The following is a 42,528-nucleotide window of genomic DNA, read 5'->3' as shown; positions in this document are numbered from 1 at the left end:
CCCGATTCGCGGTGGGCAGGTTCCTGGCCAGGCGCGGTGAGGGCGTCCACCACGTGGCCTTCGGCGTCCCCGATGTGGCGCGGGCGATGGAGGAAATCGGCGGGAAAGGCGTGCGGCTGCTCGATGAGCGGCCGCGACACGGCAGCATGGGCACGCAGATCGCGTTTCTGCATCCCAAGGACGTGGGAGGAATGCTCACGGAGCTGGTACAGGCTCCTACGCCCTAGCAAACGCAAAATTCGTTCATATGTAACTAGTCGCGCAGAAAGCTGGACGGGGCTTCAGAGTCGGCACCGGCGGAGTACGCTGGCTTTCCACCGGACATGGGAGCCTGCCGCGAGGCACAGGCTCCTGGCTCGGCTGCCCCGAACCCCCCGTCCGGCCCCGTGTAGCCGTCTCGACAACCCAGGATCGAGCCTCCATGCAGTCCGACATCGACGCACAACTCAACAACTTCTTCGAAGACGCCCCCGCACGCGAATTCGACGTGGTGCTTCGTGGCTATGACCGTCATCAGGTCCACGACCACCTGAAGCAGCTCGACGGCGATTTGCGCCAGGCCCGCGAACAGGTCACCTCACTGCAGCGCGACCTGTCCGACTCCCAGCGCCAGCTCCAGGAGCAGGAGCGCCCGACCTATTCCGGTCTCGGCGCCCGCATCGAGCAGTTGTTGCGGCTGGCCGAGGAGCAAGCCACGGAGCTCGTCCAGGCCGCCCGGTCCGAGGCCAACGAGATCAAGGCGGCGGCCAAGGTGGAGGCCGCCGACCTGCGTGCCGCCGCGGAGGCCGAGGCGGCCGAGAAGCGGGCGCAGGCCACCCGCGAGAGCGACGAGATGCGGACCACCGCCGAGCGGGAGGCCGAGGAGATCCGGTCGACCGCCCGTCGCGAGGCCGACGAGCTGACCAGCACCACCGAGCGCGAGGTCGCCAAGCTGCGGGCCACCGCCGACCACGAGGTGGCCGAGAAGCGGGCCGACGCCGAGCGCGAGATCGCCAAGCTGCGCACGACCACCGAGCGCGAGGTGGCCCAGCTGCGGGCCTCGACCAAGCGCGAGCGCGACGAGGTGCTGACCACCGCCAAGCGCCAGGCCGACGAGATGCGGGCGCAGGCGCAGCGGGTCCTGGAGGAGTCCGAGGCGAAGCGGGCGCAGGACGAGGCGGAGTTCGAGATCCAGCTCGCGTCGCGGCGTGAGGAGGCGGAGCGCCAGGAGGCAGAGCGCCACGCCACCGCGCAGGCGGCCACCCAGAAGCTGGTCGCCGAGGCCGAGCAGCGCGCCGCCACGGCCGAGTCGCGGGCCACGAAGGCCACCCAGCAGGCCGAGCAGACGCGCCGCGAGGCCGACCTGCACGCCAAGCAGCTGGTCGCCAACGCCCGCAAGAACTCGGAGACGATCGTCTCCGAGGCCAAGTCCAGCGCCGAGACGATCGTCACCGAGGCGAAGAACGAGGCCGAGCGCACCCGTACGGCGATGCAGCGTCAGGTCGACGAGCTCACCCGCCAGCGCGACAGCATCACCAGCCACCTGGCGCAGCTGCGCCAGTTGCTCGGTGGCGCCGCCCTGCCGGGCATGGAGCCCGAGCCCGCAGTGACCGCTGCTCCGCCGAAGCCGGCGCTCGCCGCGCCGGCCAGCGAGAAGCCGGCCGTGTCCGCGCCCGCTCCGGCCAAGCAGGAGGCCAAGTCGGACGACGACGCGGAGTGGTGGCAGGAGTAGCCCACTACACGGGGGCTGCGTGACGGCTGAGGAGAGCCTGGCGACTTCATGGTCGCTAGGCTCTCTTTCTGTTGCCGGGCCCTCACGGTCCCGGCCCGGCCGGCCCCCCGAGCTTCCAGGAGCACTCGTGTCCGCAGACGTCACGTCCCCCGCCCAGGACGACGCGGCCCATGACGGCGCCGCCCAGGATGATCCGGGTGGCGCCTCGGCCGAGGAGCGCGACACCGGGACACCGCCCGCGAAGAACGGGCGGGGCGCGGACGAGGCGCAGCCGTACGGGCTGCCGGGCAAGCCGCTGGCGCGCGGGCCGTTCCTGTTCGGGCTGGTGGGCGGGCTCGGGGTGCTGACGGCGATCGCGCTGGCGCAGATGGTCGTCGCCTCGCTGAGCACGATCATCCTGGTCGTGGTGGCGATGTTCCTGGCCGTGGGGCTCAACCCGGCCGTGGAGGCGCTGCAGCGGCGCGGGCTGGGCCGGCGGTGGGCCATCTCGATCGTGTTCGCCGGGGTGGTCGTGGCGTTCGCGCTGTTCGGGCTGGCCGTGGTGCCGCCGCTGAGCCAGCAGGTCGCCGACTTCGTCGCGGCGGTGCCCGGCTACGTGACCGAGCTGAGCAGGCATCCGACGCTGCGCCGGCTCGACGCCGAGTATCAGATCCTGCCGCAGCTGGCCTCGTTCGTCACCGGGACGCTGGGGCCGTCGCTGGCGTCCGGGGTGGTCGGCGCGGGGCTCGTGGTGCTCGACGGGGTGTTCACCACGGTGACGCTGCTCGTGCTGATGCTCTACTTCCTCGGCTCGCTGCACACGATCAAGCAGTATCTGCTCAAGCTCGTCCCGGCCTCCCGCCGGGAGCGGACCGGCGCGATCGCCGAGGAGATCCTCGGCGGCATCGGCGGCTACGTGGCGGGCAACGTGCTCATCTCGGTCATCGCCGGCGTGGTGAGCTGGATCTTCCTGTCGATCCTGGGCGTGAAGTACGCGCTGGCGCTGGCGCTCGTGGTCGCCCTGACGGACCTGATCCCGCTGGTGGGCGCCACGATCGGCGCGGTGCTGGTGAGCGCGGTGGTGGCGCTGCAGTCGCTGCCCGTGGGCCTCGCCTGCGCGATCTTCTTCGTCGTCTACCAGCAGATCGAGAACTACCTGATCTACCCGCGCGTCATGAAGCGCTCGGTGGACGTGACGCCCGCGGTCACCGTCATCGCCGCCCTGTTCGGGGGCGCGCTGCTCGGCATCGTGGGCGCCCTGCTGGCCATCCCGGTCGCCGCCGCCATCTCGCTGATCATCCGCGAGGTGGTGCTGCCCCGCCAAGCTCTGTCCTGAGCCACTCCGCCACCGCGGCGTTGAACGCCTCCGGCTGCTCGACCGCGCTCAGGTGACCGGCCTTCGGGATGATCTCCAGCCGGCCGTCGGGCACGGCCCGCGCCATGGCCTCGGCGTCGGCCGGCGTGGCGAGCTCGTCCTCCTCGCCCACGACGACGAGCAGCGGGACCTTGAGCCCGGCCAGCGTCTCGAACGAGTCGGGCCGGGCCGCCATGGCCCGCTGCGCCCAGGCCACCGCGCCCGGCGGCGCCGACTGCACCAGGCCCTTGACCCGGCCGAGCACCATGGCCCTGCGCTCCTTGGTCGTCGGGCCGATGAGCGCCGGCAGCACGTCGGTCAGCAGGACCTCGGCGCCCTGTGACAGCACGGCCTGCGCGATGCGCTCCCGGTTGTCGCGGGCGGGCTGCGGGTCGGGGCCCGCCTTGGTGTCGGCGAGGAGCACGCCCTGGACGCGGTCGGGGTGCCGGCGGCAGAACGCCATCGTCACGTAGCCGCCCATCGACAGGCCGCCGATCACCGCCCGGTCGATGCCCTCGGCGTCGAGCAGCCTCGCGACGTCGTCGGCCATCAGGTCGACGGACGGCTCGTCGTCCCCGAGCCGCGAGCCGCCGAAGCCGCGCAGGTCGGGCGTGATAACCCGGCACAGCGAGGACAGCCCCTCGCGCTGGGCCAGCCACATGGCGGATGAGAGCGGGAACGCGTGAAGCAGTACGACGGGGAGTCCGGTCCCGGCTGATCTCGAGTAGAGCTGCACGATCACACGGTAGACCGGTTCGGCCCGACAATCACTCCACGCGTATACCGATATACCCCCATAACGACGTCCACTACGGGCGTTCCGCCGCCCCGGGAGGCGTCAGCCGGCGGCGATGGCGGTCTGGCCGCCGTCGACGAACATGACCTGACCGGTCATGTAGGCCGAGGCGGCGCTGGCCAGGAAGACGGCGGGCTGCGCCATCTCCTCCGGGGTGCCCCAGCGCTGCATGGGCACGCCGCCGAGTGTCGCCCTGCTGGCCGCCTCGTCCTCCCAGAGGTTGCGGTTGAGGTCGGTGGCGGTCCAGCCGGGGCACAGGGCGTTGACGCGGACCCCGGCCCGCGCCCACTCCACGGCGAGAGTCCGGGTCAGGGCCACCAGGGCGGCCTTGGCCGCCGCGTACGGGGCCAGGAAGGGCGCGCCGAGAGCGGCCACGGAGGCCACGTTGATCACCGAGCCGGAGCCCCGTTCGAGCAGGTGGGGAGCGGCCTCGTGGCAGACGACCATGGCGGAGTCGAGGTTGAGCCGCATCATCTTGTCCCAGCCGGACAGCCTCAGGTCCTTGAACTCGACCATGAAGTTGGACCCGCCGGCGTTGTTCACCACGATGTCGAGGTGGCCGAGCCCGCCGATCGCCGTGCGCACGGCACCGGCGGCGGCGTCGCGGTCGGTGAGGTCGGCGGGGACCACCAGGGCCCGCCGACCGAGGGCCTCGACCTCCTTGGCCACCTCCGCCAGGGACTCGGCCGAGCGGGACGTGAGCGCCACGTCGGCCCCGGCCTGGGCGTAGGCGAGCGCGATGGCCCGCCCGATCCCCTTCGACGCCCCGGTGACGAGAGCCTTCTTCCCGTTGAGATCGAACGCGCCCACGCTGCCTCCTCCGTCTGGAACCGAACAACATTCTATGGAGAAGGCGGCAGGAGATGCCAAGCCGGTGCACGAAACGGAGACCGGCGCTGAACCCGCGCCGGTCTCCGGGGGCGACGGCGGCCGGCCGGAGCACGACCGCCGTCGCGAGGCCGCGGGAACCCGGGGGTCACGAGAACCCCGGGGGTCACGGCGACCCGAGGGTCAGAAGAAGAAGCCGAAGAAGTCGCCCAGCCCGTCGGCCTGGTCGATCCAGCGGGTGACGCGGGCCCCCGTCTCGGCGGCCGCGCCCAGCTTCCTCTGCGGTGGTTCCAGTTCGGCCGGCTTGTAGTCCTGCCTCTGGAGCTGACCCGAACCGTTGGGCCGGATCATGTTGGGCGGCGGCTGCCCGTCGGGGTACATCCGCCCGTTGCGGTACACGGCGACCGACCTGGTCTGCTGGACCTGGCCGTTGAGGTTGTAGACGTGACTGTCCCTGACGGGTGCCCGGGTCGCCTTCGGCGGTGACTGCCGCTGGCTCGACCGATGGCTGGTGGGCCGCTGGGCGGGTCGCTGCCGCTGGTAACGGGCCGGCGGCCGGCTCACGCGCCGGCCCTGGAGCCGCAGCCGCATCCTGTTCTTCGCCGCCTGTCGCGCCCGCTGACGGTGGAGCTTGGCCGCCCGGCGCTCGGCGGCCTTCTTGAGCGCCTTCCTGCGTGCCTCCTCCGCCTTCTTCTTGGCCTCCTCCGCCTTCTTCCTCCTGGCCAGCTCCTTGGCCTTCCGCTTGGCCGCCTCGGCCGCGCGCTTCTTGGCCGCGGCGATGGCCCGCCGCTTGGCCAGCTCGGCCGCCCGCTTCCTGGCCAGGGCCGCGGCACGGCGCCTGGCGGCGGCGATGGCGGCCCGCCTGGCCGCCTGCTGGGCCAGCTTCCTGGCGATGGCCCGCGCCGCGATCCGCGCCGCGATGCCGACCACGAACCAGACGAGCTGCCCGTCGGGGTCGCTCATCGTGACAGGGCTGTTGCCGGCGTAGGCGTAGCCGTTGAGCTGCTGCGGGTCCACCTCGTCGATGACGGGGTCGACCGACAGGAAGCGTCCGTGCCGCGGGTCGTACTCGCGGGCGCCGAGGTGGACGAGCCCGGTCGGATCCTTCGTCCCGCCGACGAACCCGCGCTGGCCGGGCCACCACTCCGGTGGCGACCCCCGGTCCTCGCCGAACGGCGTGGACCTGCGGACGGCCAGATCGCCGGTCGCGGCCTTGACCGCGGCCTGCGCCGTGCCCTGGTGGTCGGCGGCCAGGAAGTACACCTGGTCGTCGTGGGTGCGGACCGCCACCGGCTGGCCGCCGATGGTGTAGTAGCGGGTCGCCTCGACGGCGTCCTTGGCGTGGTCGAGCCGCAGCTCCATGTCGTCGACGTACAGCGTGGTGTCCGTCGGCGTCCTGCGCAGCAGCCGCTCGCCGTCGGCGTCGTACAGGAACGAGGTGGTCTTGCCCGCCTCGGTCACCGACTCGAGGTTGCCCTCGGCGTCCCAGACGAGTGCCTGGTCGGCGGCGCCGACCTTGCGACGGATCGTGTTGCCGGCCTCGTCGTAGGCGAACGTGTCGGTCCCGGCGGACAGCAGGGCGTGCGGCTGCTTCTCACCGGCCTTGGGGTAGGTGTAGTCGCGGACGGTCTCCTGCCGCCCGGCGAACGCGTGCTGGGTCTCCTTCGTCCGGTTGCCGGTGGGATCGTAGGCGTAGCTGACCGCGTACGGGGCCACGCCGCCGATCTTGTCGGACTGCGGCGTGCCGCTCGCGCAGTCGTCGGTGGCCGTCCACGCCGAGGTGAGGCGGCGCAGGTGGTCGTAGGCGAAGCACTGGGTGTCGCGGGCCTGGCCGCCCGGCGTGTCGGCGATCTTGGTGATGTTGCCGGCGGCGTCGTAGGTGTAGTTGAGGTCGAGGTCCGTCGCCGGTGCGCCGTCCCGGTCGAGCCGGGTCCGGGTCAGCCGGCGGGTGATCTCGTCGTGGGTGTAGGTGAGCCAGGTCTTCTTGCCACCCGTGCTCAGCTCGTGCTGGAGCGTCTCACCCATCTTGGAGTAGCGGGTCGCCGTCACGTACGGGGACAGGCCCGTGACCTTGGTCGGCTGGCTGAGCCCGTCGTAGGTGTAGACGACCGACTCCTCGGCCAGCCCGCCGGCGGCCGGGAAGCTGACCGACTGGACCTGGCCGTCCACGGTGTAGCGGGTGTTCAGCATGTACGAGCCGGCGAGCTTGCCCTCCCGCGCGGGGACGGTGACGGTCTGGCGCAGGGTGCGGTAGTCGGCGTCGATCGCGTTGATCTCCGCCTTGTACGCCTGGCCGTCCACGTACCGGATGCTGGCGTGCTGGTGCCCCTTGGCGAGCTGGTCGTACTTCCATTCGGCGAGCAGCGGGCCGGTGACGGAGCCCTCGCGCATCTCCGTCTTGCGGCCCATCGCGTCGTAGACGTAGGCCAGGGTCTTGCCCCGCGCGTCGGTGGTGGTGGCGATCTCGTCGGCGTCGGTGTAGGTGAACGTGGTGACGCCCTTGTCGGGGTCCTCGGTCTTGACCTGACGGCCGCGGGCGTCGTAGTGGTAGCGCCACACGTTGCCCGCGTGGTCGGTCACCGTGGCCAGCCGGCCGGCCTGGTCGTAGCCGTACTTGGTGGACTCGTACTCACCTGTCGGGGTGCCCGCCTTGTACTGCCGCAGCTCGACGAGGCGGTCCTCCGCGTCGGCGATGCGGGTGGTGGCGAAGCCGCCGGGCGGCGCGGTGATGTGCACCCGGTCGCCCTTGTGCGTGGTGCTGACCCGCCACTTCTCGCCGCCCTTGGCCTTGAGGATCTGGGCGGTGATCTCACCGGTGCCGTCGTAGACGACGGCCACCTGGCTGGGCACGTCCGTGTCGGCCACGCCGAGCAGGTCGGTGGACGGCGTCCCGGTGCTGAAGTAGCCGCCGTTGCGCTTGGCCACCTCACCGGTCGAGGTGTAGAAGGTGTCGGTGACGGTGCGCCCGTCCCGCAGCTCGGGGTCCTGCGTCTGGTCGTCGTGGGGCGCCGGTTCCTGCGTCTGGCGGGGCCTCAGCAGGCCGTCGAACAGGTCGTGGCTGACGACGTAGCCGCCGTCCGCCCGCAGCGTCTTGCTGGTGACGACGTTGGGGCCGTCGTCACGGGTCAGGTAGGAGTACTCGGTGTTGGGCGACTGGCCGGCCGCCTTGCTCCGGTCGCTCTGCCAGACCTTGGTCAGGCGGCCGAGCGGGTCGTACTCCATGTCGGTGCGCTTGCCGTTGGCGTCGATCTCGGCGATCGGCTCGCCCCAGGCCGGTTCGAGGAACGTACGCTCCTCGTGGCCGAGCGGGTTGACCTCCTTGACCTCGGCCGCCGGGGCGCCGGCGGCGGGACTGAAGGTCGTGGTGACCTTGGTGCCGGCGGCGTCGGTCTCGCTCGTCATGCGCCCGTAGGCGTCGTACGTGCGGACCGAGTCCGTCTGCGTGGCGCCGTCGCCGGTCGCCTCCTGCACCGTGGTGACGTCGCCCTTGACCGGCGCCTGCCCGTACGGCTTGCCGTCGTACTGCGTGCGCTCGTCGGAGATCACGTCGTCGGCGGCCAGCTTGGCCAGGCCGGTGCCGCAGCCGGTGGCGACCTTCTGGACCCTGCTGGTGAAGTCCAGCATCCAGGCGGCGCCGTTGCGGACGTAGGTGTAGCGGGTGCACTGGTCGTCGTCGGTGGTCGACAGGTCGCCCTTCTCCTCGACCTGGGTGAGCGCGCCGTACTCGTCGTAGTCGCGCTCCTCGCCGGTCCGCTGCCACGTGCCGCCCTCCAGGGCGGTACGGGTGGCCATGGACTTCGGCTCGACGATGTACGCCGCCTTGGTGACGCCGCCCTGGGTGGCCTCGGCGGTCTTGCGCGACCACGGCACCTCGCTCGTCGCCGTGACGATCGCGCCGCCGTCGCCGTTGTAGAGGATCTCCTCCCGCTCGAAGCCGGCCAGGTGGTCGTGGTCGTCGAGCTTGGTGCCCTCGCTGTCCGCGACCTGCACGCTGCGCTTGGACCCGTCGGCCAGGCGGTCACCGTGCATGCCGCGGAAGAACCTGAACTCCGTCAGCTCCCGCTTGCCGTCCTGCCCGTCGCCCTCGCGGACCCGGACCCGGCCGAAGCCGCGCCAGTCCGACCAGGTGCGGTGCTCGGGCTTGACGAGGATGTTGTCGGCGTAGTGCCAGGCCGCGCCGTCCAGGTACTCGTAGTCGGTCACCACCGGCGGCGCGCCGCCGACCCGGTCCATCTCCACGGTCTGCTTGACCACGTACTTGTGGAACCAGTCGGTGACCTCGCCCTCGTTCTCCGGCGCCCACCGCTGCGGGAAGCACAGCCGCTCGTTGCGGTCGGCGGCCGGCACGCTGCCCGGCTGGCAGTCGGCCGGGGCGTAGTTGACGCGGACCTCGCCGCCGGAGCCGTTGCCCACGGACTGGACCCGCCACTTCACCAGCGGGGCCCGGCCCTCGTTGGCGTCCACCCGGTTGGGCAGCTGGACGCCGGTGAAGGTGACCTTGGGCAGCGACATGGTGCCGCCCACATGGCCGGTCTGCTGGATCGACTGCAGCCAGAGCGAGGGGCTGAGCCCGTCGCCCGTCGCCGGGAAGGAGTGCGACAGGGTCCAGGAGTCGACCGCGCAGTACGCCTGGCCGGAGCACTTCGCGGGGTCGGTGTTGACGATCTGCGTGGTGACCTTGGCCAGCCGCTTGCGCGTGAAGAACGTCGGTGACAGGCGGTTGGTGCAGCTCACCCCCGAGTTGCAGATCTGGTCGAAGGGCACGTCGGGCCAGTGGCTCGCCGTCTCCTTCTTGAGCTGGTCGGGCGCGCAGGTCACGGTGCCGCCGGGCACGCACCGCTCGGCCACGTCGAAGACCACGCGGGCCGCGGGGGTCCGGGTGAACAGCTCACCCTGCAGGTAGCCGTAGTCGATGCGGGCGAGGTAGCCGCCGCGCACGTACTCGGTGCCCTGCTCGGGCTTGGAGGCCCGGCCGTAGAAGTTCTTCTCGACGCCGTACCAGTAGGTGGTGGCGTTGCCGTGCGGGTCCACCACCAGGTCGAGGTTCCAGCGGTAGGCCTGCTGGCACCAGGCCTTGGTCGGGTCGCTGTTGTAGCAGGGCTCGCCGCTGTTGTTGCCGAACACCGGCACCGTCCACGCGGACCGAGTCTCGGCCTTGCCGGTGACCCAGCCGGGCAGGCGGTTGAGCCCGAAGGTGTGCTGGGTGCCGTCGTCGGTGGTGACACGCCAGTACTCGCCGTCGTTGTCGCCGTTGACGGCGCCCTTGAGGTACTCGATGCGGGTGCCGTCGTCACGCTTGGGCCGCCACTGCTTGGTCGTGGCGTCCTTGATCAGCTCGACGGCGGAGCCGCCCAGGGACAGGGTGGCGTTCTCGTGGTCCCAGCACAGGTCGCCGGTCTTCTTGCCGTCCAGCATGCACGACTTGTAGCGGCGCTCGATGTAGCCGCCGGGGCTCAGCTCGAAGCCCTCGCCGGCCCAGGACGGCTGGTTGTTGGTGGAGGCGGTCCGGCCGTCCACGCTCTGCGAGGAGTAGCCGAGCGCCAGCTCCGGCTCCTCGCCGCCGAGCGCGGGCGGGGTGCGCAGTTCCTGGCTCCAGGTGAAGTCACCCGACTGGGTGCCGACGCTCCAGCTCGCCGAGGGGGCGAGCGAGGTGGCCGCGTGGTCACCTGTCGGCCCGGAGGCCGCGGCCTGCAGGGCGTACAGGCCGGACGGCTCGACCTCGGCGGTCACCGTGCCGGCCTTGGCGTCGTTGCGGGAGGTGACGGGTTCGGGCTGCGGGCAGTCCGTCGTGCCGCCGGTCAGGGCGCAGTCCGGCAGCTTGACCATGCGCAGGCGGGCGCCGTAGTCGCCGCCGGACGCGTGCCGGAAGCCGGAGTAGTCGACCTCCAGGGTGGTCCTGCCGCCGCTCTTGGCCGCGACACCCTGGCCGGGCGACAGCCGCATCGCGATGCCGAAGACCCCGGCCTGCTGCACCTGGGAGGGGTCGAGCAGCTCGACGCGGACGGGGGCGGCGGAGTCGGCCGCCGCCTTGGCGCGAGAGCCGTCCGCGCCTTTCTGCCCGGCGAGCCGTACGGGGAAGGAGGCGTCCAGGGTACGGGCCTGGGCGGCGTCGCCGCCCAGCTCGACCGTCCGGGCCTTCGGCCAGGTGATCCCTGGTGGCGCCTGCCAGGCCTGTTTCTGTGCCGGGTCGGCCTGTCTGGCCAGGACGGGGACCTTCGTGCCGCGTACCGGTGGCTCCTTCTGCACGGCCGGCGCCGGGCGCGGCGCGGCTACGGCCGGCGGGACGGGCGCGAGGGGTGCCACCACCACGACGGCCAGCGCGACGGCCAGCCGTCGGGGCCACGGCGACTCGCGCACGGCTCCCTGTAAACGATTCCAGTAGGTGTCCGGGAGATCTAACTCGCTGGGCTGCTCCATCGATCGACCCAATCTCTGGGGGGCGGGGGGTGATTCCTTACTGGGCGGCGAGCTGGGAGATCTGCTCGGCGCTGAGGACACCGTCGTAGGTGCGGACGTCGTCGACGGTGCCCGGCCAGTGACCGGTGAGGACACCGGCGTTCTTGGTGCGGCCCAACTGCAGCGGGCCGGTGGCGTTCCACGCGCTGGCGTGGCTGGTGATGGTGGTCTCCGAGAGCCTGCCGTTGACGTAGACGCGCAGCTCACCGCTCAGGGGGTCGTGGACCCCGGCCAGGTGCGTCCACTCCAGCGGCGCCGGAACCGCGTCGGAGTGGGTGCGGACCACGGCGGCGGTGTCGGTGTCGGCCGCGGCCATGCCGAGCGTCCACCTGCCCTGCGCCTTGTCGAAGCCGAGCTGGAACCCGGCCGCCCGGCTGCCCACCTGGGACACGGCGGTGGCGTCACGGTCCGGCAGGTAGTCGAGCTGCGTCCACAGGGCCACGGTGAACCCGGACCTGGTGTTCACGGCCGGCGAGGCGGTCTGCGCGTGGCCGGTGGCCCCGTCGAGGCCGAGGGCGCCGGCGAGCCAGCCCTCGGTCCACGAGGCGCCGCCCGCGATGGCCGCCGCCGTCCCCTTGCCGGAGGAGTCGGCCGCGCTCGTACCCGTCTCCTCGTCCAGCTTCCAGTGGCCGACCAGGGTGGCGGCGCTGTTGACCAGCTCGGCCACCTCGTCGCCGAACATGGCCCGGCCGTAGACGCGCACGTCGTCCACGTCGCCCGGCCAGAACCCGGTGAAGGCCCCGGCGGTCTTCCCCCGGCCGATCGTGAGAGGGCCGGCCGCGTCCCACGGCTGGGTGTACGGGACCGTCGCCTCCAGGCGGCCGTTGACGTACAGCGTCAACTCCCCCGCCGCCGTGTCGTGCACGCCGGTGAGGTGGGTCCACTCGCCGAGCCTCGGGGCGCCCGCGGAGACGGCGCGCACGGCCGTCGCCCCGTCGGAGTCCGCGGTGGGCCGCGACAGCACCCAGCGGTTGTCGGCCTTGGCGTACTGCAGGGCGAAGCCGCCAGCGCGGGCGCCGTCCTGGCCGACCGCGACGGCGTCGGCTGTCGTGGTGCTCAGCCGTACCCAGGCGGAGACGGTGAAGTTCTGCCCGGTGTTGACCACGGGCCCGGGGGTGCCGGCGTAGGCCCCGGCGCCGTCGAGCCGCAACGCCTGGCCGATGCGGCCGCTGGTCCAGGCGGCGCTGCCGTACAGGGTGACCTGCTGGTCGCCTCCGTGGTCGGTGCCGACGCCGCCCTGGCCGTCGTCGAGGGTCCAGTGCCCGTCGGGAGGCGTGCCGGAGTTGACGTTGAAGACGTAGCTGCGGATCGGCCCCTGGTGTCCGGCCCGGTCCCTGCTGCGCACCGACAGGACGTTCGGGCCGTCGTGGCGCGGGGTGAGCCGGATCGTGGCGGTGCCGTCGGCCTGGGCGGCGACCTCGGCCTTCGGCGCGGTGTCGAGCCCGTAGAGGTAGCCCGCGACGTCGCCGACGCCGTTGGGGTCGAAGGTGAACGAGCCGGCCCGGCCGAGGCCGTCGTTCCAGCCGCCCTCGGCGTACTCGGCCGAGGTCACCAGCGGCTCCTTGCCGGGGGCGGAGGCGTCGACGGTCATCTCGCACCAGGGGCTCCACGCGCTGTTGGCCTTGCCGTCCTCGGCACGGACCCGCCATCTGATCAGCGCGCCGTCGGCGAAGGCGCCCGCCGGGACGAGGGCGGAGAAGGCGCTGCCGCTGCTCTGCGCCGGGGTCAGCCACTCACCGACCTTGACGCCGGCGCTGTTCCACCACTCGAACCGGCCGCGCACCGAGTTGTCGGCGTCACGCAGCCGCGCGCCGAGGGTCGGCTGCGGCGTGGCGATGACCGGCCGCTGGTCGCCCGCCACGCACGTACCGCCCGGATTGGACCAGGCGTCGGCGGCGACGGGAGCGCTGGGCAGCGAGTTGTACTCGATGACCAGGCTGGGGTTGTTCTTGAACTTCTTCCAGCCGTAGTTGTCCCTCTCGTCCGAGGCCCGCAGCCCGATGGTCATGGTGGGCCACTTCTTGGCGGCGGCGTCGACGGCCTGGCTCGTGACGTCGAACTCCACCCCGCCGGGCAGGCAGGCCGAGCCCCAGCCCTTGGCGACGGTCACCGTGGACAGGCGCCTGACCCAGGTGGGCTGATTGTTCCAGGTGGTGGACTTGCTGATCGTGTTCGTCGCCCAGGCCTCGACCGGTCGCTTGGTGCAGGAGTAGGACCACGTCTCGTAGGTGCGCAGCGTGGCCTTGATGATCTGCTTGCCGTGGATGGTCGTGCCGGTGTTCATCGTGAAGAACGACCGGTTGGTCTGCCCGGAGACGTGGCCCGACCGGGCGACGTCGTTGGCGTTGAGGAAGTTGGAGTTGGGGTTGTTGCTCCAGACGGACGTCCACGAGCTGCGGGCCGCCGAGAAGAACGGGTCGAGGTAGACGGGGAACGTGGTGTCCGGGTCCTCCATCATCTCCCGGTCGGGCTTGAGCACCATGGTGCGGCCGTCGAGCCGCACGTCCATCGCCGTGTTGCGGCCGTCCACGGGTGACGAGGCGTCGGCGGGGGCCTCGGCCTGGCCGGCCTTGAGGGTACGGGCGGCCGAGGAGCCCGAGGAGTCCCACATCAGCGGGGTGGACGCGGTGAAGACGGTGCCGCCGTCGCGGTCGACGGCCTCCAGGTTGCCCGCCTTGTCGGACTTCATGGTCAGGGCCGTGGTCGAGATCGGGTAGGCCAGTTCGGTCAGCGCCCGGTTCGCCGCGGCCTCGCGGGTCTTGACCACCAGGACGTGGGAGAAGCCGTCCACGTCGGCGCGCACCTGGAGGTCCACGCCGGGCAGCACCTCGGCGTAGGTGGCGGTGTCGCCGTTCAGCACCGGCGCGGGCAGCGCGCCGCGCCAGCCGAGCTCCAGCTTCTTGCCGCCGCGGTTCATGCGGGCCAGCGGCCCGGTGCCGCCGCCCGAGAAGCTGAGGCCGATCGCCGTCGCGACGGGGGCGATCGACCCGTCAGGCAGTTGCCGCAGGGTCGCGTCGGCGGGGACCCACCGGCCTTCCTGGCGTACGCGCACCGGCCGGGCGTGCTGCTCCAGGACGAGGGTGCCGTCGGGCCTGGCGAGGACCTGGCGCGTCTCCGAGCGCAGCGCCGCGACCTCGACCGGCTTCCCGCCGCGCCGGGCGGCCGTGAGCGCGGCGGCCTCCTCGGGGTCCGCGCTCAGCCGGACGCCGGCGGCGTCCTGCGCCGCCGCCGCGCGCTGCAGCGCGGAGACCTGTTGTCGTCGATCTTCCGCGGCGGCGAAGGGGTCGCCGGACGGCGCCACCACGACCGCGCTTGCCAGCACCACCACGACCAGCCCACGACCTACGCGCATCCGTCCACGCCCTTGCCGAGGCGGGGATGCCGGACGGGGTCACCCCCGCGCGGCATCGCCACGATCTTCAGTTGACGATCGGATTGTCATTCAGCGAGCCGCGCTCGTCTAGATCTTGGTGGCACATTTCATCAGAATTACGTTCGGATGTGGAGAAAATTGTCAGACGTGCGTGGGGAGCGGGTACGCGGCCGGGTTCACCCTCTTGACGATCTCGTCCAGCACGATGCGCACGTACGGCTCGCCCACCCACAGGTGCTTGGCGCCCTCGACCCCGATGACCTCGGCCTGCGGCACCCGGGCGAAGCGGGCACGGGCGTCGTCGGGCTTGAGGTAGTCGTCGAACTCCGGCACGAGCACCACCAGCGGGCGGCCGAACCGGGCCCAGGAGTCGAGGTCGTCGTCGGTGGCCCGGTGCAGCGGCGGCGAGAGCAGGACGGCGCCCTCCACGAGCGGGTCGTGCGCCCACTTCAGCGTCAGCTCGGTGCCGAACGACCAGCCGACCACCCACACCCGGGGCAGGTCGTGGAACTCGGCGTACTCCAGCGCGGCCGCCACGTCGAACCGCTCCCCCTCGCCGCCGTCGAACGCGCCCTGCGAGGTGCCCCGCTCGGACGACGTGCCGCGGGTGTTGAAGCGCAGCACGGCGAGGTCGGCGAGGGCGGGCAGCCGGTTGGCGGCCTTCTTGTAGAGGTGGCTGTCCATGAAGCCGCCGTGGGTCGGCAGCGGGTGCAGGGTGACCAGCGTGGCCACCGGCGGCCGGTCTTCGGGCAGGGCCAGCTCGCCCACCAGGGTCAGGCCGTCACCGGTGTGCAGCTCGATCGGCTCACGCCTGGCCGGCAGCACGGTCGCCGCGCGAATCTCCACCTTGGTCCTCTTTCGTGATGGGGGTTGCCGGGCTCCGCGTCAGTAGCGGCTTCGGCCCGGGCCACGGTCCAGTCTCTTGCGCCAGCACGTCGTGTGCCAGTGGCGGCGCTCGTCGTCGCCGCCCGCCCAGTTGGGCCAGCTCACCAGGTGCGGCTGGCCGCCGGGGATCTCCTGGTCGCAGCCGGGACAGCGGTAGTTCTTGGCCGAGGAGGCGCCGGTCAGCATGCGCACCTTCCACTCCCCGTCGGGCCACTCCTCGACCCGGTCCATGCCCCGGGGGAAGCCGACGGGACGAGAGTCGTCCCGGCGGCGGGCACGGCGCGGGCTCACGGCCGGGGGAAGGCGGTCAGGCCGGCCGTGACCAGGTGGTCGAGCAGCGGCGCCGGCGCGTAGGAGGGTTCGCGGTACTCGGTGTAGAGGGCTCTCAGCCCGTCGCGCACGCGGCTCAGGCCGATGGACTCCAGCATCTCGAACGGCCCCGCCGGGTAGCCGCAGCCGAGCCGCATGGCCGCGTCGATGTCGTCGATCGAGGCGTAGCCGGCCTCGTGCATCCTGACGGCGTCGTTGAGGTAGGGGTGGAGCAGCGCGTCCACGACGAAGCCGGCCCGGTCGCGGCACGGCACCGGCGTGCGGCCGATGACCTTCATCAGGTCGCGGGCCGCCGCGACGGCCGCGGGCGAGGTGAGGGCCGTGGCGGCCACCTCGGCCACCCGCTCGCCGACGAGGTGGACGCCCACCAGGGTTTCGGGGCGCGACAACCTCACGGCGTGCTCCACCACGGGCCGGTCGGACAGCCGCAGCACCACGTCGGGATCATCGGCCGTCTTGAACCCGGCCTGCGTCAGCCGCTCGGCGACCGCGCCGGACCCCTCGCCCTCGACCCGGCAGGTGACGAACGCGGCCCGGCCGGCCTCCTGGTGCGCCGCCCGCTCGCCGTGGAAGCCACGACCGGACTTGCGGCCGAGCAGACCCGCGGTGACCAGCTCGCGCAGCAGCGGCGCGGGCGCGTGCCGGCGGTCCCTGGTCTCGTCGAACAGCACGCACATCACCTCGTAGGCGGTGTCGAGCCCGATGAGGTCGAGCAGCGCGAACGGCCCCATGGGCAACCCCGCGCCGAGCGTCATCGCCGCCTCGATGTCGTCACGCGCTGCCACGCCGTTCTCCAGCAGGACGGCGGCGTGGTTGAGGTACGGCAGGAGCAGCCGGTTGGCCACGAACCCGGCCCGGTCGCCCACCACCACGGGCGTCTTGCCGAGCCGCCGCGCCAGGCCGGCGATCTCGTCGACCACCCCCGGCTCGGTCACCACCGTGCCGACGACCTCGACGAGCCGCATCACGGGCGCCGGGTTGAAGAAGTGCATCCCGACGACCCTGCCGGGGCGGCCCGTCGCGGCGGCGACGGCGGTGACCGACAGCGAGGAGGTGTTGGTGGCGAGCACGGTCTCCGGCTTGCAGATGCGGTCGAGGTCGGCGAACAGCGACACCTTGACGTCGAGGATCTCGGGAATCGCCTCCACGACCAGGTCGGCGTCGCTCAGGTCGTCGCGCGAGGTGGTGAGCGTGACCCGCCGGAGGATCACCTCGCGCTCGGCCTCGCTCAGCCGGCCTCGCTCGACCGCCCGGCCGGTCGACCTCTCCAGGTGCCCGCGCCCGCGGGCGAGCGCCTCGGCGTCGGCCTCGACACCGATCACCCGCAGCCCCGCCCGCGCGAAGACCTCCGCGATGCCGGCCCCCATCGTGCCGAGGCCGACGACTCCCACCCTCTCGAACGCCATGCGTCCAGTTTTCCAGAGCCGCTAAGGTGGACCGTCATGCGGTTGGTCATCGCGCGATGCAGCGTGGATTACGTCGGACGGCTCACGGCTCACCTGCCGATGGCGCCGAGGCTGGTGCTCATCAAGGCCGACGGGAGCGTCTCCATCCATGCCGACGACCGCGCCTTCAAGCCGCTCAACTGGATGAACCCGCCGTGCAAGCTCAAGGAGGACGGCGAGACCTGGACGGTCACCCACGGCAAGACGGGCGAGAAGCTCGTGCTGACCATGGCGGAGATCCTCCACGACACCAGCCACGAGCTGGGCGTCGACCCCGGCCTGATCAAGGACGGCGTCGAGGCGCACCTGCAGGAGTTGCTCGCCGAGCACATCACCACGCTGGGCGACGGCTACTCCCTCATCCGGCGCGAGTACATGACGGCGATCGGCCCGGTCGACATCCTCTGCCGCGACGCGACGGGCGCCACCGTGGCCGTCGAGATCAAGCGGCGCGGCGAGATCGACGGGGTCGAGCAGCTCACCCGCTACCTGGAGTTGCTCAACCGCGACCCGCTGCTCGCCCCGGTCCGCGGCGTCTTCGCCGCCCAGGAGATCAAGCCGCAGGCCCGCGTGCTGGCGGCCGACCGCGGCATCGGCTGCGTCACGCTCGACTACGACGCGCTGCGCGGCATCGAGCCGGAGAACCCCACCCTCTTCTGAACGCGTGACACCCGCCGCGGTGGCCCGTTCCAGGACCGCGCCGGCGCCTCGTCCCGGCCGGAAAGGGGCGTGTCGCCCGAGCTTAGGCACCCTCAAGGTTTGAGCCATCGGTCAGGATTGTCACGTTCTTGCACGGCCGATGTAAGAGGTAAACTTTTCGCCCTTTCCCAGAAGCCGATCATCCGTCCATAATTGTGTGCTCTGGGGGCCACGATCATGTTGGACGGGTGGATTGTGAACCGGTCTTACCGGGGAATGTCAGCTGAGCAAAGGCTGGCAGACAGACGCGAGCGGCTGATGACGGCCGCGTACACGCTATACGCGAAGCCAGGTTTCGCGTCGACGACGATCGAAAGGTTGTGCTCGGAGGCGCGGATCTCCAACCGGGCCTTCTACGAGTGCTTCGGCGGGCGCGAGGAACTCCTCCAGGCCCTGCACGAGCGATGCGTGGAGGAGAGCTTCGCCTACGTCACCAAGGCCCTGCAGGAGGCGCCGGACACACTGGACGGCCGGGTGGAGGCCGGGATTCGGGCGTATGTCGAATTCGCGACGGCCGACTGGCGGCGGGCCCGCATCATGCATCTGGAGGTGCGCAGATCAGGAGATGTCCTCACGGCATCACGCCAGCGCGCCGTCCAGTCCTTCGCCCGCCTAGTCGAGGAGGCGTCCGCCGATTTTCCGGCCACCGCCTCGCCCTCCCGGCGGCTTGTGGCCATCGCAGCCATTGGAGCGCTACAAGAGTTGCTCATCGAATGGCTGCTGTCGGAGGAGCCGCCGGAGTTGGACGAACTGGTCGAGGTGGCCACGCACATCTTCAGACAGTCACTCGGCGGTACATGAGGGCATACAACTCCGGGATTAAGAACCGCATTAATCGCGTTTTCGGATGGATTTGAAATCGCGGCAGAGGCCGCGGCAGACCGAAATGATTGAAGCATCAACGACTATCGAGGTGCGGAAATCGGCCGTGGCATCACGCCACGGCCGCTTCCTCCGCCTCGACGTGCAGCACCCGGTTGAGCCGCGTCACCGCCAGGATCCGCATGACCCGCGGGGGCACCGCCCGCAGGACGAGGCGACGCTCCGCCGCCACCGCACGCCGATGCGTGCCCACGAGCACGCCCAGGCCGGTGGCGTCGATCACTTCCAGCCGGGAGACATCCAGGATCAGGTCGCCCGCACCCGAGTCGACCGCGTCGTGCAGCTGTGACCGCGTCCCGGCCGACGTGCCGGCATCCAGCCGGACGCCGATCTGCACCACCTGGGCTTTCGGATTGCCCCGGACGCGCATGTCACCTCCTCAGCTCACACCGGCGCGCACCCGCGCGGTGTCGTCATGCCTGCCCACGGCAGTGGGCGGGGGGTAGTCCCCGATACTCCCCCACTACCCACGAATCGGCAGTGACACGACAGCGTGGAGGGCGAAGTGCCCGTCGCCCGTCGGCTGGGCGCTCAGCTCGCCGCCGATGGCCGCCAGCCGCTCCCCCAGCCCCGACAGGCCGCTGCCCAGATCGGCCGCCTGGCGGCGCACCACGCCGTCGTTGCGCACCAGCAGCTCGGCCACCTCGGTGGTGAACCGGAGCGTGATGTCGCAGAACGTCGCGGAGCTGTGCTTGAGCACGTTGGTCACCGCCTCCCGCACCGCATAGGCGAACACCGGCCTCACCTCGCCGGGCAGGTCGCGGTGGGGCAGGCGCAGCTCGCACCGCACCCCGGCCGCCTCCAGCACGCTGCGCACGCTCTCCAGCTCCGCCGGCAGGTCCAGCTCGCGGTACCCGCGCACCGCCTGCCGCAGCTCGCGCAGCGCCTTGCGGGTCAGCGCGTTCACCTCGGCCATCTCGGCCTTGGCCGCCGGGGTGTTCGCGTCCGACAGCCGTACGGCCAGCTCGGTCTTGACGGCGATGGCGGAGAGCTGGTGGCCGACGAGGTCGTGCAGGTCGCGGGCGAAGCGCAGCCGCTCCTCGGCGACCGCCAGCCGGGCGTGCGCCTCCCGTCCCTCGTGGGCCTGCAGGGCGAGCCGGTAGATCCACACCCAGAGCCGGTTGGACGGCGGGAAGCTCGCGCACATGATCGTGTAGATCAGCACCAGGAAGACGATGGGCACCTCAGGCTCGTCCCGGCCGTCGATCATCAGGCTGTAGCCGGTGAGCACGCCGGCGACGCCGATGCCGACGGCCACGACGAACGTGCCCACCGAGATCCACACGGCCCGCCAGAGCGGGACGCCCACCGTCGCGACCGACAGCCACGCCATCGTCACCATGCCCCAGCCGATCGGGTCGCCGCCGCCGATGACCGCGGCGAACACGGCGAGAGCCCCGGACACCACCACCTCCCTGGTGGCGTACCGGGACTCCAACGCCGCGTCCAGGATGCGCAGGTAGTACCGGCTGAAGACCACCACGGCCACCAGGGCCGGGCCGAGGCGCCACCACTGTGCCTTCCCCTGGGCGATCTCGCTGACGACCAGCAGGGCCAGCATGAACCACACCAGGACCAGGAAGGAGACCAGCACCCACCGGCACAGCCGCCGCGCCCGCGTGATCGCGTCCATCGAGGTCCGGCTACTTCGCCCGCAGGACTTCGCCGAGCCGGACCCTGGCCCCGGTGCGCAGCACGGCCCGCTCGTAGACCTTCGCCCCGAACGACAGGACCGCCACCACGGCCCCGGCCATGAGCGCCATCGACAGCCCGATCTCCCACAGCGGCACCTCGGCCGCGGCCATCCGGACCGGCATGACCATCGACGAGAACGGCGGGAGGAGCGACATGATCGTGGCCAGCGTGCCGGTCGGCTCGGCGGTCGCGTAGAAGGCGATGAAGTACGACACCATGATGAGCATGGTCAGCGGCGACATCACGTTGCCCACCTCCTCCTGCCGCGACACCAGCGAGGCGAGTGCCGCCGACAGGGTGGCGAAGAACGCGTAGCCGAGCACGAACCAGACCAGCACCCCGGCCACGATGCCCGGCGTGCCGGGCGGGAAGTCCACCGCCACTCCCGAGACGAACGACGCGGCGATGCCTACCACGAGGATCGTCCCGAGATTGATCAGGCCGAGCACGCCCAGCCCGATGATCTTGCCGCCGAGCAGTTGCCACGGGCGGATCGAGGTGAGCAGGATCTCCACGATCCGGCTGCCCTTCTCCTCCACCACGCCCATGGCGACCATCATGGCCTGACCGATGATCAGCATGAAGAGGACGAGCGTCAGCACCACGGCGATCCCGGTGCGCGCCTCCTGGTAGCGGGTGTCGGCGCCGACCGACTGCATCTGCAGCGGCTCGATCCGCACGCCGGAGGCGCCCAGCTTGGCCTCCCGGTGCGTGCTCTGCAGCAGCACGCCCAGCTCCGACTCGATCTTACCGTCGGTGAGCACCTTCGCGCCGTCGACGAGCACCGCGTCCACGTCGCCGTCGAGCAGTGCTTTCCTGGCCGCCGCCTCGTCCGGGAACGCCCGCCACTCGATCTTCGCGTCGGGCGCCGCGGCCTGCACCGGGAGCTGCTGCGAGTGGACCGTGCCGAGGGTGTACTCGTCCGGGCCGCCCATGAGCTTGGGCGCGAACGCCACGGCGGCCACCAGCACGGCCGTGACGAACAGGCCGATGACGAACGCCTTCGTCCGGATCTGGGTGGTGATCTCCCGGCGTGCCACCAGCATCAGCGTGTTCACGCCACGGCCTCCTTGAAGATCTCGGTGAGGGTCGGCTGCTCGTAGCCGAAGTGCTCGACCTGGCCGGCCTTCATGGCGCGGCGCAGGATCTCCTGGTCGTCCCCGGTGGAGGTGGCCAGCTCGTGCCGGTCATCCCTGACGGTGAGCCTGCCGGGCAGGCCGTCGGCCCAGCCCGGCGCCGCCTCGCGCACCACGACCCGCAGGGTGCGGCCCTCGGCGGCCCGCAGGTCGCCGACCGTGCCGCTGGCGACCATCCGGCCCGCCGAGACGATGCCGACCGAGTCGCACAGCCGCTCCACCAGGTCGAGCTGATGACTGGAGAAGATCACCGGCACACCGCCGCGGCAGCGCTCCTGCAGCGCCGTGGCCAGCGTGTCGACCGCGATCGGGTCGAGCCCCGAGAACGGCTCGTCCAGGATGAGCACGTCGGGGTCGTGCACCAGGGCCACCGCGAGCTGCACCCGCTGCTGGTTGCCCAGCGACAGCGACTCGACGGCGTCGCTCCTGCGCTCGCCGAGGCCGAGCCGGTCGATCAGGTCGTCCGTGGCCTTCGTCGCCGCCGCCTGGCTGAGCCCGTGCAGGCGGCCGAAGTACTCGATCTGCTCGGCCACGCGCATCTTCTGGTAGAGCCCGCGCTCCTCCGGCATGTAGCCGAACCGGCGGCGGTCCGCGGCCGTCAGCGGGTTGCCCTGCCAGGTGACCGAACCCGAGTCGGCCTGGAGCACGCCCATCACGATCCGCATGGTCGTCGTCTTGCCCGCGCCGTTCGCGCCGACGAACCCGTACATCTCGCCCGGCCGGACGGCGAAGCCGATGCCGTCCAGGGCGAGCTTGCCCTCCGGCGAGTCCGGGCCGCCCGCGAAACGCTTGCGCAACTCGCTGATCTCGAGCATCAGGTCCTCTCCTTCATCATGGGTCTATCTTGGCGTGCGCCAGATTCGCCCTGTAGTCGCCGAAATCACCACCCTGCTGTGCGCCCTGAGTCCCTTTCGGATGACATTTGTCATTACGCTGAGCGCATGACGCGCCAGGACAAGGACAAGCCGGTCGTGCTCTCCCGCATCTACACCCGCACCGGCGACGACGGGACGACGACGCTGGGCGACATGAGCCGCACCGCCAAGACCGACACCCGGCTGGCCGCCTACGCCGACGTCGAGGAGGCCAATGCCCACCTCGGGCTCGCCCTGTCCCACGGCACGCTGCCCGCCGAGCTGGCCGAGATGCTGACGCGGGTGCAGAACGAGCTGTTCGACGTGGGCGCCGACCTGTGCACGCCGGTGGTCGCCGATCCGGAGTTCCCGCCGCTGCGGGTGGAGCAGTCGTACATCGACTGGCTGGAGGAGCAGTGCGACCGGTTCAACGCCGAGCTGAAGCCGCTGCGCAGCTTCATCCTGCCGGGCGGTGACCCGGCGACGGCCGCGCTGCACCTGGCCCGGGTGACGGTCCGCCGGGCCGAACGCTCGACCTGGGCGGCCCTGGAGGCCCACGACGACATGAACCCGCTGACGGCCACCTACCTCAACCGGCTCTCGGACCTGCTCTTCATCGCCTGCCGGGTCGCACACGCGGGCGACGAGATCCTCTGGCGCCCGGGCGGCACCCGCTAGCCGCCCCAGGGCCGTCCATGACCTGGGGCAAGGCGGGCCCGTCGAAACCCTTCAGACGGCCGGCAGGACGCCGTGACGGCGGCCCGCCGTCATCCGGTCAGCGGGCGTCTTCCTGGAGGCCCCCGGCCCCGTGCGGCGGGTGGCGGCCGGCCAGGCCGTGCCGTGACAGATCAAGCGACGTCGAGGTATGCGCTCGGGGGCGCGGCTTCGAGCCAGGAGAGGAAGCCCGTGAGCGCGTCGGCGCTCATCGCGAGGGAGATGTCGCGCGTCGTGCCCCCGCAGTCGATCGCGTAGAGCCCGCCGTCCAGCTCGCGCCGTGACGAAACGACGAGGCCGCGCCTCGCGATCGCGTGGCGCGGCCTCAGTCGCACACCTATGAGCGGAATCCAGTGGAGCTCCCCGTCGGCGTAGCGGGCTACCCCGCTGCGCCAGCCCTGGTCGCGTACGCGCAGCCGACAGGGGACGCTGCCGCGCGAGCGGGCCAGGGCGAGTCCTCGCAGGACCACCAGGGCGGCGGCCAGCAGCACACAGATGAGAATCGTCGCTGCCACCACCATGCCGCCCCCTTGGCTCGCTGTCGTCAGACCTCTTCGCCTGCCGCGCGCAGCCGGGCCCTGGCTCGCTTGGCCTCGACCGCCGCGTCGGCGTCCTCCTGGTTGGCCTCGATGGAGGCCTGAGCGCGGTCGAGAGCGTCACGAGCGGCCGCCACGTCGACCTCCGAGCCGAGCTCGGCGACCTCCGCGAGCACCGACACCTCGTCGTCGGCCACGGAGATGAACCCACCGTGCACCGCCGCGACGAGGTCGCCCGCACCCTCGCGCTTCACCCGCAGCACGCCACCCTCGACGAGGACCCCGAGGACGGGTGCGTGTTGCGGCATAATACCGATCTCGCCGTCCACGGTCTTGGCAATCACCATGTCGGCCTCGCCGGACCAGATCTCACGCTCGGGTGAGACAACCCCTACGCGTAGCTTCGCCACTTGTGTAGGTTCCTTTCCGATCAGGTGATGGCACGGCCGGCAGCCGTGCCATCACCGTATCCGCGGGCGCGCAAAGCTCGCCCTCCAGTCCGGGCGATTTAGCGCTCGAGTTCCTTGGCCTTGGCGATGGCCTGGTCGATGCCGCCGACCATGAAGAACGCCTGCTCGGGCAGGTGGTCGTACTCGCCGGCGCACAGGCCCTTGAACGAGGCGATGGTCTCGTCCAGCGGAACGGTCTCGCCCGGCTGGCCGGTGAAGGCCTCGGCCGCGTACATCGGGTGCGACAGGAAGCGCTCGATGCGGCGGGCCCGCTGGACGGTGACCTTGTCCTCCTCGGAGAGCTCGTCGATACCGAGGATGGCGATGATGTCCTGGAGCTCGCGGTACTTCTGCAGGATCCGCTTGGTCTCCTGGGCCACCCGGTAGTGCTCCTCGCCCACGATCTGCGGGTCGAGGATCCGGGAGGAGGAGTCGAGCGGGTCCACCGCCGGGTAGATGCCCTTCTCCGAGATCGGCCGCGACAGAACGGTCTGCGCGTCGAGGTGCGCGAACGCGTTGTGCGGGGCCGGGTCGGTGATGTCGTCGGCGGGCACGTAGATCGCCTGCATGGAGGTGATCGAGTGACCGCGCGTCGAGGTGATGCGCTCCTGGAGTACACCCATCTCGTCGGCCAGCGTCGGCTGGTAACCCACGGCGGACGGCATACGGCCGAGCAGCGTGGAGACCTCGGAACCGGCCTGCGTGAAGCGGAAGATGTTGTCGATGAAGAGCAGCACGTCCTGCTTCTGGACGTCGCGGAAGTACTCGGCCATGGTCAGCGCCGACAGGGCGACCCGCAGACGGGTGCCCGGCGGCTCGTCCATCTGGCCGAACACCAGCGCGGTGTCCTTGAGGACGTCGGCCTCCTCCATCTCCAGCCAGAGGTCGTTGCCCTCGCGGGTGCGCTCGCCCACACCGGCGAAGCACGAGGTGCCACCGAAGTTGCGGGCGACGCGGCGGATCATCTCCTGGATCAGAACGGTCTTGCCGACGCCGGCGCCGCCGAACAGACCGATCTTGCCACCCTGCACGTACGGGGTGAGCAGGTCGATGACCTTGATGCCGGTGACGAGCAGCTCGGTGCGGGACTCAAGCTGGTCGAACGGCGGCGACGGCCGGTGGATGCCCCAGCGCTCGTTGATCTGGAGCGAGGAGGTGGGCACGTCGAGCGTCTCGCCCAGCGCGTTCCACACGTGGCCCTTGACGACGTCGCCGACCGGCACCGAGATCGGCGCCCCGGTGTCGGTGACCGCCTGGCCGCGGACCAGGCCGTCGGTGGGCTGCATGGAGATGGCCCGCACGAGGTTGTCACCCAGGTGCTGGGCGACCTCGAGGGTCAGGGTCTTGGTCTCGCCGCCGAGGGTCACCTCGACCTTGAGCGCGTTATAGATCTCGGGCATCGCCTCGACGGGGAACTCCACGTCGACGACGGCGCCGGTGACGCGCGCGACGCGGCCTGTGCCTGCCGCGGCGCTTTCTACAGTCTCAACAGCCTCTGCAGTCATTTCACTCTTTCCCCGCTGCGGCGTCAGCGAGCGCGTTGGCGCCACCGACGATCTCGCTGATTTCCTGGGTGATCTCGGCCTGACGAGCCTGGTTCATCTGCTGGGTCAGCACCCGCATCAGCTCGTTGGCGTTGTCGGTCGCGGACTTCATCGCGCGCCGCCGCGCGGCCTCCTCGGAGGCCGCGGACTGCAGCAGCGCCGTGAAGATGCGTGACTCCACGTAACGCGGCAACAGCGACTCGAGGACGTCGCCGGCGGTCGGCTCGAACTCGAAGTACGGCGGGATCGCGGTCGACTCGCTGACCTCGGTCTCCTCGACCTCCAGCGGGAGGATCCGACGGACCACGACGTTCTGCGAGAGCATCGAGACGAACTCGGTCGACACGATGTGGATCTCGTCGATGCCGTTGTCGTCCTTGAACGACTCGATCAGCGTGTCGGCGATCTCCTTGGCGTCGGCGTAGGCGGGCTTCCGGGAGAAGCCCACCCAGCTGCCGCCCATCTCCCGCTGGCGGAAGGAGTGCCAGGTGACACCCTTGCGCCCGGTGACGAACGGCAGCACGGTCAGGCCGCGGCCCTCCAGCAGCCCGCGCAGGGCCTCGGCCTCGCGCAGCACGTTGGCGTTGAAGCCACCGCAGAAGCCGCTGTCACTGGTGACGATGAGCACGCCCGCGCGGGCGGGGTTCTCCTTCGCCACGGTCAGCGGATGGTCGACGCTCGCCGCGTTGCTGACGACGCCGGTGACGGCGCGAGTGATCTCGCGCTCGTACGGCAGCGCCGCCTGCATCCGCTGCTGCGCCCTCACGATCCGCGAGGAGGCGATGAGCTCCTGGGCGCGCGTGATCTTCGCGGTCGACTTGACCGAGTTGATCCGCCGCCGCAGCAGCCTTAGCTGGGCACCCATGTCCTACTTCTTCTCCGCCGGGCGGACGACCTTCTTGATCTTCTCCTGGCCCACCTCGTCGGCGCCGAGCGGCGCGACCGGCTCGTCCTTGACGAGCAGCTCACCCGAGGAGGTGGTGAAGCCCTTCTTGAACTCCGTGATGGCGTCCTTGAGGGCGGTCACCGTGTCGTCGGACAGCTCCTTGGTCTCCCGGATGGAGTCGAAGATGCCCTTGTGCGAGCTCTGCAGGTATTCGAGGAACTCGCCCTCGAACCGGCGGACGTCCTCGGTCGGCACCTCGTCCAGCTCACCGGTGGTGCCGGCCCACACCGACACGACCTGCTTCTCGACGGGGAACGGGGAGTACTGCGGCTGCTTGAGGAGCTCGACCAGACGCTGACCACGGTCCAGCTGGGCGCGGGAGGCGGCGTCGAGGTCGGAGGCGAACGCGGCGAACGCCTCCAGGTCGCGGTACTGCGACAGCGACAGCTTGAGCGTGCCCGCGACCTTGCGCATGGCCTTGACCTGCGCCGAGCCACCGACTCGGGAGACCGAGATACCGACGTTGATGGCCGGGCGCACACCGGCGTTGAACAGGTCGGTCTCCAGGAAGCACTGACCGTCGGTGATGGAGATGACGTTGGTCGGGATGAACGCCGACACGTCGTTGCCCTTGGTCTCGATGATCGGCAGACCGGTCATCGAGCCGCCGCCCATGTCGGCCGACAGCTTCGCGCAGCGCTCCAGCAGCCGCGAGTGAAGGTAGAACACGTCACCCGGGAAAGCCTCACGGCCCGGCGGGCGGCGCAGCAGCAGCGAGACGGCGCGGTAGGCGTCGGCCTGCTTGGTCAGGTCGTCGAAGACGATGAGGACGTGCTTGCCCTGGTACATCCAGTGCTGGCCGATGGCCGAACCGGTGTAGGGGGCGATGTACTTGTAACCGGCCGGGTCGGAGGCCGGGGCGGCGACGATGGTCGTGTACTCCATCGCGCCCGCCTCCTCCAGGCGGGCCTTGACCTGCGCGATCGTCGAGCCCTTCTGGCCGACCGCGACGTAGACGCAGCGAACCTGCTTGTCGGGGTCGCCGGTGGCCCAGTTCTCGCGCTGGTTGAGGATGGTGTCCACGGCCACGGCGGTCTTGCCGGTGCCACGGTCACCGATGATCAGCTGGCGCTGGCCGCGGCCGATCGGCGTCATGGCGTCGATCGCCTTGATGCCGGTCTGCAGCGGCTCCTTCACCGGCTGGCGCTGGACGACCGAGGGGGCCTGCAGCTCAAGGGCGCGCACGCCCTCGGTCTCGATGGCACCCTTGCCGTCGAGCGGGTTGCCCAGCGGGTCGACCACGCGGCCGAGGAAGCCGTCACCGACGGGCACGGACAGGACCTCGCCCGTCCGGCGGACCGTCTGGCCCTCCTCGATCTTGCTGAAGTCGCCCAGGATGACGACACCGATCTCACGGGTGTCGAGGTTCAGGGCCAGACCGCGCGTGCCGTCCTCGAACTCGAGCAGCTCGTTCGCCATCGCCGAGGGAAGGCCGGAGACATGGGCGATGCCGTCGCCACAGTCGACGACGGTCCCGATCTCCTCGCGCGCGGCGCCTTCCGGTTCGTACGCCTGGACGAAGCGCTCAAGCGCGTCCCGGATCTCGTCCGGCCGGATCGTAAGCTCCGCCATCTCTACTCTGTCTCCCTCTTCGCCTAGCCGGCCAACCGGCGGCGGACTTCTTCGATTCGTCCCACAATGGTGGTGTCGATGATCTCGTCGCCGATGCGGACCGAGAAGCCACCGAGCACTCGCGGATCCACCTCGACGTTCAGGTGCACGTCGCGGCCGTAGGAGGTGCGCAGCCAGGTCGCCAGGCGCTGCCGCTGCTGTTCGGTCAGCTCGACGGCGCTGCGCACCACCGCGACATAGCGCTGGCGCTGCTGCGCCACAAGCTGGCCGAACGCCTCCAGGCCCGTCTCCAGGCTACGTCCTCGCGGATGTACTGCCACCTGCGAGATGAGGCGCAGGCTGGTCGGCGCCGCCCTGTTGCCGAGCAGGTCGCGCAGCAGCTGCCGCTTGCCCTCCTCGGGGGCCGCCGCGTCGGACAGTGCGCGGCGCAGGGCGGGGTTGGCGGCGATGACACGGCCGAAGCGGAAGAGCTCGTCCTCCACCTCGTCGAGGGTGCCCTGCCCCTCGGCCTCGGCGGCCGCGGCGATGACACCGAGCCGTTCGAGCACGTCGGCGAGGTCGCCGGCGCGGGACCACCGAGCCGACACCGCGGCCTCGGTGGTGGCGATCGCGGCCTCGCCGACCTTGCCGGCGAGCAGCGTGCGCGCCGTCCGGGCCTTCGCCTCGGCGGGCCGGGCGGGGTCGGACAGGGCACGGCGCAGGCCGGGCTCACGGTCGAGCAGGTCCGCGATCGCGAACAGCTCGTCGGAGAGCGTGCCGAGGTCAGCGCTTCCCGCCACCGCGTTGAAGCGCTCCTCGACCTCCACCAGCGAGCTTCTGCTCAGCCCTCTCATTAGCGCACCGCCTGCGCGCTGGAGCTCTCGAGCTCGTCGAGGAACCGGTCGACGGTGCGACGCTGCCTGGCCTCGTCCTCCAGGGACTCGCCGACGATGCGGCTGGCCAGGTCCGTGGACAGGCGGCCGACCTCCGCACGGAGCTGGGCGAACGCCTGCTGCCGGTCCGCCTCGATCTGGGCGTGCGCGGCCTCGATGAGGCGGCGGGCCTCGGCCTGCGCCTCCTCGCGGAGCTCTGCCTTGATCTGGGCGGCCTGCTCGCGGGCCTCCTCACGGAGCCGAGCGGCGTCCTGCCTGGCCTCGGCCAGCTGGTCGCGGTACTGCTGCTGCAGCACCTGCGCCTCGGCCTGGGCCTCCTCCGCCCTCTTGATGCCGCCCTCGATGGCGTCGGTGCGCTCGGCCAGCGTCTTCTGGATCCGCGGGACGAGCATTCTGCCGACGACGAAGAAGACGACGAGGAACGCGAAGATACCGACGACGAGCTCGTAGACGTGCGGGATGAGGGGGTTGGCGCCCCCTTCCGCCGCGAGGAGCGTAGCTGCCATGGTCATGGGTGCAGCCTTTCGTCAGGGATTCTTCTGGTCTTTAGAGGTTCGCGAAGATGAACGGCGCGACCAGACCGATCAGGGCGAGGGCCTCGGTGAGGACGAAGCCGAGGAGCATGTTCTGGCGGATCAGGCCGTAAGCCTCGGGCTGGCGCGCGATGGCCTGCACGCCCTGACCGAAGATGATGCCGACGCCGATGCCGGGGCCGATGGCGGCGAGACCGTAACCGATGGCGGTGACGTTGCCGGAGACCTCAGCGAGAACGCTCATTGCTGTTTTCCTTTACTGGACGGCCGGTGAAGCGGAGTCTCACCGGTCTGGACTTATCCGGTATGTGGTTCTCAGTGCTCTGCGTGCAGCGCGCCGCCGATGTACATCGCGGCCAGCATCGCGAAGAGGAATGCCTGCAGGAACTGGATGAACATCTCGAAGCCGGTGAGGATGATGGTCATCACCACACCGAGGACGCCGATGGGCGCGCCGAGCGGCGTCAGCTTCTCGAAGAGGAACCAGAAGCCCACCATGCTGAAGAACGCCAGGAGCATGTGGCCGGCGAACATGTTGGCGAACAGTCGCACCGCGTGCGTGAAGGGCGCGATGATCATGTTCGACAGGAACTCGATCGGGGCCAGCAGCAGGTAGATCGGCTTCGGCAGCCCCGGGGGGAACATCATGTTCTTGAAGTAGCCGACGCCGCCCTGGTGCTTGATGCCCAGGTAGACCTTGAGCGCATAGATGGACAGCGCGAGCACGGCCGGGAAGGCGATGTGCGAGGCCACCGGGAACTGGACCACCGGGACGACGCCCATGACGTTCCAGATCAGCACCAGGAAGAAGATGCTGACGAGCAGGCCCATCCACCGGTCGGCGTCCTTGCCCAGGAAGGGGCGGGCGACCTGGTCGCGGACGAACATGTAGCCGTATTCGGCGACGTTCTGGACGCCCCGCGGGACCACCTTGGGACTGGCGAAGGCCGCCCAGCAGAAGCCGATCACCACGACGGCGCTGAGGAGAGCGAGAAGGACCGGCTTGGTGAACCAGTCGACCCCCGGGATGATGGGGGGCAGGGTGAACAGCTCGTCGGGCGTTGGAGCCCCGAACTGATCTTTGGGAGCGAGGACCGTCAGCGCATTCACGCGGCGTTCCCTTCAACGTCGTAGTGGATCACAAGGGTTTCCTCAGCGGCGAAGCGATCGCTGCGCTGGGCTAGCGACCGTACTTCCGGTAGACCAGGTAGACGGACAGCACGACCCCCAGGACGATGCCTATGGGGAAGAACGCGGACGTGTCGAGCCAACGGTCCAGCAACCAGCCACCACCGCCATAGACCGCCATCCCGGCGAGCAGATAGCTGGGGATCGACCATGCGGCGTTGGCGAAGTCCTGACCGTCGTCCTCCGGCCGGCGTTCCTGTTCGCTCATCGCGCGCCCGACGATAGCAGGCGAGCGGAGGACTAGTCATATCGGACCCGGCCCGTTGGTCAGGCTCATCAGTCACCCTTTCCGGGGACCGAGGCGTCGGGGTCCACGTACAGCATCTTGGTCTTCACGAAGGCGCGGACCTCGAAGGCGGTCCAGATGATCGTGCAGAGCACGACGGACCACGCAAAGGCCTTGGGATTCCACGCGGTGGTGTCGCCGAACGTGGCCAGCATCACCATGATGACGATCACCTTGACGAGGTAGCTGCCCATCGCCGCCATGGCCATGACCTGGGGCGACACCTTCGCGGCGTAGCTCACGGCGACCACGCTGACGCTGAAGAACGCCCCGACGAGCAGCACGCCGATCGCGGCGCCGAGCGCGCCCTTGCCGCCGGCGACACCGAGCGCCACGACCACGGCGACCGCCCCCACCGCCAGGGTGGGCAGCGCGGCGCTCTTGAGGACGCGCACGTCGTTGGCCTGCATCGGTGCTCCCAGGAAAGTTGTCAAGCGAGCGTTTGCTACCCCCAGAGCGCGTGCAATGGAGGCCCTTGCTCGTGAAAGATATCACAAGCTCACAGAAGACCGCTTTTACCTGCCGTTTCTAGTTCGCGATCATGAACGGCTCGGATAGGCGGGAATGACCGGTTTCCCCTCGGCGCTGGCGCGCTCCTGCGGCGGTTCCTGGACCGGGCGCGCCCCCGGCCTGGCCTCGGACTCCGGCAGGATGGGCGGCATCGGACCGGTGGGCGGGCCGCCGTCGTCGTCGGTCGGCCGCTTGCCCCGCGAGCGCAGCCCGCCCCGGCCGCGCCAGCGCGGGGCCGCCATGAGCACCAGCACGCCGATGGCCAGCAGGATCACCACGGGGAACAGCAGCACCGGCACACCGCGCCAGGACATCGCGACGATGCCGAACGCGAACAGGAACGCCCACGCGTACATGATGAGGACGGAACGCCGGTGGGAGTGGCCGATGTCCATCAGCCGATGGTGCAGGTGGCCGCGGTCGGGCGCGAACGGCGACATGCCGTAGGAGGTGCGCCGCACGACGGCGGTGATGAGGTCGACCAGCGGCAGCACCAGCACCGCCGCGGGCAGCAGCAGCGGCAGCAGCACCGCGAACTTGTTCATGTCCTCGATGACCGCCGGGTCGAGCGGCGTCACCGTGACGATCGAGGAGGCCAGGACCAGGCCGATCAGCATGGCGCCCGTGTCGCCCATGAAGATCTTGGCCGGGTGGAAGTTGTGCGGCAGGAACCCCAGGCAGGTGCCGATGAGGATGGCGGCGATGCCCGCCGTGGTGGTGATGTTGTTGCCGCTGATGCTCTGCGACAGCAGGATCGAGTAGGCCCACGTGGACATGGCCGCGATGCACACGATCCCCGCCGCCAGGCCGTCGAGCCCGTCGACGAAGTTGACCGCGTTGATCGTGACCACCACCACGAGGATGGTGATGATGGTGCTCAGGGTGTAGTCGAGGCTCGTGGAGCCGCCCCAGTCCTTGGGCAGCGGGATGTAGACCAGCCGCAGGTCGTAGTAGACGAGCACCCCGGCCGCCGCGATCTGGCCGGCGAGCTTGATGAAGGGATCCATCCCCCACCAGTCGTCCAGGAACCCGGTGACCGTGATGATGCCGCCGGCGATGAGCAGGGCCGTCACGGTGTGGCCGTCGCCCTCGCGCAGCGCCTGGCCGGTGTAGGCCAGCTCGCTCGCCACCAGCAGCCCCGCGACCAGCCCGCCGTACATCGCCAGGCCGCCCAGCCGCGGCGTCGGCGTGGTGTGCACGTCGCGCTCGCGGATCTCCGGAGCGGCCCCGATGCGGATGGCGAAGCGGCGAACCAGCGGGACGAGGAGGTATGTCACCGCTGCCGCAACGAGCGCCATGAACAGGTATTCGCGCACGGACCTAGTTTCCCGGATGCTCCGGCCCGCTGTGACCGGAAAACGACACAGACCAGCTTAATATTCGCTGAGATATGGCTGATGGATGGCCAGCAGCGCCGCCACGCGCTCGCGCACGGCGGGTGCCGCACCGGGATCCCGCACGGCCTGCGCCACCAGCATCCCGACCTCCTTCAGCTCCTCCGGTCCCATCCCCTGGGTCGTCGCGCACGCCGTGCCGACCCGGATCCCGGACGCGACCGCCGGAGGTTCCGGATCATACGGGATCGCGTTGCGGTTGAGCGTGATCCCGGCCGCCGCGCACCGCCGCTCCGCCTCGGCCCCCGATACCCCGAGGTCACGCAGGTCGATCAGCGCCAGGTGGGTGTCGGTGCCGCCCGCGACCGGCCGCATGCCCTCCGCCGCCAGCGCGTCGCACAGCGCCCGCGCGTTGGCGGTCACCTGCCTGGTGTGCTCGCCGAAGTCGGGCCGCATCGCCTCACCGAACGCCACCGCCTTGGCCGCGACGGCGTGCATGAGCGGCCCGCCCTGGATGAACGGGAACACCGCCCGGTCGATCCTGGCGGCCAGCTCGGCCGTGCACAGGATGCCGCCGCCGCGCGGGCCGCGCAGCGTCTTGTGCGTGGTGAAGGTCACGACGTCCGCGTACGGCACCGCCGACGGGATGGCACCGCCCGCCATCAGCCCGATCGGGTGCGCCACGTCGGCGAGCAGCCAGGCGCCCACCTCGTCGGCGATGCCGCGGAAGGCGGCGAAGTCCAGCAGCCGGGGGTAGGCGGTGGCGCCGCACACGATCAGCTTCGGCTGGTGCCGCAGCGCCAGCTCGCGCACCTCGTCGTAGTCGATGAGTTCGCTGTCACGTCGCACCCCGTACGAGACGACGTCGAACCATCTTCCCGAGAAGTTCACCTTGGAGCCGTGGGTGAGGTGGCCGCCGTGCTGCAACGCCATCGCCAGCATCGTGTCGCCCGGCTGCAGCAGCGCCGCGTACGCGGCCAGGTTGGCCGTCGCGCCGGAGTGCGGCTGGACGTTGGCGTGCTCGGCCCCGAACAGCTCGCGGGCCCGGTCGACGGCCAGCCGCTCGGCCCGGTCCACGACCTCGCAGCCGCCGTAGTAGCGCCTGCCCGGGTAGCCCTCGGCGTACTTGTTGGTGAGGGTGGAGCCGAGGGCGGCGAGGACGGCGGGCGAGGTGAAGTTCTCGCTCGCGATGAGCTGGAGGCCGCCGCGTACCCGCTCCAGCTCGTCGAGCAGCACCTGGGCCAGCTCGGGGTCCTGCCGCTGGAGCAGGCCGAAATCGGGGCCGTAGTAGGGCTGTGGACCCATTTCTCCACTCTAAAGGCGAGTGTCTGTTTTGCCCACACATCCCCGCACCGGCCTCCCCCACCTCCCCCGCCACGCCCTGGAACCCCAGCCCGCCTCGACCCCGACGTCCTTGGCTCCGCACGGACGTCTGCGCTTCGCGGAGCCATTCGGGCTTCGCGGGGCATCCGGGCTGCGCGGGACGCCCCCACCCAGCCGGCCCCTCGCGACACAACCCCACCCAGCTGCCTCTCGCGGCACGCCGTCGCATGGCCCCGTCTTGTTCCGGTGGGCCTGGCCGAGGCAGGGGGCTCCTACGAGAAGGCGTGGGGCGCGCCCGCTTTGCTGGGGATCCAGCGGGGGGTGTCGGCCGCCTCGTCGCTGATCGCGGTGAGCACGGCCTGCCGGTAGAGGGCCAGCCTGGAGCGCCAGGCGGCGATGTCCTCCACATAGCGTTCGCCTACGGGGGCCTCCCAGGTCTGCGGGCTCCGGGCCTGCCGGTAGGCCTTGTCGAGGGCCGTGGTGATGTTCTCCAGCAGCGGCAGCACGGTCTGCCAGGCAGTGACCAGGCGCTGGTACTCGGGGTTGAACTCCCACGCTCGCGGCTGCGGGTCCAGCGGGTTGGCGCCGGGTGTGGCGGGCGGGCTCTCGCCGGGCCGCATGGGCTGGGGTGCGGGCGGGTCCGCGTACATCACACGCTCCTTTCCCTGCCGGGTACGCCGAGATCCACGGTTCCGGGCGGTCCGTAATGGTCGGCATTGGCGTGGTCGGCTTGGTCGGCGTGGTCGGGGTCGGCGTCGGCGTGGTCAGGTCGATAAGCGTGTTCGGCCGCTCTGAGTACCGGCTCCCCCTGGCCGTGCGCGCCGGACGGCATCTCGTCGGGCCGCGCCTCGGCGGGCGGGCCCCCGGCAGGCTGCAGGTCCTGCGGCGGGATGCCGCTGTCGTGGCCGACCAGGGTGATGACGCCGTCGGGGTCGAGAGGGACTGCCCGCACGGCGGCCACGTCGCCCTCGTCGCGGTACCAGGGGTCGCCCTCTCCTGCGACCACCCCGGCGCCGTCGCGGTACCAGGGGTCGCCCTCTCCTGCAGCAATCCCGGCGCCGTCGCGGTACCAGGGGCCACCGTCCGCGGCGACGACCCCGTCCGGAGAACTGTCCGGCCCGCTTCGGTCGGCGACCGTCAGAGGGCTCTCTGGGGCCGGGTAGGCGGGCGTCTCCGCGCGGCCGCCTGTGCCCACGCCGTTACCCGTGCCCGTCCTGCTGTCCGACCTGTCATCCGTCCCCGGCCTGGCATCCGTGCCGGTACCGTCCTTGCCCGATCCGGTGTCCGAGCCTGTCCCGGTGTCCTTGGCCGTCCCCGTGTCCGTGCCCGTCCCGGTGTCCGCGCCTGTGCCGTCGCCCGTGCGTGGGGTGGCTTCGGATCCGGCCGGGGGTGTGGGGTCGATGGCCACGGGGACGCCCAGGTCGGGGGGCGTGCCGGTGGAACCGTCCCGCCTCGGGTCGGTGGCTGCGGGTGCGTCACGGCCTCGGGTGGTGTCCCCGTCCGCCGGGGAGTCCCGCTCCGGCCTCGCCTCCGAGCCGGTGGGGGTGTCACGGTCGGGCGTCGTACTCGCGTCGCCACGGCCGTCACGGTCGGTGCCCGGGTCTGTGCGGGTGTCGCGGTCTGTGCGGGTGTCGCGGTCGGGGGTGGTGTCGCGGGGGGTCGGGGTGTCGCGGTCGGCGGGTGGGCAGGGGTCCTGGCCTGGCGTCGGGTCGGCGGAGCCGCCGTTCGGGGAGTCGGCGATGGGGGTCGGCGGGGGGACGGTGCCAGGCTGGACGCCGGTGCTCTGGGACGGCGGCGTGCCGGGGTCCACCGCGCCGGGCCGGACATCGGGCCGGACGTCGGGCTGGGCATCGGGCCGGACGTCGGGCCGGACGTTCCTGGAGCCCCACTCGTCCTGGCCGTACGCGCCCGGCGGAACGTCCACCGTCGGCATGTCGACCGGGCGGATGTCACGGGCGTTGTCGACGATGTTCCGTAACGTGGCGGCGTCCGGAGGCCGGACGTCGACGGAGGCCACGCCGTTGCCGGTCCTGGTGTCGGCGGGTGGGCGGGTTCCGGTCTCGCCGGTGCGGGCGTCGTCCGTGGGGGTCGGCATCTCGATGGGCTGGAACTCGTCGAGGTTTTCGAGCAGGTCGCTCAGTTCGGCGGCGGTGGGCGGGTCGATGGGGACCTGCAGGACCTTCACGCCGTCCACGACGACGACCCGGGGCCTCTGCGGGTCCTGGTCGTCCGGGTGGTCCTTGGCCGGGGTGTCCACGGGCTGGTCGCGCCCGGCGTCGGTGCCGCGGTCGTCGCGGGTGGCGCCGTCGTCGCGTGGTCTGGTGGCGTCGCCCGTCTTGCCGTCGTCCTCGCAGCGCCTGCCGTCGTCGCCCTGGTCACCCGTCCGGTCGCCCTTGTCACCGGTCTTGGCGTCCTCGCCGCCGGTCTTGGCGTCGTCATTGGCCGGCTTGTCGTCCTTCGGAGGGTCGATGGGGCCGGCGTCGGGTTTGGTGTCGCGAGGGGTCTCGCCCTTCGGGGTGTCGCCCTTCTTCGCGTCGTCCCCCGTCTTCGGGGCGTCGCCGGTCTTCGCGTCGTCGCCGGTCTTCGGGGTGTCGCCGGTCTTGGCCTCGTCACCCTTCTTCGCGTCCTCCCCCGCCTTCGGGGCGTCGCCCTTCTTCGCGTCGTCGCCGGTCTTCGGGGTGTCGCCGGTCTTGGCTTCGTCGCCCTTCTTGGTCTCGTCCCCCGTCTTCGGGACGTCGCCCTTCTTGCCCTCGTCACCCTTCTTCGCGTCCTCCCCCGATTTGGGGGTGTCGCCGTTCTTCGGGGTGTCGGAGCCGGTGCCCGGGTCGCGGGGCTCGCCGGCGCGTTTCTCCAGCAGCCCGAGCCGGGTCCGTACGTCCTTGGTCATGGCGTCGGCGGCGTCGGCCACCTGGACGGGCCGGTGCGTCGTCTGGACGGACACGCCCGCGCGGCTCAGGACCTGGGTGACCCGCCCCTCGGTGGTGCGCAACTGCTCGGCCGCGCGCTTGAGCTCGGCCAGCAGGTCACGCACCAGCTCAGGGTCCATGCCGTCGAACTTGCCCATGGGCTACTCCCGGACGTCGTGACCGCTCCGGAAGTCACCGTAGGCATGACCCGGGCGCCACCGCAGCCGGGATAAGCAGACGGTATGGCGTCAACCGTCGGTCGCGACGTAGCCGATGATGCCACGCAGCTTCTCCACGGGGATCGCCCCACGCCGCAGCAGCCGCGGCACGGCCGTGGTGAGGTCGAGGATCGTGGAGGGGGTGTGGTCGGTGGTGGCGCCGCCGTCGAGGTAGACGGCGACCGTGTCGCCGAGCTGCTCCTCGGCCTCCTGGGCGGTGACGGCGGCGGCCGAGCCGGACCGGTTGGCGCTGGAGACGGCCATCGGGCCGGTCTCCTTGAGCAGGTCGAGGGCGACCGGGTGGAGCGGCATGCGCACCGCCACTGTGCCCTTGGTGTCGCCCAGGTCCCACGACAGCGCCCGGTTGGCCTTGCACACCAGCGTGAGCGGGCCGGGCCAGAAGGCGTCGATGAGGTCCTGCCCGTACGGGCCGAGGTCCTCCACCAGCGCGGTGGCGGCCCGGACGGTGCCGACGAGGACGGGCGGCGGCATGTCGCGGCCCCGGCCCTTGGCGTCGAGCAGCGCGGTGACCGCCGCGGGCGTGAACGCGTCGGCACCGATGCCGTACACGGTGTCCGTCGGGAGCACCACGAGCTCACCGCGGCGGACGGCGGTGGCGGCCTCGGTCAGGCCCTCGGCTCGTTGTTCGAGGTCCGTGCAGTCAAAGCGTCTGGTCACGGCGTGCATCCTAGTCCTGGCCGAGCCTCGCGGTGACGAAGCGGTCTCTGCGGGTCAAGTCCTGGCGCAGACGTACGTCTCGCCAGCCGTTGTCCTCGGGGAACGTCAGGTAGACGGCCCTGCCCTGCTCGTCGGCGTGCTCGACGGCGACCCAGCCACCGGGGCGCAGCAGCCGGCGGGCGGTGCGCTCGACAGCCCGGACCTCGCCGAGACCGTCGCCGCCGCTGCCGTAGAGGGCTCGGGTCGGGTCGTACTCGCGCACCTCGGGGTCGCGAGGGACGGCGCCGGGCGGAATGTACGGAGGGTTGGAGATGACGAGGTCGACCGTGCCGTTGAGCTCGGGCAAGGCCTCCGCCAGGTCTTCGGGGTGCAGTTGGACGCGGCCCTGGCCGTGCTCGGAGATGTTGCGCTTGGCCCAGGAGTAGGCGCCGGGATCGACCTCGACGGCGTGCACCTCGGCGAGCGCGACCTCCTGGGCGATCGACAGCGCGATCGCGCCGGAGCCGGTGCCGAGATCGACGACGAGCGGGGCGGTGACGTCCATCGCGCGCAGCGTCTCGATGGCCCAGCCGGCCATGACCTCGGTCTCGGGCCGCGGCACGAACACCCCGGGCCCGACCTCGAGCTCGAGATAGCGGAAGTAGGCGTGGCCGGTGATGTGCTGCAGCGGCTCACGGGCCGCGCGGCGGGCGACGCCCTCCCAGAACAGCGCGTCGAAGTCGGCGTCCTTGACCGTGTGGAGCTCGCTCCTGCGCACGCCGTGAACGAATGCCGCGATCTCCTCCGCGTCCGTGCGCGGCGAGGGCACACCTGCCTCGGCCAGCCGAGCGGTGGCGAGCGCGATCTCGTCCAGCAGAAATGTCATGAGTGTTGTGCGAGCTTCTCCGCCATCTCGGCATCGATGAGGGCTTGGGTGACGGCGTTGAGCTCGCCGTCGAGGACCTGGTCGAGGTTATACGCCTTGAAGCCGACGCGGTGGTCGGAGATGCGGTTCTCGGGGTAGTTGTAGGTGCGCACGCGCTCGGAGCGGTCGACGGTGCGGACCTGCGACTTGCGCTCGGCCTGGGCCGCGGCGTCGGCCTCCTCCTGGGCGATGGCCAGCAGCCGGGCGCGCAGGATGCGCATCGCGGACTCCTTGTTCTGGAGCTGGCTCTTCTCGTTCTGGCAGGAGACGACGACACCGGTCGGCAGGTGCGTGATGCGGACCGCCGAGTCGGTGGTGTTGACGCTCTGGCCGCCGGGGCCACTGGAGCGGTAGACGTCGATGCGCAGGTCGTTGGGGTCGATCTGGACCTCGACGTCCTCGGCCTCCGGGTAGACGAGCACGCCGGCGGCGCTGGTGTGGATGCGGCCCTGCGACTCGGTGACGGGGACCCGCTGGACGCGGTGGACGCCGCCTTCGTACTTGAGCCTGGACCACACGCCGTCGTCGCCCTTGGCCTTGATGGCGACCGTGACGTCCTTGTAGCCGCCCAGGTCGGAGGGCTGGCTGTCGATGACCTCGGTCTTCCAGCCGATCCGCTCGGCGTAGCGGAGGTACATGCGCAGCAGGTCGCCGGCGAACAACGCCGACTCCTCGCCGCCCTCGCCCGCCTTGATCTCCATGATGATGTCCTTGTCATCGTTGGGATCGCGCGGGATGAGCAGGTGCTTGAGACGCTCCTCCAGCTGCGGGATGCGCGCCGCGATCTCGGCGGCCTCGGCCGCGAACCCCTCGTCCTCCCCCGCCAGCTCCTTGGCGGCGGTCAGGTCGTCGCGGGCCGCGTCGAGCTCGCGGTAGGTGGCGACGATCGGGGTGAGCTGGGAGTAGCGCCTGCCGAGCGTGCGGGCCTTGTGCTGGTCGGCGTGCACGGCGGGATCGGCGAGCTGCAGCTCCAGCTCGGAATACTCCTTGAGCAACTCGTCGAGGTTCACCGTGGGTCCTTGGGGCGTGGGTGGGTGCGGGGCCGTTTCACCAACAACGCCGACCCGGCGCACTGCTGAGGTGCATCCGGGCCGGCGTCGGTGAAGCTACTTGCCCGAGGCCTTCTTGCCGAAACGCTTCTCGAAGCGGGCCACCCGGCCACCGGTGTCGAGGATCTTCTGCTTGCCCGTGTAGAACGGGTGGCAGGCCGAGCACACGTCGGCGTGGATGACGCCGTTCTTGGCGGTGCTGCGGGTGGTGAAGCTGTTGCCGCAGGTGCAGGTGACCTGGGTGACGTGGTAGTCAGGGTGGATGTCGGGCTTCATCGCTGTCCTTTCGGGGTGCGGTCGCCGGGTCGCCTGATGTGCGCCTCATGCGCGGCGGGAGCCGGAACCGCTACGGGTCAGCTACCAGTGTGCCAGATCCTTCAACCTTCCCAGGCCACGAGGCATTCCCCCGATCCCCGATCCGGTGCGCCTGGTACGCCTCGTGCGCCTGGTGCGCGGTCAGGAGGTGCGCGGCGCGCTCTCGCCGCAGGAGTTCGTGGACGTCAGGCCCTGAGGGGGCGGGCACGCCTGGGAGTGGGCGGGCGGCGGGCCGTGACCCGCCGGTCGACGACATGAAGAAGGGGCGGCCGGGAGAAACCCGGCCGCCCCTTCTCTTACGCGCCTCAGTCGCGGTCGTTGCTCACCGTGGTCTTCTGGACCTGCAGGAGGAACTCGGCGTTGGACTTGGTCTCCTTCATCTTCTCCAGGAGAAGCTCCAGAGCCTGCTGCATGTCGAGCGCGTGGAGCACCCGGCGGAGCTTCCAGACGATCTGGAGCTCGTCCTTGCCCATGAGGATCTCTTCCTTACGGGTGCCGGAGGCGTCGACGTCCACCGCGGGGAAGATGCGCTTGTCGGCCAGGGAGCGGTTGAGCTTGAGCTCCATGTTGCCGGTGCCCTTGAACTCCTCGAAGATGACCTCGTCCATCTTGGACCCGGTCTCGACCAGGGCCGTGGCGAGGATCGTCAGCGAGCCGCCGTTCTCGATGTTGCGGGCGGCGCCGAAGAAGCGCTTGGGCGGGTAGAGGGCCGTGGAGTCGACACCACCCGACAGGATACGACCGGACGCCGGAGCCGCCAGGTTGTAGGCGCGGCCGAGGCGGGTGATCGAGTCGAGCAGGACGACCACGTCGTGGCCCAGCTCCACCAGGCGCTTGGCCCGCTCGATGGCGAGCTCGGCGACCGTGGTGTGGTCCTCGGCGGGACGGTCGAAGGTCGAGTGGATGACCTCGCCCTTGACCGACCGCTGCATGTCGGTGACCTCTTCGGGCCGCTCGTCCACGAGCACGACCATGAGGTGGCACTCGGGGTTGTTGCGGGTGATCGCGTTGGCGATCGACTGCAGCACCATCGTCTTACCGGCCTTGGGCGGGGAGACGATGAGGCCGCGCTGGCCCTTGCCGATCGGCGAGACGAGGTCGATGATCCGCGTGGTGAGGATGTTCGGCTCGGTCTCGAGGCGCAGGCGCTCCTGCGGGTAGAGCGGCGTCAGCTTGTTGAAGTCGGGCCGGTTGCGGGCCTGGTCCGGGTCCATGCCGTTGACGGTGTCGAGGCGGACCAGGGCGTTGAACTTCTCGCGGCGCTCGCCATCGCGCGGCTGGCGGACGGCACCGGTGATGACGTCGCCCTTGCGCAGACCGTTGCGACGGATCTGGGCGAGCGAGACGTAGACGTCGTTGCTGCCCGGCAGGTAGCCGCTCGTCCTGACGAACGCGTAGTTGTCGAGGATGTCGAGGATGCCGGCGATCGGGATGAGCACGTCGTCGTCGCCGATGACGGGCTCGCTGCTGTCGAAGCGGTCACGGCCGCGGCCGCGGTTGCGCTCCCTGAAGCGGCCACGACGCCCGCGCCCGCCGCGCTCGTCGTCGTCGCCCCGCTGGTCGACGCGCTGGTCACCACGGTCGCCGCGGTCACCACGGTCACTGCGGTCACCACGGTCGCCACGGTCACTGCGCTGGTCGCCACGCTGGTCGGCGCGGGCTCCGCTGTCGGCGGCGCGCTGGTCGGCACGGCCGCCGCTCTCGCCACGGCCGCCTTCGCCACGGTCGTTGCCGGACCGGTCGCCGGAGCGGTCGCTGCCGCGCTCGCCACGCTCGCCGCGTTCGCGGCGCTCGCCGCGACCGCGACGCTCGCGGCGGCTCTCGCCGCGATCGCCACGCTGGTCGCCCTGACCGGAGTCGGCGAGCTGCGCTGCCGGCTCGACGACCGGCTCGGCGGGCGCGACGGCGGGCTCGGCGGCCGGAGCCGTCGCCGGGGCGGCGGCGGTGGCGGCGGCAGTGGCCTGCGCGGCCACCGGCTCGGCGGCCTGCGGGGCAGCGTCATCGGCGGTCTTGGCGCGGGAACGCTCGCGGCGACTGCGGGCCGGCCGCTCAGCGGCGGGCGCCGGGTCGGCAGCGGCCGTCACGGCCGGCGCCTCGGCTGCGGGAGCGGGCGCGGTGTCTGCGGTGCCGACGCCCTGCTTCTCCTGGATGGCCGCGATGAGCTGGCTCTTCCGCATGCGCCCGGTGCCGCTGATGCCCAGCTCAGCAGCCATTTTCTGCAGCTCGGG

The 42,528-nt window shown here is 70.9% G+C and carries 37 protein-coding genes (1 of these 37 cut by a window edge); 6 read left to right on the top strand and 31 right to left on the bottom strand.

Going from position 1 to position 42,528, the window contains the following annotated elements; translation table 11 throughout:
• The 3 genes from FHU36_RS37885 to FHU36_RS37875 form a co-directional block, all read left to right on the top strand.
• Positions 1-227, top strand: a 227-nt coding sequence (locus FHU36_RS37885; RefSeq protein ID WP_185088841.1) for a VOC family protein, incomplete at its 5' end; no start/stop codon positions are given.
• Positions 228-421: 194 nt separating this feature from the next.
• A complete protein-coding gene (locus FHU36_RS37880) occupies positions 422-1,711 on the top strand; it encodes a DivIVA domain-containing protein (RefSeq protein ID WP_185088840.1) in 1,290 nt (429 codons plus the stop codon).
• Positions 1,712-1,838: 127 nt separating this feature from the next.
• Positions 1,839-3,026 (top strand): AI-2E family transporter, encoded by a 1,188-nt coding sequence (locus tag FHU36_RS37875; protein WP_185088839.1) that lies wholly within the window; start codon positions 1,839-1,841, stop codon positions 3,024-3,026.
• On the opposite strand, the gene FHU36_RS37870 is transcribed toward FHU36_RS37875, so the two are convergent.
• The 7 genes from FHU36_RS37870 to FHU36_RS37840 form a co-directional block, all read right to left on the bottom strand.
• On the bottom strand, positions 2,986-3,780 hold the full coding sequence (locus FHU36_RS37870; RefSeq protein WP_185088838.1) for an alpha/beta fold hydrolase: 795 nt from the start codon (positions 3,778-3,780) through the stop codon (positions 2,986-2,988). The genes FHU36_RS37875 and FHU36_RS37870 overlap by 41 nt on opposite strands.
• A gap of 102 nt (positions 3,781-3,882) precedes the next feature.
• Positions 3,883-4,650 (bottom strand): SDR family NAD(P)-dependent oxidoreductase, encoded by a 768-nt coding sequence (locus FHU36_RS37865; RefSeq protein ID WP_185088837.1) that lies wholly within the window; start codon positions 4,648-4,650, stop codon positions 3,883-3,885.
• 201 nt (positions 4,651-4,851) lie between these two features.
• Positions 4,852-11,025 carry an RHS repeat-associated core domain-containing protein gene (locus FHU36_RS46640; RefSeq protein WP_185088836.1) on the bottom strand — a complete coding sequence of 2,058 codons (6,174 nt, stop codon included), beginning with the start codon at positions 11,023-11,025 and terminating at the stop codon, positions 4,852-4,854.
• A gap of 97 nt (positions 11,026-11,122) precedes the next feature.
• Positions 11,123-14,476, bottom strand: coding sequence for a LamG-like jellyroll fold domain-containing protein (locus FHU36_RS37855; RefSeq protein WP_185088835.1), 3,354 nt, complete (start codon positions 14,474-14,476; stop codon positions 11,123-11,125).
• 162 nt (positions 14,477-14,638) lie between these two features.
• The gene (locus tag FHU36_RS37850) at positions 14,639-15,343 is read right to left on the bottom strand and encodes an alpha/beta hydrolase (RefSeq protein WP_185088834.1); all 705 of its coding nucleotides are present in this window, start codon (positions 15,341-15,343) and stop codon (positions 14,639-14,641) included.
• A gap of 39 nt (positions 15,344-15,382) precedes the next feature.
• Entirely contained in the window at positions 15,383-15,673 is a 291-nt protein-coding gene (locus FHU36_RS37845) for an Rv1322 family protein (RefSeq protein WP_185088833.1), read from the bottom strand.
• Positions 15,670-17,118: a 3-hydroxyacyl-CoA dehydrogenase family protein gene (locus FHU36_RS37840; RefSeq protein WP_185088832.1), complete on the bottom strand. Its 1,449-nt coding sequence runs from the start codon at positions 17,116-17,118 to the stop codon at positions 15,670-15,672. Before FHU36_RS37840 ends, FHU36_RS37845 begins: the two co-directional genes overlap by 4 nt.
• A 36-nt stretch (positions 17,119-17,154) precedes the next feature.
• Here FHU36_RS37840 and nucS point away from each other — a divergent pair, with 36 nt between their 5' ends.
• Both nucS and FHU36_RS37830 read left to right on the top strand, forming a co-directional pair.
• The gene (nucS, locus tag FHU36_RS37835; protein WP_185088831.1) at positions 17,155-17,817 is read left to right on the top strand and encodes an endonuclease NucS; all 663 of its coding nucleotides are present in this window, start codon (positions 17,155-17,157) and stop codon (positions 17,815-17,817) included.
• A 297-nt stretch (positions 17,818-18,114) separates the two neighbouring features.
• The gene (locus tag FHU36_RS37830; RefSeq protein WP_246503068.1) at positions 18,115-18,657 is read left to right on the top strand and encodes a TetR/AcrR family transcriptional regulator; all 543 of its coding nucleotides are present in this window, start codon (positions 18,115-18,117) and stop codon (positions 18,655-18,657) included.
• A 133-nt stretch (positions 18,658-18,790) separates the two neighbouring features.
• On the opposite strand, the gene FHU36_RS37825 is transcribed toward FHU36_RS37830, so the two are convergent.
• The 4 genes from FHU36_RS37825 to FHU36_RS37810 form a co-directional block, all read right to left on the bottom strand.
• Entirely contained in the window at positions 18,791-19,108 is a 318-nt protein-coding gene (locus tag FHU36_RS37825) for an STAS domain-containing protein (RefSeq protein ID WP_185088829.1), read from the bottom strand.
• 93 nt (positions 19,109-19,201) lie between these two features.
• Positions 19,202-20,371, bottom strand: a complete 1,170-nt coding sequence (locus FHU36_RS37820) for a sensor histidine kinase (protein WP_185088828.1) — start codon at positions 20,369-20,371, stop codon at positions 19,202-19,204.
• Between the two features lie 10 nt (positions 20,372-20,381).
• Positions 20,382-21,491 carry an ABC transporter permease gene (locus FHU36_RS37815; protein ID WP_185088827.1) on the bottom strand — a complete coding sequence of 370 codons (1,110 nt, stop codon included), beginning with the start codon at positions 21,489-21,491 and terminating at the stop codon, positions 20,382-20,384.
• Positions 21,488-22,384 (bottom strand): ABC transporter ATP-binding protein, encoded by an 897-nt coding sequence (locus tag FHU36_RS37810; protein WP_185088826.1) that lies wholly within the window; start codon positions 22,382-22,384, stop codon positions 21,488-21,490. Before FHU36_RS37810 ends, FHU36_RS37815 begins: the two co-directional genes overlap by 4 nt.
• A gap of 126 nt (positions 22,385-22,510) precedes the next feature.
• Here FHU36_RS37810 and FHU36_RS37805 point away from each other — a divergent pair, with 126 nt between their 5' ends.
• Positions 22,511-23,101 (top strand): cob(I)yrinic acid a,c-diamide adenosyltransferase, encoded by a 591-nt coding sequence (locus FHU36_RS37805; RefSeq protein ID WP_185088825.1) that lies wholly within the window; start codon positions 22,511-22,513, stop codon positions 23,099-23,101.
• Positions 23,102-23,271: 170 nt separating this feature from the next.
• Here the strand turns inward: FHU36_RS37805 and FHU36_RS37800 are convergent, their stop codons facing one another.
• The 20 genes from FHU36_RS37800 to rho all read right to left on the bottom strand — a co-directional run.
• Positions 23,272-23,658, bottom strand: coding sequence for a DUF2550 domain-containing protein (locus FHU36_RS37800; RefSeq protein WP_221497119.1), 387 nt, complete (start codon positions 23,656-23,658; stop codon positions 23,272-23,274).
• A 23-nt stretch (positions 23,659-23,681) separates the two neighbouring features.
• On the bottom strand, positions 23,682-24,083 hold the full coding sequence (locus tag FHU36_RS37795) for a F0F1 ATP synthase subunit epsilon (protein ID WP_185088824.1): 402 nt from the start codon (positions 24,081-24,083) through the stop codon (positions 23,682-23,684).
• A 98-nt stretch (positions 24,084-24,181) separates the two neighbouring features.
• Positions 24,182-25,627 (bottom strand): F0F1 ATP synthase subunit beta, encoded by a 1,446-nt coding sequence (gene atpD, locus FHU36_RS37790; protein ID WP_185088823.1) that lies wholly within the window; start codon positions 25,625-25,627, stop codon positions 24,182-24,184.
• Position 25,628: 1 nt separating this feature from the next.
• The gene (locus tag FHU36_RS37785) at positions 25,629-26,531 is read right to left on the bottom strand and encodes a F0F1 ATP synthase subunit gamma (protein WP_185088822.1); all 903 of its coding nucleotides are present in this window, start codon (positions 26,529-26,531) and stop codon (positions 25,629-25,631) included.
• A 3-nt stretch (positions 26,532-26,534) separates the two neighbouring features.
• On the bottom strand, positions 26,535-28,184 hold the full coding sequence (gene atpA / locus FHU36_RS37780; RefSeq protein ID WP_185088821.1) for a F0F1 ATP synthase subunit alpha: 1,650 nt from the start codon (positions 28,182-28,184) through the stop codon (positions 26,535-26,537).
• A 23-nt stretch (positions 28,185-28,207) separates the two neighbouring features.
• Complete coding sequence (locus FHU36_RS37775) at positions 28,208-29,017, bottom strand: F0F1 ATP synthase subunit delta (protein ID WP_185088820.1); 810 nt, start codon at positions 29,015-29,017, stop codon at positions 28,208-28,210.
• Positions 29,017-29,568 carry a F0F1 ATP synthase subunit B gene (locus FHU36_RS37770; RefSeq protein ID WP_185088819.1) on the bottom strand — a complete coding sequence of 184 codons (552 nt, stop codon included), beginning with the start codon at positions 29,566-29,568 and terminating at the stop codon, positions 29,017-29,019. Before FHU36_RS37770 ends, FHU36_RS37775 begins: the two co-directional genes overlap by 1 nt.
• 34 nt (positions 29,569-29,602) lie before the next feature.
• Positions 29,603-29,833: an ATP synthase F0 subunit C gene (gene atpE, locus FHU36_RS37765; protein WP_101784104.1), complete on the bottom strand. Its 231-nt coding sequence runs from the start codon at positions 29,831-29,833 to the stop codon at positions 29,603-29,605.
• A gap of 71 nt (positions 29,834-29,904) precedes the next feature.
• A complete protein-coding gene (atpB, locus tag FHU36_RS37760) occupies positions 29,905-30,699 on the bottom strand; it encodes a F0F1 ATP synthase subunit A (protein WP_185088818.1) in 795 nt (264 codons plus the stop codon).
• Between the two features lie 70 nt (positions 30,700-30,769).
• Entirely contained in the window at positions 30,770-30,985 is a 216-nt protein-coding gene (locus FHU36_RS37755; RefSeq protein ID WP_185088817.1) for an AtpZ/AtpI family protein, read from the bottom strand.
• 68 nt (positions 30,986-31,053) lie between these two features.
• The gene (locus tag FHU36_RS37750; protein WP_185088816.1) at positions 31,054-31,473 is read right to left on the bottom strand and encodes a Cg1360 family ATP-synthase-associated protein; all 420 of its coding nucleotides are present in this window, start codon (positions 31,471-31,473) and stop codon (positions 31,054-31,056) included.
• Between the two features lie 129 nt (positions 31,474-31,602).
• Positions 31,603-32,889 (bottom strand): glycosyltransferase family 4 protein, encoded by a 1,287-nt coding sequence (locus FHU36_RS37745; RefSeq protein ID WP_185088815.1) that lies wholly within the window; start codon positions 32,887-32,889, stop codon positions 31,603-31,605.
• Between the two features lie 57 nt (positions 32,890-32,946).
• Positions 32,947-34,212, bottom strand: a complete 1,266-nt coding sequence (glyA, locus tag FHU36_RS37740; RefSeq protein WP_185088814.1) for a serine hydroxymethyltransferase — start codon at positions 34,210-34,212, stop codon at positions 32,947-32,949.
• A 290-nt stretch (positions 34,213-34,502) separates the two neighbouring features.
• Complete coding sequence (locus FHU36_RS37735; RefSeq protein WP_185088813.1) at positions 34,503-34,880, bottom strand: hypothetical protein; 378 nt, start codon at positions 34,878-34,880, stop codon at positions 34,503-34,505.
• The gene (locus FHU36_RS37730) at positions 34,880-37,294 is read right to left on the bottom strand and encodes a hypothetical protein (protein ID WP_185088812.1); all 2,415 of its coding nucleotides are present in this window, start codon (positions 37,292-37,294) and stop codon (positions 34,880-34,882) included. Before FHU36_RS37730 ends, FHU36_RS37735 begins: the two co-directional genes overlap by 1 nt.
• A gap of 90 nt (positions 37,295-37,384) precedes the next feature.
• Positions 37,385-38,032, bottom strand: a complete 648-nt coding sequence (locus tag FHU36_RS37725) for an L-threonylcarbamoyladenylate synthase (RefSeq protein ID WP_185088811.1) — start codon at positions 38,030-38,032, stop codon at positions 37,385-37,387.
• 10 nt (positions 38,033-38,042) lie between these two features.
• A complete protein-coding gene (prmC, locus tag FHU36_RS37720; protein WP_185088810.1) occupies positions 38,043-38,897 on the bottom strand; it encodes a peptide chain release factor N(5)-glutamine methyltransferase in 855 nt (284 codons plus the stop codon).
• Positions 38,894-39,946 (bottom strand): peptide chain release factor 1, encoded by a 1,053-nt coding sequence (prfA, locus tag FHU36_RS37715; protein WP_185088809.1) that lies wholly within the window; start codon positions 39,944-39,946, stop codon positions 38,894-38,896. The genes prmC and prfA overlap by 4 nt, the downstream gene beginning before the upstream one ends.
• A gap of 96 nt (positions 39,947-40,042) precedes the next feature.
• The gene (gene rpmE / locus FHU36_RS37710; RefSeq protein WP_101784095.1) at positions 40,043-40,261 is read right to left on the bottom strand and encodes a 50S ribosomal protein L31; all 219 of its coding nucleotides are present in this window, start codon (positions 40,259-40,261) and stop codon (positions 40,043-40,045) included.
• 344 nt (positions 40,262-40,605) lie between these two features.
• Positions 40,606-42,528, bottom strand: partial view of a transcription termination factor Rho gene (rho, locus tag FHU36_RS37705; RefSeq protein WP_185088808.1) — the 3' portion only. It continues 135 nt past the right edge of the window; only the last 1,923 of its 2,058 coding nucleotides appear in the window; its start codon lies beyond the right edge, outside the window — the gene reads right to left on this strand; it ends in the stop codon at positions 40,606-40,608.

The sequence above is a fragment of the Nonomuraea muscovyensis genome (genome assembly GCF_014207745.1).
GTDB lineage: Bacteria > Actinomycetota > Actinomycetes > Streptosporangiales > Streptosporangiaceae > Nonomuraea > Nonomuraea muscovyensis.
This window is presented reverse-complemented; position numbering and strand designations above follow the sequence as displayed.

Bases quoted from the DNA above. Each gene is read 5' to 3' on its own strand.
- nucS (WP_185088831.1), top strand. From the start codon at position 17,155: ATGCGGTTGGTCATCGCGCGATGCAGCGTGGATTACGTCGGACGGCTC.
- prmC (WP_185088810.1), bottom strand. From the start codon at position 38,897: ATGACATTTCTGCTGGACGAGATCGCGCTCGCCACCGCTCGGCTGGCC.
- rpmE (WP_101784095.1), bottom strand. From the start codon at position 40,261: ATGAAGCCCGACATCCACCCTGACTACCACGTCACCCAGGTCACCTGC.
- FHU36_RS37750 (WP_185088816.1), bottom strand. From the start codon at position 31,473: ATGCAGGCCAACGACGTGCGCGTCCTCAAGAGCGCCGCGCTGCCCACC.
- glyA (WP_185088814.1), bottom strand. From the start codon at position 34,212: ATGGGTCCACAGCCCTACTACGGCCCCGATTTCGGCCTGCTCCAGCGG.
- FHU36_RS37880 (WP_185088840.1), top strand. From the start codon at position 422: ATGCAGTCCGACATCGACGCACAACTCAACAACTTCTTCGAAGACGCC.
- FHU36_RS37770 (WP_185088819.1), bottom strand. From the start codon at position 29,568: ATGACCATGGCAGCTACGCTCCTCGCGGCGGAAGGGGGCGCCAACCCC.
- FHU36_RS37820 (WP_185088828.1), bottom strand. From the start codon at position 20,371: ATGGACGCGATCACGCGGGCGCGGCGGCTGTGCCGGTGGGTGCTGGTC.
- FHU36_RS37785 (WP_185088822.1), bottom strand. From the start codon at position 26,531: ATGGGTGCCCAGCTAAGGCTGCTGCGGCGGCGGATCAACTCGGTCAAG.
- atpD (WP_185088823.1), bottom strand. From the start codon at position 25,627: ATGACTGCAGAGGCTGTTGAGACTGTAGAAAGCGCCGCGGCAGGCACA.
- atpA (WP_185088821.1), bottom strand. From the start codon at position 28,184: ATGGCGGAGCTTACGATCCGGCCGGACGAGATCCGGGACGCGCTTGAG.
- FHU36_RS37735 (WP_185088813.1), bottom strand. From the start codon at position 34,880: ATGTACGCGGACCCGCCCGCACCCCAGCCCATGCGGCCCGGCGAGAGC.
- FHU36_RS37805 (WP_185088825.1), top strand. From the start codon at position 22,511: ATGACGCGCCAGGACAAGGACAAGCCGGTCGTGCTCTCCCGCATCTAC.
- FHU36_RS37775 (WP_185088820.1), bottom strand. From the start codon at position 29,017: ATGAGAGGGCTGAGCAGAAGCTCGCTGGTGGAGGTCGAGGAGCGCTTC.
- atpE (WP_101784104.1), bottom strand. From the start codon at position 29,833: ATGAGCGTTCTCGCTGAGGTCTCCGGCAACGTCACCGCCATCGGTTAC.
- FHU36_RS37755 (WP_185088817.1), bottom strand. From the start codon at position 30,985: ATGAGCGAACAGGAACGCCGGCCGGAGGACGACGGTCAGGACTTCGCC.
- FHU36_RS37840 (WP_185088832.1), bottom strand. From the start codon at position 17,118: ATGGCGTTCGAGAGGGTGGGAGTCGTCGGCCTCGGCACGATGGGGGCC.
- FHU36_RS37810 (WP_185088826.1), bottom strand. From the start codon at position 22,384: ATGCTCGAGATCAGCGAGTTGCGCAAGCGTTTCGCGGGCGGCCCGGAC.
- FHU36_RS37830 (WP_246503068.1), top strand. From the start codon at position 18,115: ATGACGGCCGCGTACACGCTATACGCGAAGCCAGGTTTCGCGTCGACG.
- FHU36_RS37730 (WP_185088812.1), bottom strand. From the start codon at position 37,294: ATGGGCAAGTTCGACGGCATGGACCCTGAGCTGGTGCGTGACCTGCTG.
- FHU36_RS37800 (WP_221497119.1), bottom strand. From the start codon at position 23,658: ATGGTGGTGGCAGCGACGATTCTCATCTGTGTGCTGCTGGCCGCCGCC.
- FHU36_RS37825 (WP_185088829.1), bottom strand. From the start codon at position 19,108: ATGCGCGTCCGGGGCAATCCGAAAGCCCAGGTGGTGCAGATCGGCGTC.
- FHU36_RS37855 (WP_185088835.1), bottom strand. From the start codon at position 14,476: ATGCGCGTAGGTCGTGGGCTGGTCGTGGTGGTGCTGGCAAGCGCGGTC.